Raw genomic sequence first — 57,671 nt, 5'->3', positions numbered from 1 at the left:
ATTGAAGCTATTTGCAAACTTAAGACCAGCAATATGTTTCAAACAATTAGTTGATGCATCAACTTTAAAACCAGAAATAGTTTCAGGCTTAGATATCATGATTGTAAGAGAACTTACAGGTGGGATTTACTTTGGAGAACCAAGAGGAATTAAACCAATAGAAAATGGAGAGAGAAAAGGAATTAATACTCACACTTACACAAGTAGCGAAATTACAAGAGTTGCAAGAATTGCCTTCGATCTAGCAAGGAAGAGATCAAATAAAGTTACATCTTGCGAAAAATCAAATGTGATGGAAGCAGGACAGCTTTGGAAAGAAGAAGTTCAAACTTTACATGATAATGAATATAAAGATGTTGAGCTTAGTCATATGCTTGCAGATAATTGTGCGATGCAATTACTTAGATACCCAAAACAATTTGATGTAATTGTCACTGATAATTTATTTGGTGATATGCTTTCAGATCAAGCATCAATGTTAACAGGTTCTTTAGGATTATTACCATCAGCATCATTAGGTGCAAAAAATAAAGATGGGGAAATGAGAGCTATGTACGAACCAATTCATGGTTCAGCGCCTGATATTGCTGGAAAAGGAATAGCAAACCCAATTGCAACAATACTAAGTTTTGCAATGGCATTAAGATATTCACTAGACCTAGATAAAGAAGCAGATTCACTAGAAAATGCAGTTCAAGAAGTACTAAATGACGGATTGAGAACTAAAGATATTTTATCTGAAGGAACTAAGGAAGTTTCTACTTCTCAAATGGGTGACGCGATAATTTCGAAATTGAATTAATTACTTATTTCACTTAAACTTTCTATATGCCAAGTTATACAGCACCAGTTGAAGATATGATGTTTCTTTATGAAAAATTAAGAAACAATAAAAATTATAATGAACTTGAAAAATATAAAGAAGTTAGTTCAGATTTAGTTAGAGATATTTTGGAAGAGGCAGCAAAAATCAACCAAAATATAATTTTACCACTTGCAAAAGCAGGCGATGAAAATCCAACTGTATTAGAAAATGGAGTAGTTAGAACACCTCCTGGATATAAAGAAGCTTATCAAAAATATATAGAAGATGGTTGGACGTCGCTTTCTTGTGATCCAAAATATGGAGGCCAAGGAATGCCAAAAACGGTGAGCGCCTTTTTTGATGAAATGTTATCTTCAGCAAGTTTATCATTTAAACTCTATAGTGAATTAAGTATTGGAGCTTACAATTGTATAAATCATCATGCATCTGATGAAATGAAAAATAAATATTTACCAAAAATTGTTGAGGGTAAATGGAGTGGGACTATGTGTTTGACAGAACCAGTTTGTGGAACTGATCTTGGTCTTTTAAAAACAAAAGCTGTAGAACAAGATAATGGCACTTATAAAATAAGTGGACAAAAAATTTTTATTACATCAGGAGATCATGACTTAACTGAAAATATAATTCATTTAGTTTTAGCAAGAGTTAGTGATTCACCAGCAGGAACAAAAGGAATAAGTTTATTTTTAGTACCAAAATTTATTGTTAAAGAAGATGGTTCGGTTGGTCAAAGAAATGGAATTTCAACAGGATCTATTGAAAGTAAAATGGGGATTAAAGGCTCTGCTACATGTGTATTAAATTTTGATGAAGCCGAAGGCTATATGATTGGACAGAAGGACAAAGGTTTAAATGCAATGTTTACTATGATGAATTTAGAAAGAATTGTAGTTGGTATCCAAGGATTAGGTATATCCGAGATTGCCTATCAAAATTCGTTAGCATATGCGAAAGAAAGAAAACAAGGAAAAACAAATAATACTAAATCAACAAATGGTGCAGACTTCATTATTGAACATGCTGATATCAGGAGATCTTTATTGAATATGAAATCGATAATCGAGGGAGAGAGAGCCTTATGTTTTTGGTTATCCCAACAAACAGAAGTAAGTTTGTATCACGAAGATAAGAGTATTAAACAAAAAGCCTTAAATTATGTTTCACTTATGACACCAGTTGTAAAATCTTTATTTACCGATTTAGGAATGGAAATAACAAATGATGCAATGCAGATATTTGGTGGATATGGTTATACAAAAGACCAGGGTATCGAGCAACTTTACAGAGACAATAGGATTACTCCAATTTACGAAGGAACAAATTCTGTTCAGGCAGCTGATTTAGTTTTTAGAAAATTAGTAAATAAAAATGGAGATATTATTGATGACTACCTTAAAATGATTGAGGAAGAATGTCCATCATCAGATACAAAAATTAAACCTTTTGTTGAAGATTTAAAAAATTCTCTGGCTGATCTTAAAGAATTTACTTCTTGGATAAAAGATAAAATAAAAAATCAAAAAGATGATGCTAGTGCAGCTTGTAATGATTATTTAAAAGCTTTAGGTTATGTTTCAGTTGCATTCGCATGGATTAAAGTTCTTGAGGTTTCTTTTAGAGACTACGATGAAAATAAGAAATTTCATGAAGAAAAAATTCAAACTGCTGAGTTTTATTTTAATAGAGTTTTACCAAGAGCTGAAAGTCACTTTAAAAGCGTCAAGACTGGAAGTGATTATATAATGAAATTCAACTTTAATTAATATGAACAATTACGAGCAAAATTTAGATAAAAATGATGCAAATTTTGTTCCCTTAACTCCTCTGACTTTTTTAGAAAGAGCAAAAGATATTTACCCAAATTATGAAGCCTTGGTTTATGAAAACAGAAGTTATACTTGGAGCGATGTTTATAGAAGGTGTACTAAGTTTGCGAGTGCTCTAGAAAAAATAGGTATTGGATTAGGAGATACCGTTTCTGTAATGGCTATGAATACCCCTGAAATTTTTGAAGCTCATTACTCTGTTCCAATGACGGGTGCAATATTAAATACAATAAACGTTAGATTAGATGCTAAGACTGTACAATATATACTTGAGCACAGTGAAGCAAAAGTATTTATTGTAGATAGACAATTTCATTCTGTAATTTCAAAAGTAATGGAACAATTAAAAAATAAGCCGATAATAATTGATATCCAAGATGATTTTGCAGATCAAAGTTTATTAAAGAAAATTGGGGAACATGAATATGAGGATTTTTTAAATACAGGAGATGACAATTACATTTGGAAAAGACCAAAAGATGAATGGCAAGCTATTTCTTTAAATTACACTTCAGGTACGACTGGAAATCCAAAAGGTGTAGTATATCATCATAGAGGATCATATTTAATGTCAACAGGAAGTGCTGTTGCTTGGAATATGCCAAACAGATTAAGTTTTTTAACAATAGTCCCAATGTTTCATTGTAATGGTTGGGGATATCCGTGGACGATTCCAATGCTAAATGGAAAAACAGTTTGTCTGAGAAACATAGATGTAAAAAAAATCTTTGAATTGATTATAAAACATAAGGTTACTCATTTTGGAGGAGCACCAATAGTGTTAAATATGATAACAGGTGCATCAGAAAAAGATCGAAAAAAACTAGAACACAAAGTTTATGTACTTACAGCTGGAGCTCCACCTCCAAGTATAATATTTAAGAAAATGGAGGCATTGGGTTTTGAGGTGATGCATGTTTATGGTCTTACAGAAACATATGGTCATGTTTCACAATGTGCCTGGAATGATGAGTGGAATTCACTAGACGAAGATAAAAAAAATGAAATTAAAGCAAGACAAGGTGTTAGATATCCAAATACAGAAGATATTAAAGTGATGAATCCAGAAAATATGGAACCAGTGCCACAAGATGGAAAAACTATGGGTGAAATTATGATTAGAGGAAATGTTGTCATGAAGGGATATTTCAAAGATAAAGCAGCCACTGATAAAGCAATGAATGGAGGCTGGTTTCACTCTGGAGATTTGGCTGTAGCTCATCCTGATGGATATATAAAAATTCAAGACAGATCTAAGGATATAATAATTTCAGGAGGTGAAAACATATCATCAATTGAAATTGAAAATACTTTATCTAAGCATCCGGCAGTATCAATCGCAGCAGTTGTTGCAAAGCCTGATGAAAAGTGGGGCGAAGTTCCAGCTGCCTTTATAGAAAAAGTTAAAGATAAAGATGTAACTGATAAAGAATTAATGGATTTTTGTAGAGAAACATTAGCTGGATTTAAAATTCCTAAATACATAGAATTTTGTGAATTGCCAAAAACATCGACTGGAAAAATTCAGAAATTTGAACTGAGAAAAAAATTTTAGGTTAATTCTTGATTTTTGAAATAGAAAATAAAAAAATACATGCATCAGATGCAGGTCAAGGAATAGATCCTAGCAAAGAAACAATTGTTTTTTTACATGGAAGTGGCTTATCACATATAGTCTGGTCATTATCTGAACAATTTTTTTCAAATAAAAATTTTAATGTTTTATCAATTGATCTTCCTGGTCACGGAAATTCTGAAGGGCCATGCTTAAAAACAATAGAAGAAATTGCTGAATGGCTAGAAACCTTTTTTTCAAAATTAAAATTAGAAAAAATTAGTCTTATTGGACACTCTCAAGGATGCTTAGATATTTTAGAGTATGCTTCAAAATATTCTAAGAGATTAAATAAAATTATTTTTGTTGGTGGTTCTTACAAAATGCCTGTTCATCCTGACTTAATCAATCTTGCAGAAAGTGGAGACTCTGATGCTGTTAAGTTAATGATGAAATGGGGATATGAAGGCTCAAAAAAATTTATTGGTGGAAACCCAGTAGAAAGAATAATTCAATCTCCAAGAGATATAAGTGAAATATTGGCTGTAGATTTAAATGCCTGCAATAATTATTCAAATGGATTGAATGCTGCAAAAAAAATTCAAAACCCAACTTTGTTGATTTTTGGTAAATTAGATAAAATGGTAAATCTAGAAAATGGACATAAGTTTGCTGACCATATTAAAAATAGCTCTACACATGTCATAGAAAATTGTGGTCATATGATTATGATTGAAAAAGCCTTTGAAATGAGAGACAAGATCCTAGAATTTTTAAATTAATGAAAAACTACCTAATTGCAAAATCAAGAAGACTTAGAAGCACTCCTTATACTTCTAGAATAGAAAAACAAGGAGTTACAGCTTATACAGTTTATAATCATATGCTATTACCTGCAGCTTTTGGTTCATTGGAAGAATCATGTGATCATTTAAAAAAAGATGTTCAGGTCTGGGATGTTGCAGCTGAAAGACAAGTCGAAATAGTTGGAAAAGATGCAGCAAAACTAGTTCAGTTAATGACTTGTAGAGATTTGTCTAAATCTAAAATTGGTCGTTGTTATTATTGTCCTATAATTGATGAAAATGGAAAAATGGTTAATGACCCCGTTATGCTAAAACTTGATGAAAATAGGTTTTGGATATCAATAGCAGACTCCGATGTGATATTTTTTGCAAAAGGTCTTGCTCATGGACATAAATTTGATGTCAACATCTTTGAACCTAATGTAGATATTATTGCAGTACAAGGTCCAAAATCTTTTGCTTTAATGGAAAAGATTTTTGGGAAGAAGATTTTAGATTTAAAATTTTTTGGATTTGATTTTTATGATTTTCAAGGAACGAAACATTTAATAGCAAGATCAGGCTGGTCTAAACAAGGTGGTTTTGAAATATATGTAGAAAACACTTCTTCTGGAGTTCAACTATATGACAAACTATTTGAGGAGGGAAAAGATTTAAATGTAAAAGCTGGTTGTCCAAATTTAATTGAAAGAATTGAAAGTGGATTATTATCCTATGGAAATGATTTTGATAACAATGACAACCCTTATGAGTGTGGTTTTGAAAAGTACGTAAATCTAGATAACAATATTGAGTTCTTAGGAAAAGAAAAATTAAAGGATATTAAATCAAAAGGAATTGAAAGAAAATTAATGGGTGTAATCTTAGATTTAGAAAAACTTTCAATAACTAAATCACTTGATATTTATGAGAATGAAAAAAAAATTGGAGATTTAAGGTCTGCATGTTTTTCACCTCATTTCAAAAAAGTAATAGGTATAGCTATGATTAGCGAACCCTTTTGCAAGGTATCACAAACTGTTTACCTTAATATTGATGGTAAAAAAGTTTCTGGAAAAGTTTGTGATTTGCCATTCATCTAGTATAAACCTCAATTATTATGAATATTGCAATTGTAGGAGCAACGGGTAATGTTGGAAGAAAAGTACTTGAGGTACTTGAGAGAAAAAAATTACCTTTTTCAGAAATTTATTTAGTTGCTTCTCCTAGAAGTGCTGGTTCAAAAATTAACTTCAAAGGCAAAGATATAGTTGTTGAAAATTTAGAAACTTTTGATTTCTCAAAAGCTAAAATAACTTTTTTTGCTGCCGGCGGTAAAATCTCAGAAACTTATGCACCAAAAGCTGCTGAACATAGTTTTGTAATTGATAACTCAAGCTATTTTAGAATGGATCCAGACGTTCCTTTAATAGTGCCTCAAGTAAATGCAGATGATTTAAAAAATATAAAGAAAAATATTATAGCTAATCCAAATTGCTCTACTGCACAATTGGTTTTACCTTTAAAACCAATTCATGACTTATTTAAGATAAAAAGAATAGTAGTTGCAACTTATCAATCTGTATCTGGTGGTGGTAAAGGACCAATGGATGAATTAATTGAACAAACAAAACTATCTTTAGAAAATAAAGAAATTAATTCTAAAAATTTCACGAAACAAATTTCATTTAATCTTATTCCTCATATTGATGTATTTTCTGATGATGGCTACACAAAAGAAGAACTAAAGATGACTAATGAAACTAAAAAAATATTAGATCTTAATATTGAATTATCTGCAACATGTGTGAGAGTGCCAGTATTAGTTTCACATTCTGAAGCAGTAAATTTAGAATTGGAAAAAGATTTTACTATTGATCAAATTAGAGAATGTTTAGAAAATATGGAAGGTTGCAAAGTTATAGATGAAAGAAAAGATGGAGGATATTCAACACCTCTTGAAGCAGCAGGAAAAGACGAAACTTTTATTTCTAGAATTCGTGAAGATAAAACAAAAAAGAATTGCTTAAATATGTGGGTTGTGTCAGATAATTTATTAAGAGGAGCGGCCTTAAATGCAGTGGAAATTGCTGAGACATTAATTAAGAATAATTTTTATGGAAAATAAAAGACCTCTATCTCCTCATATTCAAATTTATAGATGGCATATATCTTCATTGGTTTCTATTTCACATAGAATAACTGGCATCATAAATATCATAGCAATAACATTAATTTGTTTTTTAGCATGCGTTTTAATGTTAGGTGAAGAAAGTTTCAAAATTATTGAAATATTTTTTAATTCTGTTTTTGGAAAATTTATTATCTTAGGAATTACTTGGTCATTTAGTTTTCAAATATTAAGTGAGATAAGACATCTTGTTATGGATTTAGGTTATGGTTTTGAGCTTAAAACTACAAAAATCACAGGTCTTGTAGTGATTGTTGGTTCAGTAATTTTAACAATTTTATTTTATTTAATTGGAAAGAATTTTTTTTAATGATTAGTGCTACAAAAAGATGGTTATTTTTAAAAATCAGTGGAGCACTTTTAGTTCCATTAATGATTTGGTTTATTTTAAATTTTGTAGCAATTTATAATCAAGGTTATTTTGAATTAGTTAATTTTTTTTCAAAAGGAATTTCAGGTTTTGTTTTTAGTATTTTCATAATTATAGCTTTTTTCTTCTCAGCTATCAGTATTAGTGAGGTTTTTGAGGACTATATTGGAGATGAAAAAATAAAAAATGTCGCAAACAAACTTTTATATTTGTCAGCTGTGGTAATTCCTTTAATTACAATTATATTAATAAATAACATATGAGTTCATACGAAATTATAGATCATCAATATGATGTAGTTGTTTTAGGAGCTGGAGGTTCAGGCCTAAGAGCTGCAGTAGGTCTAAGCGAGGCAGGCCTTAAAACTGCATGTATTTCAAAAGTGTTTCCAACAAGAAGTCATACTTCAGCAGCGCAAGGGGGTATTTCTGCTGCACTAGGAAATATGGGTGAAGATGACTGGAGATGGCATATGTATGATACTGTAAAAGGCGCTGATTGGTTAGGTGATCAAGATAGTATTGAATACTTATGTAAAGAGGCCCCAAAAGCTGTGATTGAGTTAGAAAAGTATGGAGTACCATTTAGTAGAACAGAGGACGGCAAAATCTATCAAAGACCATTTGGTGGAATGACAAAAAATTATGGTAATGGAATTGTTCAAAGAACATGTGCGGCTGCTGATAGAACAGGACACGCAATTTTACACACACTATATGGACAAGCACTTAAACATAAAACTGAATTTTTTATTGAATATTTTGCATTAGATCTATTGATGAAAGATGGACAATGCAAAGGACTTATTGCATGGAACTTAAATGACGGAACTATTCATAGATTTAGAGCTCATACAGTAATTATTGCAACAGGTGGATATGGAAAAGTTTATTATTCTGCAACATCAGCTCACACATGTACAGGTGATGGAAATGCAATGGTATTAAGAGCAGGTCTACCACTTCAAGATATGGAGTTTGTACAATTTCATCCAACAGGAATTTATGGGCATGGAACACTAATAACAGAAGGTGCAAGAGGTGAAGGTGGTTATCTTACAAATTCTAAAGGTGAAAGATTTATGGAGCGATATGCTCCTAAAGCAAAAGATCTTGCCTCAAGAGATGTTGTGAGTAGATCAATGTCTATCGAAATTAACGAGGGAAGAGGTGTTGGTAAAGATCAAGATCATGTTCACTTAAATTTAAGTCATTTAGATAAAGATATTATAGAAAGTAGACTGCCAGGAATTACTGATGCTGCAAGACTATTTGCAGATGTTGATGTAACTAAGGAACCAATCCCAGTAGTACCAACAGTTCATTATAACATGGGTGGAATACCAACAAACTACAAGGGTGAAGTATTAACTGTTAATGGTTCAGAAAAAACAGTTCCAGGTTTGATGGCAATTGGTGAAGCCGCATGTGTTTCAGTTCATGGTGCTAACAGATTAGGGTCAAACTCTTTAATTGATTTGGTTGTTTTTGGAAGAGCAGCAGCAAAGAGAGCAGCTGAAATAGTTAAGCCAGGCGCACCTCATGAAGAAATTCCAGAGTCAGAAACACAAAAGTGTTTAGATAGATTTGATAAATTAAGAAATGCAGATGGAGATACAGGTACTGCAGAACTAAGATTGGCAATGCAAAAAACAATGCAGTCTAAATGTGCAGTATTTAGAACTGAAAAGAATTTAAAAGAGGGTGTTGATCAAATAAGAAAAACTTATGATGGCTTGGGATCTATCTCGGTAAAAGATAAATCATTAGTATTTAATACAGATTTAGTTGAAACACTTGAGTTTGATAATTTAATTAGACAAGCGGTCACAACAGTTGACTCAGCCTATAACAGAAAAGAGAGCAGAGGTGCTCATGCAAGAGAAGATTACCCTAAAAGGGATGACGAAAAATTTATGCAGCACACACTGATTTGGTGTGATGGTAAAGATACAAAAATTACATATAGACCAGTTCATAAAACAACTTTAACAAATGAAGTACAATATTTTCCACCACAGGAAAGAGTGTATTAATGGTTCAGATTAATTTACCGGAAAACTCAAAGGTAAAAAAAGGTAAATATTTTAAAGATAAAACTGGTTCAAAAAATATTAGAAAAGTAAACGTTTATAGATGGGACCCTTCAACTGGGGAAAATCCTAGAGTAGATACTTATGAAGTTGATATGGAAAACTGCCCTTCAAAAGTTCTCGATGTATTAAATAAAATTAAAAATGAAATTGATCCAACTCTAGCTTATAGAAGATCGTGTGCCCATGGGGTGTGTGGTTCTTGTGCAATGAATATGGGTGGAAAAAATGGTTTAGCATGCACAACACCTCATGCAGAAATTGATGGTGATATTGATATTTACCCTTTGCCACACCTTAAAGTTAAGAGAGATTTAATTGGTGATTTAGATGATCTTTATAAACAATATCAGTCTATAGAACCGTGGTTACAATCTAATTCAAAATCTGAGACAAAAGAAATTTTTCAATCTCAAAAAGATAGGGAAAAACTCGATGGTGCTTATGAATGTATTATGTGTGCTTGTTGTTCTACCTCATGCCCTAGTTATTGGTGGAATGGAGATAAATACTTAGGACCTGCAGTATTACTTCAGGCATACAGATGGATAGTTGATAGTAGAGACGAAGAAAGAGAGAAAAGACTTAAAAAAGTTGCAGATGAATTAAAATTATATAGATGCCACACAATATTAAACTGTACCAACGCTTGTCCAAAGGGTTTAAATCCAGCTAAGGCTATTGCTGAAATTAAGAAAATGCTAGCTACGGCTAATATATAATTAATAGACTAATAAAGTTTTTTGCTCTAAAAGATCGTATTCATGAAAATTATTGAACATTTCGTTGGCGGTAAGCTAACTTCTGGTAAATCAGATAGAAAAGGGAAAGTTTTTAACCCTGCAACTGGTGAACAAGAAAAAGAAGTATTATTAGCATCAAAAGCAGATCTAGATGATGCAGTTAATGTTGCTCAAAAAGCATTTGAATCTTGGTCATTAAAACCAGCGCTTCAAAGAGCAAGAATAATTTTTAAATTTAAAGAATTAATTGAAAAAAATTCAGACGAACTTGCTGAACTAATTGTTGCTGAGCATGGAAAAGTTTATGAGGATGCAAAAGGATCTCTAACCAGAGGATTAGAGGTAGTTGAATTTGCATGCGGAATACCTCATTTACTCAAGGGTGAATTTTCAGAAAATGTTGGAACTAATGTAGACAGTTACTCAATGCGTCAACCTCTTGGAGTAGTTGCTGGTATCACTCCCTTTAATTTTCCAGCAATGGTCCCAATGTGGATGTTTCCAATAGCTATAGCATGTGGCAATACCTTTATATTAAAACCATCGGAAAAAGATCCATCTTGTTCAATAAGGTTAGCAGAATTATTTAAAGAAGCTGGTTTACCTGATGGTGTTTTAAATGTTGTACATGGTGATAAAGAGTCTGTAGATGCAATTTTAACTAACCCAGATATTAAGGCTGTGAGTTTTGTAGGATCTACGCCAATTGCAAAATATATTTATGAAAATTCTGCTAAAAATGAAAAAAGAGTTCAAGCACTTGGAGGTGCAAAAAATCATTTAGTAGTGATGCCAGATTGTGATCTTGATGGAGCTGTTAATGGATTAATGGGAGCTGCATATGGTTCAGCTGGTGAAAGATGTATGGCTCAATCTGTTGCTGTAGCAGTTGGAGATATTGGAGATGAACTTGTATCAAGACTTTCCAAAAAAGCAGAAGCTTTAAAAGTTGGTCCTGGAATGGATAAAACATCTGAAATGGGACCTTTAGTTACAAAAGAACATTTAGCAAAAGTAAAAAGTTATGTTGATCTTGGAGTTGAAGAGGGTGCAAAACTTGTTGTAGATGGTAGAGATTTAAAACTTCAAGGCTATGAAAATGGGTTCTTTATAGGTGGTTGTTTATTTGATCACGTTGATAAAAATATGAGAATTTATAAAGAGGAAATATTTGGTCCAGTATTATCAGTGGTTAGAGTTAAAACTTTTGAGGAAGCAACTCAATTGATAAATGATCATGAATATGGAAATGGCGTTAGTATTTACACAAGAGATGGAGATGCAGGAAGAACATTTGCAAGTAAGATTCAAGTAGGAATGGTTGGTATCAATGTTCCAATTCCTGTACCAATGGCATTTCATAGTTTTGGTGGATGGAAAAGATCTTTATTCGGTGATAGTGCGATGCATGGAATGGAAGGTGTAAAATTTTATACAAAATTAAAGACAGTCACATCAAGATGGCCATCAGGAATTAGGTCAAATGCAGAATTTATAATGCCAACAATGAAATAAAAGGAAGTAAAAATAATGAAAAAAATATCTTTAATAGGAGCAGGACAAATTGGTGGAACTCTAGCACACTTAATTGGAATAAAAGAATTAGTTGATGAAGTTGTTTTATTTGACGTTGCAAGTGGTATAGCCAAAGGTAAAGCGCTAGACATTGCACAATCATCATCTGTAGATGGTTTCAATGTGAAATTGTCAGGAACAGATGACTATAAAGATATTAAAGACTCTGATGTAGTAATTATAACCGCTGGTGTTCCAAGAAAACCAGGAATGAGCAGAGATGATTTATTAGGAATTAATTTAAAAATAATAAAACAAGTAGCTGAAGGAGTTAAGAATAATGCTCCAAATGCATTTGTTATTTGTATTACAAATCCATTAGACGTGATGGTAATGGCGTTTCAAAAATTTTCAGGTCTTCCAGTAAATAAAGTAGTTGGTATGGCTGGAATTTTAGATAGCTCAAGATTTAAATTATTTCTTTCATTAGAATTTAATGTTCCAGTAAGAGAGATAGAAGCAATGGTAATGGGTGGTCATGGAGATACAATGGTGCCTCTCCCTAGATTTACAAAAATTTCAGGAAAACCATTATTGGACTTAGTCAAAGAAGGAAAAATTTCTGAAGAGAGAGTTGAAAGTATTAATCAAAGAACTAGAGATGGTGGCGCTGAAATAGTAAAATTTTTAGAAAAAGGATCTGCTTTTTATGCTCCTGCCGCATCAGGAGTTCAGATGGCCGAAGCCTATTTGAACGATCAAAAGAAACTTTTGCCGTGCGCAGTACATCTGAATGGTGAATACGGAGTGAGTAATGTTTATGCAGGTGTACCAGTTATTATTGGAAAAAATGGGGTAGAAAAAATAGAAGAAATTGATTTAGACGAAAAAGAAAAAAAAGAATTTATGCATTCTGTAGATGCTGTGAAAAAATTATGGGAAGCTGCTTCAGCAATTGATGGTTATCTAGCAAAATAATGAATATCCACGAGCATCAAGCAAAACAAATCTTGGAAAAATATGGAGCACCAGTTCCAAAAGGTGTTTTTGGTTTAAGTGTTAATGAAGCTGTAGAGAAAGCAAAAAGTCTTGAAACAAAAAAATACGTATTAAAAGCACAAATTCATGCTGGCGGTAGAGGTAAAGCAGGCGGTGTTAAAATATTAGACAACCTACAAGAGCTTGAAAAAGCTGCCAATGAATTATTTGGAAAAACTTTGGTTACACATCAAACTGGTCCAGAAGGAAGAGAAGTAAAAAGATTATATATAGAAGAATCTTCTGAAATAGATAAAGAATTTTATCTTTCATGCTTAGTAGATAGAGCAAGTTCCAAAATTGCTTTTATTTCAAGTGATCAAGGTGGAATGGATATTGAAGAAGTAGCAAGCAAAACTCCTGAAAAAATAATTACAACAAAAGTCGATTTTAATGATGATATTTCAGATAAAGATTGTGAAGAAATTATAAAAATCTTTGATTTAAAAGATAGTGCACAAAATCAAGGGATAAGTTTAATAAAAGCTATCTACAAAATGTTTGTTAACACAGATGCAAATATGGTTGAAATAAATCCTCTCATCTTAACAAAAGACAATAAGATTATTTGTTTAGATGCAAAGGTAAATTTTGACGATAATGCTTTATTTAGACATCCTGAGATTTTAGAACTAAGAGATTTAAATGAAGAAGATCCTACTGAAATAGAGGCAAGTAAACACGAACTAGCTTATATAAAATTAGATGGAAGTATTGGATGTATGGTTAATGGCGCAGGCTTAGCGATGGCTACAATGGATATAATTAAATTATATGGTAAGGAACCTGCAAATTTTTTAGATGTGGGTGGTGGAGCATCAAAAGAAAAAGTTGCAGCAGCATTTAAAATAATCTTATCTGATAAAAATGTTAAAGGTATTTTGATAAATATTTTTGGTGGAATAATGAGATGTGATGTTCTTGCTCAAGGAGTCGTAGATGCAGCAAAAGAAATAAACATATCTGTTCCATTAGTTGTAAGATTAGCAGGAACCAATTTCAAAGAAGGTAAAGAAATACTTGATAGCTCTGGCTTAAAAATTATTTCTGCAAACGATCTTGATGATGCTGCAAAAAAAATTGTAGAGGCAATTAAGTAATGTCAGTTTTAGTAAACAAAAATACAAAAGTAATTTGTCAAGGTTTTACAGGCTCACATGGCACTTTCCACTCTGAGCAAGCAATTAAATATGGAACTAATTTAGTTGGTGGAGTTACTCCCAAAAAAGGGGGACAAAAACATTTAGATAGACCAGTATTTAATTCTGTTGCAGAAGCAAAAAGCTCTGTAGGTGCTGATGCTACTATGATATATGTTCCAGCAAAATTTGCTGCTGCAGCGATTATTGAAGCAATAGAAGCTGAAGTTGAATTAATAGTTTGTATTACGGAAGGTATACCAATTCAAGATATGCTAAAGGTAAGACAAATTTTAGATAAATCAAAAAGTAGACTGATAGGTCCCAACTGCCCAGGAATTATTACCCCTGATGAATGCAAAATTGGAATAATGCCAGGAAATATTCATAAGAAAGGATCTGTTGGTATTGTATCAAGGTCAGGTACTTTAACTTACGAAGCAGTTGCACAAACGACAGTTAATGGATTAGGTCAGTCAACATGTATTGGTATTGGTGGTGACCCAATTAATGGAACAAACTTTATAGACTGTTTGGATTTATTTTTAAATGACCCAGAGACACAATCAATTTTAATGATTGGTGAGATTGGCGGGACAGCAGAAGAGGAAGCTGCAGAATTCATCAAAAACCATAAAATTAAGAAACCTATAGTTGGATTTATAGCTGGAATAACAGCTCCTCCTGGTAGAAGAATGGGACATGCAGGTGCAATTATTTCTGGTGGCAAAGGTGGCGCTGAAGATAAAATTAAAAAGATGAAAGAATGTGGAATTACAATGTCTAACTCCCCATCTAAAATTGGAGAAACACTGTTTAATAAATTGTCTAATTGAAAATTAGTTTAACAGGATTATACTAATTTAAAAAATGTCACTTACAAAAAATCTTGAATTTGAAAAAACATCCTTTTTAACAAAAACTAATAGTGCTTTCATTGAGCAGATGTATTTAAGATACATAAATAATGACCCTGAGCTACCTGATAGTTGGAAAAACTATTTTGATGATTTAGGTGAAGAACTCAATATTGTTGCAAATGAACTTAAAGGACCCACTTGGTCACCTATTCGAAAAGAAATTCAAATTGATTTTCAAGATACCCAAATAAAAGAAAATGAACAAACTGAGGAAAAAACTTCCAAATCAGAAAATCAAACACAAAGTAATATTGATTCAATTAAAGCTGTTGAATTGATTAGAGCTTATAGATTAAGAGGTCATTTATTAGCAAAACTTGATCCCTTAGGATTAAAGCAAACAGAATATTTGGAAGAATTACATCCAGAATTTTATGGATTTAAAAAGAGTGATTATAAAAGAAACATCTTTTTAAATGGTGTTACAAATAAAAAAAATTCAAATATTTCTGAAATACTTCAATTTGTTAATAAAACTTATTGTGGACCAATAGGGTATGAGTACATGCATATTTCTAATCCAGAGGAACGTATCTGGTTAAGAAAAAGAATTGAGGGTGAAAAAAACCCAATAAGCTTTACAAAAAATGGTAAAGAGGCAATTCTAAATAAATTAATCCAAGCCGAAGGGTTTGAAAAATTTTTAGCAAAAAAATATGTTGGCACAAAAAGATTTGGTTTAGATGGAGCAGAAAGTTTAATTCCAGCTCTAGAACAAATAATTAAAATTGGTGGTCAATCGGGAGTAAAAGAAGTTAAAATTGGAATGCCTCATAGAGGTAGACTTAATGTTTTGGCAAATGTGCTTCAAAAATCTTATAAAAGAATTTTTAATGAATTTGCCGGTGATATTTTATCATCTAAAGAGTCAGCAGGTGATGTTAAATATCATTTAGGTGCATCATCTGATAGAGAGTTTGATGGTAATTCAGTTCACGTAAGTTTAACTGATAATCCTTCACACTTAGAGGCAGTAAATCCAGTTGTTTTAGGACAAACTAGAGCAAAACAATTTTTTCATGGTGATAAAAAAAGAAATAAAGTAATTCCAATATTACTTCATGGGGATGCAGCTTTTGCTGGTCAGGGAATTGTGGCAGAGTGTTTTGCGATGTCAGGACTTCCAGGTCATAACACTGGGGGCACAATACACATTATAGTAAATAATCAAATTGGATTTACTACAAGCCCAAGGTTTGCACGTTCATCACCGTATTCATCTGATGTGGCCAAAATGGTAGAGGCACCAATACTGCATGTTAATGGAGATAATCCTGAAGCAGTAGTTTATGCAACAAGAATTGCAACAGAGTTTAGATTAAAATTTAATAGAGATGTTGTTATTGATCTTTGGTGTTACAGAAGATTTGGTCATAATGAAGGAGATGAACCATCTTTTACACAGCCTTTAATGTATAAAAAAATTAGATCTCATCCATCAAGTGTAAAAGTTTATGGAGATCAGTTAATTAGTGAAGGAATGTATTCAGAACAAGAATTAAAAGAAAAAATTGATACATTTAAAAATTTATTAGACGATCAGTTTAAAAGTGCAAAAGACTATAATCCAAAAATAACTTGGTTTGAAGGTACCTGGTCTAGATACAAACCTGCGCCAGGAAAAGACAAACGCGGAATAAGTGGCGTACATATCGAACAATTAAAAGCCATCTCAGATAGAATTAATGTTATACCAAGTGAAGTAAATCCTCATAAAACTATTTCAAAAATTTTTGAACTAAGAAAAAAATCAATTGATGATGGAACAGGTATTGATTGGGCAACCGCAGAGTCCCTTGCATTTGGCTCTCTACTGCAAGAAGGTTTTCCAGTCAGATTAGTTGGTCAAGATTCTGGAAGAGGAACATTTAGTCAAAGACATTCTGTACTTAGAAATCAAGTTGATAATTCAAGATATATACCCCTAAATAATATTTCAAAAGATCAGAAACAATATGAAGTTGTAGATAGTTTTTTATCTGAATTGGCAGTTTTGGGATTTGAATATGGATACTCATTAGTAGAACCAAATACATTAACTTTATGGGAGGCTCAATTTGGAGATTTTGCAAATGGAGCCCAGGTAATTGTTGATCAATTTATTGCGTCAGGAGAGAGAAAATGGTCTCGAGCATCAGGTATTGTAATGCTATTGCCCCACGGTTATGAAGGTCAAGGACCCGAACATTCTTCTGCAAGATTAGAAAGGTACCTACAACTTTGTTCAAATGATAATATGCAAGTTTTAAATTGCACAACACCAGCAAATTATTTTCATGCATTAAGAAGACAAATAAATAGAGATTTCAGAAAACCACTTATAATAATGACACCAAAATCTTTATTAAGAAATAAATATTGTGTATCGAATTTAGTAGACTTTACTAGAAAAAACTCTTTTCACAGAGTTTTATGGGATCATGCAATAGACCCTGAAACTACTGGATTCATAAAACTAAAAGAAGCTTCAAAAATGCGTAAAGTTATAATGTGTTCAGGAAAAGTTTATTTTGATCTTTTAGAGGCAAGAGAAAAATTAAAAGTAGACGATGTTGTAATTTATAGGATTGAACAATTATATCCTTTCCCAGCAAAAACATTAGTAAATGAATTAAAGCCATATGCAAATTCTGCTAAATTTTACTGGTGTCAAGAGGAACCAAAAAATATGGGCGCATGGTTTTCAGTTAGAGATTATATTCAATGGACATTAGACAACATTAAGGCTAATAATAACCAAATTTCTTATATTGGAAGAAGCCCAGATGCATCTCCTGCAACTGGATATGCTAAAAGGCATATTGCACAACAACAAGAAATTATTAAAAAAGTATTTGAATAAAATTAAATGAGTGAAAAAATTGTTGTTCCTGTTTTAGGTGAAAGTATTACTGAAGCCACCGTTGCTAAATGGTTAAAAAAAGAGGGCGATCATGTTGAAGCAGATGAGCCTATCGTAGAATTAGAAACAGATAAAGTAAATTTAGAAGTGCCTTCACCAATAGATGGTGTTTTAAGTGAAATAGTTTCAAAAGATGGATCAACAGTTGAGGTTGGGGCTCTATTAGGGTCTATTAGTCAAAATGGATCTGCTCCATCTCCAAAACAACCCCAAGTGAAAAAAGAACCAGAAATTAAAAAAGAAAATAATGTTGTAAATTTAGAAACACCAAAGAAAAAAGAAGTTAAGGTAGAAAAACAAAAAGAAGAAGATGCTCCTTTAAGATTAACAAAAGAAGTTAAAGAACCAAAATCTCCAAAAAATTTAAATAATTCTAACCAGGTTTTATCTCCAGCAGTGAGAAAAATGGTAGAAGAAAAAAATATTGATCTAAGTAGAGTTAGAGGTTCTGGAAAAGATGGAAGAGTTTTAAAAGGAGACCTTATTAGTTTGATGGGTGCAAACCCACCACCTTCTGAAAGAAAAGCTCAATTTGGTGAAGAAGAAAGAATCAAAATGAGCAGACTAAGATTAACTATAGCGAAGAGATTAAAGCAGGCTCAAGAAAATGCAGCATTGTTAACTACATTCAATGAAGTTGATATGACAGGCATAATGGAAATGAGAAAAGAGAATCAAGAAGATTTTCAAAGCAGATATGGAATTAAATTAGGATTTATGTCATTTTTTGTAAAAGCTTGTGTTGCAGCTTTAAAAACATTCCCAGCAGTAAATGCAGAAATTGATGGAGAGGAAATCATTTACAAGAACTACTACAATATTAGTTTTGCTGTTGGAACAGACAAAGGACTTGTAGTGCCAGTTTTAAGAAATGCAGACGAACTATCTTTCGCGGACATCGAAAAAAATATTAAAGTAATTTCTGAAAAAGCTAGAGATGGAAAATTAACGATTGAGGATTTACAAGGCGGTACATTTACAATCAGTAATGGAGGTGTATATGGATCAATGCTATCAACACCAATATTAAATTTGCCTCAATCTGGAGTTCTAGGAATGCACAATATTGTAGAAAGACCTGTTGTTGTAGATGGAGAAATTAAAATAAGACCAATTATGTATTTAGCGTTATCTTATGATCACAGAATTATTGATGGAAAAGAATCAGTCTCTTTTTTAAAAATGGTAAAAGAAAACTTAGAAGATCCAAGAAGGTTATTTTTAGATATTTAAATGGCAGAAAAATTTCAAGCAGTTGTTATAGGTGGTGGTCCTGGTGGATATGTTTGCGCAATTAGATTGGCTCAATTAGGTTTAAAAACTGCATGTATAGAATCTAGAGGATCTTTAGGCGGAACATGTCTTAACGTTGGATGCATTCCTTCAAAAAGTTTATTAAATTTATCTGAAGAATTTCATAAAGTTAAATCTTTATCAAACAAAGGTATAGAAGTTGGTGAAGTTAAATTGAATTTAGAGAAAATGATGAAGAGTAAGGATAAAGCAGTAACTGTTCTTACAAAAGGAGTAGAGTTCTTATTGAAGAAAAATAAAGTTTCTTACTTTAAAGGTCATGGAAGTTTTAAGTCACAAAATGAAATCTTAATTAAAGACGAAAAAGGAGATGAAACTTTAATTGAGGCTGAAAAAACTGTCATAGCTACAGGTTCTGTGCCTGTATCACTTCCAGGAATAGAATTTGATGAAGATATAATCGTTTCATCTACAGGTGCATTAAAATTAAATAAAGTTCCAAAAAAAATGGTTGTAGTTGGTGGCGGATATATTGGTTTAGAGATGGGATCAGTTTGGTCAAGACTTGGGTCAGAAGTTCATGTTGTAGAATTTTTAGATTATATTACGCCTGGAATGGATAATGAGATTTCAAAAGAATTTATGAAAATATTAAAGAAACAAGGAATTACTTTTCATATGCAACATAAAGTGGAAAAAATTAATAAAAATAATAGTAGCGCTGTTGTTTCTACTACAGATAAAGATGGTAGCAAAAAAGATTTTGATTGTGATGTTGTTCTAATTTCTGTGGGTAGAAAAGCAAACACTAATGGATTAAACTTAGATGTTACAGGTGTAGAACTTGATGAAAAAAACAGAGTAAAAACTGATAAAAACTTTAGAACAAATATGAACAATATTTATGCAATAGGTGACGTAATACAAGGACCAATGTTAGCTCACAAAGCTGAAGACGAAGGTATAGCTGTTGCTGAGATTATTGCAGGTCAATCCGGCCATGTTAACTATGAAACAATTCCAGGAGTAGTTTATACGACACCAGAAGTTGCTTCTATTGGAAAAACAGAAGAGCAACTAAAAGAAAATAATATTGGTTATAAAATAGGTAAGTTTTCATTTATGGCGAACTCTAGAGCAAAAGCTATTGACGATGCAGAGGGTTTTGTAAAAATTTTAGCTGATGAAAAATCAGATAGAGTTTTAGGTGCTCATATAATTGGACCTCACGCAGGTGAGCTAATTGCAGAAATAGGTGTAGCAATGGAATTTGGTGCAAGCTCTGAAGACATAGCTAGAACTTGTCATGCACATCCAACTTTTTCAGAAGCCGTGAAAGAAGCCGCGCTGTCTGTAGACAAAAGAGCAATACATTCTTAATTTAAAATATATAAATCATTAACTTTTAATTTAGCTATTATTAGGATATTTTTTTGAATTGTTATGAATAGTGATTTATTCAATAATATATACAATGAATTAGATCTTTTATGGGGAAAAAATTCAATACTATCAAATTTTGTTGAATTACCTCAGGCTTTAAATTTCAATAATGTAAAAAGTAATTACATTAAATCTGCAAAAAAATTTTATAATTGGAAAATAAATACCAAAAAAAATAGCAATATTCATAATTTGATTAGAGAACTTTCTCCAAAAATTAATTGGAAGCAAAATTACAGTGAAAAAGATGTAGGAAAAAAATTTTTGGAAAACTTTTGTTATTTTGAGTTTATTGGTCCCGAAGGTATTTTTATATCAAATGAAATAAGTGTTTATTTTATATTTTTTGATAAAAACACATTTTACACGTGGCATCATCATGAAGCGGAAGAAATATATTTTGTATTAAGTGGTAAGGCGAAATTTGAGAGTTATGGAGATAAATCAGAAATTTTGGGACCAAATCAAGCTAGATTTCACAAAAGTTTTCAACCTCACTCATTAACAACGCAAGAAGATAAATGTTTATCAATTGTGGTATGGAGGGATAAACTTGATTCAGAGGTTTCAGTAGTAAAAATATAGACTTATTATCATAAGAATGAAATTTCCAATTCTTTTACCTAATATTTTCAATCATCCATTTACTTATGAAAGTGATATTAAATTAGATATTGGAGATTATGTAGAGGTTCCATTTGGTAAGTCAAAAATGACAGGTATTGTTTGGAATGAATTTGAAAAAAAGAGTAACAAAAATTTTAAAGTAAAAAAGATTATTAAAAAATTAAATTTACCTAAATTAAATAAAAATTTTATTCAGTTTTTGAATAGTTTTTCTGACTATAATTTAATTCCAAAAGGGATGTCATTAAAATTACTATTATTGAGTAGCAACGCTATAGAAAAAGTAGATCTAAAAAAACTTGAAGAATTTGAAAAGTTACAAAATCCATTAAATTTTGAATTAAATGATGAACAACATGAATCACTCAAAGAAATAAATAAATTAAATGATAGATTTAGAGTTCATGTGTTACAGGGAACAACAGGATCTGGAAAAACTATTGTTTATTTTTATGCATTAAAAGAAATTTTATCTAATAATAATCAAGGTTTAATATTGTTACCAGAAATTGGATTAACTAATCAGTTTGAAAAAAAGTTTTATGAATTTTTTGGTTTTAAACCAGCTATTTGGCATTCAGGAATTTCAAAGAAAAAAAAGGAAACTATCTGGAATGGTATTGCAACAGGAAAGATTAAAGTTGTTATTGGTGCGAGGTCATCAATGTTTTTGCCGTTTAAAAATTTAAAGATGATTATTATTGATGAGGAACATGATCAATCATTTAAACAAGATGAAGGTGTTATTTATCATGCAAGAGATATGGCAATTTTAAGAGCTTCTTATGAAAATATTCCTGTTAACTTAGTTACAGCAGTTCCCTCAGTCGAAACTTTTGAAAATATAAAAAAACAAAAATATTCAGTTTCAAAATTAAAAAAAAGATACAAAGATGCTTCTTTACCAAAATATGAAATAATTAATTTAAATAATACAAAATTAGAAAAACAATCATGGTTATCAAATGAAATTATAAATAGAGTAAATGAACATTTAGATAAGAAAGATCAAATTTTATTCTTCTTAAATCGTAGAGGATTTTCACCAAATGTAATATGTAAAAAATGTTTTAAAAAATTTGAATGCCCTTTTTGTTCGATTAATTTAGTTTACCATAAATCATCAAATAATCTTTTATGTCATTACTGTGGCCACAAAACTTCTTTAAATAGAGATTGTAATGAAGATGGAAAATGTGATTATTATTTTAGTGGACCTGGGGTTGAAAGAATCTACGAAGAAGTTAAGAAAAAGTTTCCAAAAAGATCTATTGAGATTTTCTCAAGCGATACAATGAATAAAAAAAGTTCTAAAGAAAAATTAGAAAAAATTATCAACAATAAAATTGAAATTTTAATTGGAACACAACTTATTTCGAAAGGTTTTCATTTTCCAAGTCTCAATTGCATAGTTGTAGTTGATATTGATTTTTCAACACAAGGACATGATTTGAGAGGTGCTGAAAAAAATTTACAATTATATCATCAACTTTCAGGGAGAGCTGGTCGAACTGGTAATCCTGCAACTGTATATTTTCAAACTTATAATAAAAATATTAAGATGGTTTCAGATTTAACAAATGAAAATCCAGAAATTTTTTTAGATAAAGAAATTCAAATTAGAAAAACAAACAACCTACCTCCATTTCAAAGATTTATTTCTTTAATTTTATCTGGAAACGATCAGACAAAATTAGAAAAAGAATCTTTTAAACTAAAAGAGTCTCTTCAAAATAAAATTTCAGGAAAAATATTAGGACCCGTGAATGCTCCTATCTATAAAATCCAAGGGAAATTTAGGATAAGATATTTAATTAGAGGCTCTAAAACTATAAAATTACAAAATTCATTATCAGAAATAATCTCAAAATATAAGTTTCCAGTTGGAATAAAACTTTCAGTTGATGTTGATCCAATAACCTTCAATTAATGGCTTAAAAAAAGACTTTTTGACATAATGTGCGACTTGAAGATACGCCGACCATATGTTAATTAAACCGTGTTTTTTAAATAAAATTACTTCATTAATAGGTAAACAAATTGAGTTCGAATAGCGATTTTTCAAATACTTCTTCAAAAAGATATGCTCTAGCTTTGTTTGAGTTATCAGATGAGTCAAAAAAATTAGATGTAATTGAAGAACAAATTAATGCAATTTTAAAATTAATTACCGCAAGTAAAGATTTTAATAATTTAATTAAAGATCCAACTACTAACCAAGATGACCTAGTAAAAGTTATCACAAAAATTTCTGATAATTTTAAATTAGATGATTTGATTAAAAACTTTCTGGTATTTTTAGTGAATAAAAGAAGATTTTTTTATGTTGAGCAAATAATGAAAGGTTTTGTTGAAATTTGTTCAGAAAAAAGAGGCGAACTTAAAGCTGAATTAAAATCTGCAAAAGAACTTTCAGGTGATGAATTAAACAAAATTACTGATGAGCTAACAAAAAATTTTAGTTCAAAAATAAAATTAAACTATAAACATGACAAAAGTTTAATTGGAGGTTTAATTGTACAAGTGGGCAGTACAATGGTTGATACTTCCATCAAAAATAAACTACAACAAATCGAAAATAGAATGATAGAGGCATAAATGGAAATAAATCCTTCAGAAGTGACAAAGATATTAAAAGAGCAAATTAAAGATTTCGGAGATAAAGCCGAAGTATCAGAAGTAGGACAAGTTTTATCAGTTGGAGATGGTATTGCTAGAATATATGGACTAGATAATGTTCAGGCCGGAGAAATGGTCGAATTTTCTGATGGTTCAAAAGGAATGGCCCTAAACTTAGAAAGTGAAAATGTTGGTGTTGTAATTTTCGGTGATGACAGAAACGTTAAAGAAGGAGACGTTGTTAAAAGAACTGGAAATATTGTTGATACGCCAGTAGGAAAAGAATTATTAGGAAGAGTTGTTGATGGTTTAGGAAATCCAATAGATGGCAAAGGTGCATTTGATAAGAACGTTAAGAAAACTAGAGTTGAAGTAAAAGCACCTGGTATTATTCCAAGAAAATCTGTGAGTGAACCAATGCAAACAGGTTTAAAGTCAATTGACAGTTTGGTGCCAATCGGAAGAGGACAAAGGGAATTAATTATTGGTGACAGACAAACAGGTAAAACTGCAGTTGCAATTGATGCAATTATTAACCAAAAGAAAATTAACGAGTCTGGTGACGAAAAACAAAAATTATATTGTATTTACGTTGCGGTAGGACAGAAGAGATCAACTGTTAGACAGATACAAAAAACTCTAGAAGAAGCTGGGGCAATGGAATACACAACGATTGTTGCTGCCACTGCATCTGACTCAGCTCCATTGCAATTTTTAGCTCCTTATACTGGTTGTGCAATGGGAGAGTTCTTTAGAGATAATGGTATGCATGCTTTAATCATTTATGATGATTTGTCTAAACAAGCAGTTGCTTATAGACAAATGTCACTTCTTTTAAGAAGACCTCCAGGAAGGGAAGCTTATCCAGGTGACGTTTTTTATTTGCATAGTAGATTATTAGAACGTGCTGCAAAACTAAGTGATGAACATGGTGGTGGTTCTTTAACAGCATTACCAATCATTGAAACTCAGGGTGGTGACGTTTCTGCGTTTATTCCAACTAATGTAATCTCAATTACAGATGGTCAGATTTTTTTGGAAACAGAATTATTTAACCAAGGAATTAGACCTGCAATTAACGTTGGATTATCCGTATCAAGGGTTGGATCATCTGCTCAAACAAAGGCCATGAAAAAGGTTTCAGGATCTATGAAACTTGAATTAGCTCAGTATAGAGAGATGGCAGCTTTTGCTCAATTCGGATCTGATCTAGATGCATCTACTCAGCAACTTCTAAATAGAGGATCAAAATTAACAGAGTTACTTAAGCAAAAACAATATTCACCTATGACTGTGGCAGAACAGGTAATTTCAGTATTCTGTGGAGTAAAGGGATATTTAGATGATATTGAACTTAAAGATATCGCAAACTTTGAAACAAAAATTATTGAGAAGTGTAAATCAGATAAACCAGAGATAATTGAGTCTATTCAAAGCTCGGGTAAACTTGAAGAGGATACTGAAAAACTTCTTGTGGATCTAGTTAAACAATTAAAAGAAAGCTTAAAATAATCAAAAATGGCAAGTTTAGACGATCTGAAGAAAAGAATAGCTAGTGTAAAATCTACGCAAAAGATAACAAAAGCTATGAAAATGGTTGCAGCTGCAAAGTTAAGAAGAGCTCAAGATAGTGCAGAGAGGGGACGACCATATTCGGAAAAAATGAATAACGTCATTTTAAACTTATCTAATGGTATATCTGATAAAGAGAATGCTCCAAAATTATTATCTGGAACAGGGAGTGATAAAATACATTTATGTGTTGTAATGACTTCTGACAGAGGTTTGTGTGGTGGTTTTAATACAAACATAATTAAAAAGGCTAAAGCATATTTCTCAAAAATAAGTGAAGAGGGTAAGGAGTTAAAAATTATTACTGTGGGTTCAAAAGGCAATGATCAATTAAAGAGAACTTTTGGAGACAAGATAATTGAGAACATTTCTTTTAAAAATTCAAAAAATGTAAATTATTTTGATGCAGATAAAGTTGGTAAAATGATAATAGAGAAATTTGAAAAAGAAGAATTTGATGTTTGCACAATATTCTATAATCAATTTAAAAATGTAATTACTCAGATACCTCAAGCCCAACAAATCATACCTCTGGAAGCTGACAAAAAAGATGATGAGTTAGATGGTAGTAGTTATGAGTTTGAACCAGATGAAGATGAAATTTTAAGCAATTTATTGCCAAAAAATATTTCAACACAAATATTTAAGGCAATGTTAGAGAATTCAGCTAGCGAACAAGGGTCAAGAATGAGTGCAATGGATAATGCAACCCGAAACGCAGGTGAAATGGTTGATAAGCTAACTATTGAGTACAATAGAAGCCGTCAAGCAGCAATTACAAAAGAACTAATAGAAATCATATCAGGAGCAGAGAGTTTATAATTATGAGCAAAGGAATAATTACACAGGTTATTGGAGCCGTAGTAGACGTTAAATTTGAAGGAGAGTTACCAGAAATTTTAACTGCATTAGAATGTAAAAATGGAGATAACAGACTTGTTTTAGAAGTAGCACAGCACTTAGGTGAAACTACTGTAAGAACAATTGCAATGGACGCAACTGAAGGTCTTAAAAGAGGTGATGAAGTAGTAAACACAAATGCTCCAATTCAAGTTCCTGTAGGTCCTGAAACTTTAGGAAGAATTATAAATGTAGTCGGTGAACCTATTGATGAAAGAGGAGAAGTTAAAACTAAAGAGACTTGGCCAATTCACAGAGCTGCTCCAGAATTTAATGACCAATCGACTGAAACTGAGATTCTAGTTACTGGAATTAAAGTAATCGATCTTTTAGCGCCTTATGCAAAGGGTGGTAAAATTGGATTATTTGGTGGTGCAGGTGTAGGTAAGACAGTACTTATTATGGAATTAATCAACAACGTTGCAAAAGCGCATGGTGGTTTTTCAGTTTTTGCTGGCGTTGGAGAAAGAACTAGAGAAGGGAATGATCTTTATCATGAAATGATAGAGTCTGGAGTAATTAAAAAAGATGGAGCTGGCTCAAAAGCTGCATTAGTTTATGGACAAATGAACGAACCTCCAGGAGCAAGAGCGAGAGTTGCTTTAACAGGATTAACTGTTGCTGAATATTTTAGAGATCAAGAAGGTCAAGATGTATTATTTTTCGTTGATAATATTTTCAGATTTACTCAAGCAGGATCAGAGGTATCAGCTCTTTTAGGAAGAATTCCTTCAGCAGTAGGATATCAGCCTACATTAGCTACTGATATGGGTAACTTACAAGAAAGAATTACAACAACTAACAAGGGTTCAATTACTTCTGTACAAGCTATTTATGTGCCTGCGGATGACTTGACTGACCCAGCTCCTGCTACATCATTTGCTCACCTTGATGCTACTACAGTATTATCAAGGCAAATAGCAGAGATTGGTATTTATCCAGCAGTAGATCCACTAGATTCTACTTCAAGAATATTGGACCCAAGAATTGTTGGAGACGAACATTACAGAGTTGCTAGAGAAGTTCAAAAAGTACTTCAAACATACAAGTCTTTACAAGATATTATTGCCATTCTTGGAATGGATGAATTATCTGAAGAAGATAAATTAATTGTTGCACGAGCAAGAAAAATACAGAGATTTTTATCTCAGCCATTCTTTGTAGCAGAAGTATTCACAGGATCACCTGGTAAATTGGTAGATCTAGAATCTACAATTAAAGGTTTTGCAGCTATTTGCAGAGGTGAATATGATCATTTACCAGAAGCCGCTTTTTACATGGTAGGAACAATTGAAGAAGCCATAGAAAAAGCAGAGAAGATGGAAAAAGAAGCTGCAGCTTAATGAGTGAAGAGTTTAAAATAGAAATAGTAAATCCAGAGCAATCTTTTCTTTCAAAAGAGGATGTTACTGAGGTGATAGTTCCAGCCTATGAAGGTGAAATGGGTATTTTGAAAGATCATATTTCTATTATCTCATTTTTAAAACCAGGGATCATAAAAGTTAACTCTAAATCTGGTGAAGAAAGTTTTTATGTTGAGGATGGAATTGTTGAATTTAAAGATAACAATCTTTCAATTCTAACAAGTTCCATCTTTAATATGAAAGATATGAATGGTGAAAAGAAAGCAGAGATGTTAAAATCTGCAGAGGAAGCGTCAAATAACGCAGAAATAACTGATCAAGCTAAATTTATTATTGATCAAAAAATTGAAGTTTTAAAAACTATCAATTAATAATTTTTTCAACTTTTCTTTGAACTTCCTGATATAAATCTAGCTTAAAATTAACAACTAATTTTGTAATTTCACTAAGCTCAACCCACTTCCACTCCAAAAATTCTGGATGTTTTGTATTTATGTTGATTTCACTATCTTCTCCAATAAATCTCATTACAAACCATTTCTGCGTTTGCCCTTTATACTTACCTTTCCATATTATTCCTAAAAGATTATCTGGTAGATTATAAGTAATAAATCCATCTAACTCTTTGATTAGCTCAACAGATTTTATACTTGTTTCCTCATCTAATTCTCTAAACGCAGCAGTTAAGAAATCTTCATTTTTATCTACACCACCTTGAGGCATTTGCCAAAAATTTTTAGGATTGTCTATTCTTCTAGCTACAAAAACTTTATTATTTTTGTTCAAAACAACAATACCAACACCACTTCTATAAGGTAGATCTTGAAATTCTTTCTTCATTAACCGTTAAGAAGTTTTAATGCGTAATTTAGTTGATTGTCAGTTTCAGTTTTTATTTTAAACTCATTTCCTTCTTCATTAATTTCAATATCAGGTGTTACACCAACTTCAGAAATCGAAGTACCAGAAGGAAGATAATATTTTGCGATTGTTAATCTTATTGCACCTTCATTTCTCAAAGGAATAATGGATTGTACCGATCCTTTTCCATAACTATTTTCACCTAAAATAATTGCTCTTTTATGATCTTTTAAAGCTCCAGCAACAATTTCTGAGGCTGAAGCTGAACCATAGTTAATTAATACTATTAGCGGTTTACCCGCAGTTAAATCACCATCTCTTGCAAACCATTTTCTATTTTCAGATGCTTTTCTGCTTTTTGTAGAAACAATTTCACCATTATCTAAAAAATAATCTGTGATCTTAATTGCTTGTGAAAGAAGTCCACCAGGATTATTTCGTAGATCTAATATAAATCCTTTAAGCTTTTTTTCATTGTTAAGATCATTAATTCTTTTTTTTATTTGTTGAGCGCTATTCTCGTTGAACGAAGTTAATCTCAAATATCCAATATTTTTATCAAGCAAATCTGATTTTACAGATTGAATTTCAATTATTTCTCTAGTTAAAGTGAATGTTAATGCTTTCTTAACTCCTCGTCTTCTAATTGTTAATTCAATATCAGAACCAACTGGTCCTCGCATAATTTCTACAGCTTCAGTAAGAGTTTTTCCTTGAACTTGTGTATCATTAATTTTTACAATGTAGTCTCCTGCTTTTAATCCTGCTCTTGATGCAGGCGTATCATCTAATGGTGTGATTACTTTTACAACACCAGCCTCCATACTAACTTCTATTCCTAATCCACCAAATTCACCACTAGTCTCAGTTTGCATTTCTTCAAAATTTTCTGGTGACAAATATGCAGAATATGGGTCTAAAGATTGAAGAAGCCCATTAATTGCAGAATCCATACTTTCAGATTGATTGATATCCTCAACATATTCTTCATTAATTTTTTCGAGCACTTCTCCAAAAAGATCAATTTTTTTATAAATATCGCTTTCACTTGAAATTGCTAAAGTTGAATTTAAAAATAAAAATAAAGCTAGGGTAAATAAATAAACTTTTTTCATATCATTACTTTTTCTTTTGGAATGAGTTCAGACCACATTTTTTCTAACTCATAAAATTTACGTTTTTCAGGATGAAAAATATGAACAATTAAATCAATACCATCTACCAATTTCCATTCAGAACTTTCTTTACCTTCTATACGAGAGTCTATTAGCCCATTTGATTTAAATTTTTCTAAAACTTGCTCGGATAGAGCTTGAATATGCCTTGAGGAAGTTCCACTCGCAATTATCATATAATCAGCCATTGAACTTTTGTCTTTTAGATCAATACTAATTATGTCCTGAGCTTTGTTTTGATCAAGCGTGTCAATAACGACTTGTTTGAGAGAATCAATTTTATCCATTAATTAAATTTAGATTATCAAATTTTTCTTAATTGAGAAGATGAAATGTTAACCTTCTTAAATTCAATGAATTCTAAATTATTAGGATTTTTATTTATGTAAGTCTTTGATTTTAATGATTTTCTTTTATAACCCTGTCTATCAAAGACCAATATATTACATTTTTTTGAAATTTCTTTAGATTTGTGCCATTTGTGGAAATTGATTAAATTATCCGCACCCATAATAAAATATATCTCTGAATTCGAACTTTTTTTTAAAAAATTTATTAAATCAATAGTTTTATTTGACTTAATTACTTTTTCTAAAAATTTTATTTGAATATATTTTTTTTTGATCGTTAATTTTTTACAATCTTTTATTCTTTTGGATAAAGAATTTTCACTTTTATTTTTAAAAGGATTTTTTTCAGTAATAGCCCAGATAATTTTTCTTAAATTATATCTTTTTTTTGCTTCAACAGAAATGGCCAAATGACCTTTATGTGGAGGGTCAAATGATCCACCAAGAACTCCAATTTTATTCTTAATTTCTGATTGCACCATTACTTTTAATTTCATATTTATAAGATACTAATTGATTTAGTCCTACAGGTCCTCTTGGGGGTAATTTATTAGTTGAAATACCAACCTCACCACCAAAGCCAAACTCCCCACCATCAGCAAATTGAGTGGATGTGTTGTGCATCGCTATTGAACTTTTTACTTTTGTTAAAAATTTTTTAGCTTTTTTATTATTTTTTGTAATGATGGAGTCTGTATGCATAGTACCAAATTTATTTATATGAATAATTGCTTCATCAATATTCTTAACAGTCTTGATCGAAACAGTTGGAGATAAATACTCAGTAATCCAATCTTTGTTCTTAGCTAATTTTACTTTACCTTTAAATTTTTTCTTGAATTTTGTATCTCCTATCAATTTACATTTATTATCGTATAATTTTTTGAAGATAAAATTGATATTGTTTTCAGAAATTTTTTCATGAATTAAAAAAGTTTCTGTAGCTCCACATATAGCGGTATTTCTCATTTTTGAATTAAAAATAATATTTGAAGCCATTTTCATATTTACTTCATTATCAATGTAAGTATGGCAGATTCCTTCTAGATGACCTATTACAGGTATTTTTGATAATTTCTGAACTTTTTGAACTAATGTTTTTCCACCACGCGGAACAATAACATCAATATAATTTTGCATCTTTGATAACATTAAATCGACAAAGCCTCTATTTTTTGAATTTATAAATTGAACATAATTTTTATTAATATTATTTTTTTCGAGAGATTTTCTAAAAAGATCTGAAAGTATTTTATTAGTATTTATGGCTTCAGAACCTCCTCTTAAAATTACAGCATTACCAGACTTGAAACATAATGATGAGACATCACAAGTCACATTAGGTCTACTTTCATAGATCACACCCATTATACCTAAAGGGATTGATACTCTTGAAATTTTAAGTCCATTTGGTCTTTTCCAAGTTTCCAATACTTTATTACATGGATCTTTTAACTTAATTATTTTTTTAATAGAGAATAATATTTGATCTATTTTTTTTTCATCAAGCTTTAATCTTTCAATTAAATTATTTTTAATCCCTTTTTTAATTGCAAAATTGATATCTTTTTTATTAGAAATTATGATCTTAGTTTTATTTTTCTTTATTAATAAAAAATAGTCGTTTAGAACTTTATTTTTTACTTTTTCACTTAAATTTTCTTGTAAAGCAATTTTGGAATTGTAACCAATTTTCAAAAGTTCTTTTTTCATATTATTTCAACCATATCATCTTTATGAATTACCTCAGATTTAGATACATAACCTAAAATTTTTTCTATTTCGTTTGAATGTTTGCCGAGAATTTTCTTTATTTCGTCTGATGAAAAAGATGCCAAGCCTCTTGCAATCTCTCTTTCTCTTTTATTAAGCACTTTGATATGGTCTCCTTTATTAAATTTTCCAACCACTTTTTTTATTCCTGCAGCTAATAAGCTTTTGCCATTACCAAGAGCTTTGTTCGCTCCTTCATCAATTATAACAGAACCTTTAGGTGAAATTGAACTTAAGATCCATTTTTTTCTAGCATCTAATTTTGATAATTTAGAAACAAATAAAGTGTAATTATCTCCATTCAAGATATTTTGTATTGGATTATTTTTGAGACCATTAGCAATAATCATATTACTTCCTGAAAGTTGACAAATTTTTGCAGCTTCAATTTTTGTTTTCATACCACCACTTCCGTACTCATTTATCCCTTTAATATTCACTCCCGTAAGATCTTGTTCTATATCTTTAATTTCTTTAATTAGTTTTGCTTTATTATTTTTCTTTGGGTTATCCGTGTAAAGACCATCGACATCTGAAAAAAGAACTAAATTGTCTGCATTTATTATTTGAGCTACTCTTGATGCTAAACGATCATTGTCTCCATATTTTATTTCACTTGTAGCAATAGTATCATTTTCATTTACAACAGGAATATAGTTTAGATTAAATAGATTTTCAAAAGTACGCCTTGCATTAATAGATCTTCGTCTTTGCTCAGTGTCTTCCAAAGTTAATAAAATTTGTGAAATATTTATCTTAAACTTAGAAAAAATTTCAGAAAATAAATTCATTAATTCGATTTGACCTATTGATGCCATTGCTTGACTTTTATCAAGCTTTAAATTTTTTTTTAAAATATTCATTTTTTTACAACCCATTGCAATCGCTCCTGAACTAACAATTACAATTTTTTGATTTAATTTTCTTAAATTTTTTACATCTTCAGCAAAACTAGTAAGCCACTTTTTTCTCACTCTTTTTTTATGATCAATTAATAATGACGAACCTATTTTAATTACTGTAATTTTTGAATTTTTAAGCGACATAATTAATTAATTTAGATTTAAGTTGTGCAATTGAATTTTTATCAAGTGTAGACAAAGTTATAATCTCACAATTTATATTTTTTGAAAATTCTAATATAATTTCATCTATTATATCTTTATCAACCAAGTCTGTTTTATTAAGTACGACAATTTCTTTTTTCTTCATCATCTCAGAGCTATAATTGGCAAGCTCTTTTTTAACCTGATCATATGACTCTTTTATATCAAGATTTGTGATGTCAATTAAATGTAGTAATGACTTACATCTTTCAATATGTTTTAAAAATTGTATCCCAAGACCTACTCCTTCGTGAGCTCCTTCAACTAAACCTGGGATATCTGCTAATACGACTTCTTTATCATCATATTGAGCTACACCCAAATTAGGATTTAATGTTGTAAATTTATAATTAGCAATCTTTGGATTTGCATTTGTAATAGCTGCTAACAAACTTGATTTTCCAGCGTTAGGTAATCCAATAATCCCTATGTCTGCTATTGTTTTTAATTGTAACCAAATTGTAAATTCTTCACCTTTAGTTCCTTTTGTAAATTTTTTAGGTGCTCGATTTGTAGAACTTTTAAATCTTGTATTACCTAATCCTCCCTTGCCACCAGCAGCAGCAACAAATTTTTCACCTTCTTTTTTGAAATCGTAAATCAGTGTCTTATTATCTTCTTCAAAAACTTGAGTACCTATAGGAACTTTTAAAATTAAATCATCACCACCTTTACCAGTTCTATTTTGACCTGAACCATTGTCACCCCTTTGGGCCTTGTGATGTTGTTGATACCTGTAATCAATTAAAGTATTTAAATTTCTTTCAGATATCAAAACTACAGAACCTCCGTTACCACCATCTCCACCATCTGGTCCACCAAATTCAATAAATTTTTCTCTACGAAAACTAGGTGATCCATCACCACCATTTCCAGCTTTAATATATATCTTTACTTGATCTAAGAATTTCATAATACAACCAAATTATATTGTTGTACTATTAATTGGGCTTTACTGAAACAAATGTTCTATCTGATTTTGTTTTTTTAAAAACAACTTTACCTTTTACTACAGAAAAAATTGAGTGATCTTTTCCCATACCAACATTTTCACCTGGAAAAATTTTAGTTCCTCTTTGTCTAACTATAATGTTTCCTGGGATTACAGACTCACCACCGTACTTTTTAACACCAAGTCTACGACCGGCACTATCACGTCCATTTCTAGATGATCCACCTGCTTTTTTTGTTGCCATAATTTACCTTTTATTTTGAAGCCTCTTTACTTTCAGTTTTTTTTGTTACTTTCACTGCTTTTTCAGCTTCTGATAATACTGATCCATCTTTAGAATAAATTTTATTTATTCTAATTTTTGAAAACTCTTGTCTATGACCATTCTTTCTTCTTGAGTTATGTCTTCTTCTCTTCTTAAAAATTAATACAGTTCTATTTTTACTATTTTCAATTAACTCTGCTTCTACTTTCGCACCTGAAATTATTGGAGCACCGATTTCTATAGTTTTGTCATCTCCGTAAGCAAGAATTTCATTAAATTCTACCTTTGAGCTTGGCTTAGAGTCTTGAAGTTTTTCAATTTTTAGGATTTCTCCAGCTTTTACTTTGTATTGTTTTCCACCTGTTTTAATTACTGCGTATGACATAATATGAAATTTTAAGTAATCGCAATATAGTCTGAGAAGACCTTTAGTCAAGCTGAATAAGTTAAAAATTATCCTTTAAATCTCTCAATTTTGAGAACATTTTTACATCTTTTGCCTTTAAGAATATATTACATGTAATTTCTTCTTTCAAAGAACTTGGAATCGTAGGTTCTCCTTTTTTTACCAATGTATTAATTTTGCTAATTTTTTTGATTAATTCACTATTGCTAGGATCGTTTTGCAAACAAAATTCAGCGTTTTTCAAAGTATATTCATGCCCACAATATATTAATGTTTCTTCAGGAAAACTTTTAATTATCTTTAAAGAATTAAACATTTGTTCAGACGTACCCTCGAAAATTCGACCACAGCCTAATGAAAAAAGAGTATCACCAGTAAAAAGAAAATTATCTTTATAAAAATGAAAACAAATATGACCAGAAGTATGACCAGGGATATGAAAAACTTTAGCTGTAAAATTATCTGAAGACCAGATTTCTTGGTCTTCTAGTGTTATATCAATGAAAGGTATTCTTTCTTTGTCATTATTAAAACCAATTACTTTGGCATCAAATTCTTTTTTTATTAATTCATTGCCTCCAACATGATCATAATGATGGTGAGTATTTAATATATATTTTAATTGAATATTTTTTTTCTTTATAAAATCAATAATCGGATTTGCTTCACTAGGATCTACAACACAAGCATAATCATTAGCTTCATCATGAATGATATAGCTATAATTATCTTTTAGGCATGGAATAATATGAACTTTCATTTTATTTTTCCAAAACAAATATACCAAGATTTGATGTTAGGTTTTTAATATTTAAGTTTGAAACTTTTATGTTTGAAAATTTATTTTCATTTAAAGCTAAAGATTTATTTAATTTAAATTTATTTTTTTTACAAAATTCGACAAAATCTTTTATTGTACACATATGTAAATTTGGAGTGTTATACCATTCATCAGGAAGAGTTTTTGTAACAGGCATTGTTCCTTTCAAAAGTAAATGTAATCTAATTTTCCAAAAACCAAAATTAGGAATTGTAACTATTGCTTGTTTTCCAACTCTTAAAAGTTCATTAATCACAAGTTGAGGATTTAGAAAAGCCTGCAAAGTTTGACTTAGTATAACGTAATCAAAAGATTTATTAGGAAATTGAATTAAATCTTTCTCGGCATCACCCTCAATAGTTATAAGACCTTTTGAAATACATTTTCTTACATTAGCTTTTGAGATTTCAAGCCCTCGTATATCAACATTTTTATTTTCTTTTAAATATTGCATAAGGCCACCATCTCCACAGCCAACATCCAAAACTCGACTTTGTTTATTAATTAATTGAGTTATGATCTGAAATTCATATTTCATTTTAATAACTCCTCGTAAGATTTATCAACAAAGTTTTTAAGTACATTTAAAAAATCTGGTACATCCAATAAAAAAGAATCGTGTCCTTTATCTGACTCAATTTCAGCAAATCCAACATCTGCTCCAATAGAATTTAGTGCAATTACAATATCTTTATTTTCTTGTGTTGGGTACAACCAATCTGATGTGAAAGAAATGATAAAAAACTTTGTTTTAGTTTTTTCAAAAGCTTTTGATAAATTACCACCAAATTTTCTGGGCAAGTCAAAATAATCCATCGCCCTTGTAATGTATAAATAGCTATTAGCGTCAAACCTATCAACAAATACACTCCCTTGATGTCTTAAATAACTTTCAATTTGAAAGTCAGCATCAAACCCAAATTTTAAATCGTCTCTTTCTTGAAGTTTTCTTCCAAATTTATTCTCCAAACCTTTTTTTGATAGATAAGTAATATGTGCTGCCATTCTAGCAACAGATAAGCCTTTACCTGGATTTAAGTTTTGATTTTGATAATTTCCCTCTTTCCAATCAGAGTCTGCCATAATTGATTGTCTCCCAAGTTCGTTAAAAGCAATATTTTGAGCAGAATGACTAGATGTGCTTGCAATTGGTATTGCTGTTTTGGCTTTATCTGGAAAATTACTTACAAATTGGAGAACCTGCATTCCACCCATAGATCCACCAATCACAGAAAATAATTGATTAATCTTAAAATGATCAAGCAAGTTTACTTGTGCATTTACCATATCATTAATTGTAATTACTGGGAATTTAATTCCAAAAACTTTGTTAGTTTCAGGATCAATGTGACTAGGTCCAAATGAACCCATACATCCACCTATTACATTTGCACAAATGATAAAATATTTATCAGTGTTAATTGCTTTTCCTGATCCAACAGCATAAGTCCACCATCCATCTTTGTCTGTTACAGGATTTTTACCAGAAACATATTGATCACCAGTCAAAGCATGAAATATTAAAATTGCATTATCTTTTCTTTCATTAAGTTTTCCATAAGTTTCATAAGCTATTGGAAAGTCATTAATTACTCTTCCACAATCTAAAGTTAATGATTTTTTGACAATCAGCGTTTTTATATCTTTTTTATTAATCATAAATTAATGCCGATTACGAATTGTGAGAAAAAAACTTTTTTAGCGGTTTTTTTAAAGCGCTCGCAATTCAGGTAAATCAGCGCAAAGATTTTGTACTAGAAGATAATTATTATGTCAATTTTTAAAAAAACAGCTTATGTAGGTATGATTTTTAAATAAATATACATATAATTATAAATAATGAGTGTTCCCAAATTTAAAAAATTGAATCTGGATGTATATAAACCTGGAAAATCCAAAATTAGAAATCTTAAAGATATCATTAAACTTTCAGCAAACGAGTCAGCTCTAGGAGTAAGTCCAAAAGCACAAAATGTAATTAAATCAAAAGATTCAAAATTATATCGATATCCAGATCCACAATCAAAAGCTCTAAGAAAAACTATTTCAAAAATATTTGCATGTGATGAAAATAAAGTAATTTGTGGTGCAGGTTCAGATGAGATAATTCAAATGCTTTGCCAGTTATTTTTAAATCCTAATGATGAAGTAATAGTACCAAGATATAGTTTTCTTATGTATAGAATTTACGTAAATATTGTTGGCGCTAAAGTAATTTTTTCTGAAGAAGTTAATTACAAAATTTCAGTAAAAGAAATATTAAGAAAAGTAACAAAAAAAACAAAAATAGTTTTCATTGCTAATCCGAATAACCCGACAGGTACATATCTAGATTATAAAGAATTAAAATTATTAAGAGATCAATTAAGAAAAAATATTCTTCTTGTTGTTGATGATGCTTATTATGAGTATATGAAAAACAAAGACTATAAGTCTGGCTTGGATTTGTTTAAATCAAAGGAAAATGTTTTTATTTTAAGAACATTTTCTAAAATTTATGGGTTAGCATCATTAAGAGTGGGGTGGGGATATGGTTCCAAAAAAATTATAAAGGAATTAAATAAAATTAAACCACCGTTTAATGTTAATTTGATGGCCCAACTTGCTGCGGAAGCAGCTTTAAAAGATAAAAATTTTATTAATAAATCAATAAAGCATAATATTTCTGAAGCAAAAAAAATAAAAAATTTTTTATCAAAGTTTAATATTTATACAAATGAGGTGACTGCCAATTTCTTACTTCTAGATTTTGATAATTGTTTTATTACAGCTGAAAGATTTTATAGAAAACTACAGTCAAAAGGAATAATTTTGAGAAATACTTTTACTGGGTATAAAATAAAAAACAGATTGAGATTAACAATTGGTTCTGTAAAAGAAAATTCTAAATTTATGAGAGCGACAGAAAGTATTTTTAATTAATGCAAAATATTCTTGTAATAGGCTGTGGACTTTTAGGATCATCTTTAGTTAGAAAAATTCATAAAAAGAAAATTGCTAAAAATATATATGTATTTGAAAAGTCAAAAAAATATCTATCACAAATTAAAAAATTAAAATTACCCTGTAAAATTATTAGAAAGTTTGATCAAACAGTTTCTAAATGTGATTTGATCATTTTATGTACACCAATGAGTGAGTATAAAAATATTATTCACAGACTGAATAGAAATTTGAGTTTAGAGAATCTAGTTACAGATGTTGGATCTTCAAAAATTGAAAGTCAAAAAATTATTAAAAAATTTTTGACAAAAAAAACAAACTGGGTATCAGGACATCCAATTGCAGGATCTGAAGTAAGTGGACCTAGCAATGGTTTAGATTCCATGTTTAATAATAAGTGGTGTGTTTTAATTAAAGAGAAAGATACAAAAATAAAACAATTAAATAAGTTAAAAAGGTTTTGGACAAAAATTGGATCAAAAGTAGTTATAATGAATTCAGAAAAACATGATAAAATCTTTTCTATTACAAGTCATCTTCCTCACCTGGTTGCTTATAATCTTGTAAAATCAGCTCAAGATTTTGAAAAAAAACAAAAATTTGATTTAATTAAATATAGCGCAGGAGGTTTAAGAGATTTTTCTAGAATTGCTGCTTCGAATGAAATTATGTGGAGAGATATCTTCTTTAATAATAGAAATAATATTTCTCGTGCAATTGATTTATTTATTAAGAATTTGCTTGATTTTAAGTCTGATATTATGAAAAAAAAAGAAAAGCGACTTATTAATAAATTAATTAACTCAAAAAAAGTTAGATCAAAAATTATTCAATTAAAACAAGATACAAGTAAACCAGATTTTGGAAGAAATTAAAATTGTTTAATATTACAAATTTTTTTGACTTTTAATTTTGCCGTTTTTTCAATTAAATCAATTGTTTCTTTAATAGGCATTGTAAGAACTTTTTTTCTTGGACCATATGCATGAATTAATTCTTTACTATTAATGCAAATAGCAACATGTCCTTTCCAGAAGATAATATCTCCTTTTTCAAATTTTTTTCTAATTTTAGCTTTAGAATATTTAATTTGATCTTTTGTATCCCTTGGAAAAAACTTATTATTATGAAAGAAAAACATTTGAATTAATGCCGAACAGTCAATACCGATTGCAGTTTTTCCACCCCATAAATATTTAGTATTAAAGAATAGTTTAAATATTTTAATATAATTTTTATCAATCTTTTGATCCTTAATTATTGAAATTTTATTTATCCATTTATTTTTCTCAAATTCATAAAAGTTATTTTTTTTATTTAAAATTCTTATTTTTGAACCAAAGTAAAGATATTGATTAGATCGTTCAAATTTATTTTTTTTAAGAAAAAAAATTCTAGTTTTTAAATTTTTAATTTTATATTCAGCTTCAAAAGCATTTTCAAATTTTCTACTTTTTATATATCCAATATAGTTGTCAAAATTTAATTTAATTTTTATCCATTCTCTATTTTTTTTTAATATAGTAAATTTTTCACCATAAATAATTTGAGATGTTACTTCAGATTTACTCGAAGGTTTTAAATGTAAATTAGATAGGGACCTATTAAAATAGAGCTTATTTTTCACTTAAGTTAAGTTTATTTCTTATGTACAATAGAATAATTAATGAAGGTATAACCATTAATGCAGTGATTATAAAGAATACACCCCAATCTCCTTGAAGCCAATCTACCAAAGCACCTGAAGATGAAGCAAGAGTAGTTCTACCCGCAGTTCCAATAGATGCTAATAAAGCGTATTGAGTGGCTGTATATGTTCTATCCACTAATAAAGAAATAAAAGCAACAAAAGCTACAGTCGCAAATGCAGCTGCTATATCATCAAAAATAACTGCTATTGCAAAAATTAGTTCTGATTTTCCACTCCAAGCCAGAACAGTAAATAACAAGTTTGTACTAGCCATTAATATTCCAGCAAAAAACATTGCTTTTAAAACTCCTGATCTAATCACAAATAAACCACCTAACAATGTAAAGATTACAGTTGTTATCCAACCTAGAGTTTTAGAATAAATAGCTATATCTGACTTACTAAAACCTATTTCTTTATAAAATACTATAGACATTCTTCCTAAAAAAGCTTCACCAACTTTAAATAAAAAAACAAAACCAAGAATACCAATTGCTATATTAAATCCATTTTTTTGGAAGAAACTTATAATTGGGCCACCAATGGTTCCACCAATCCATGTTAAAAAACTGTTAATTATATTTTTATTCCCAAGTTTCTTTGAAATAAATTCGTCATTAGTTTTTTGATTAATCTCTCTCACATTACTTTTTTCTTCATGAACAAACATTAATCCAATGTTCATTAAAATAATTAATATACCCAAAATAAGAAATGTTAATTGCCAGTAATTTTCAAAACCTAAATTTTGAAGAAGCTCAGCTGAAAATAAAGAAATTACGCCTCCAAGTTTATATCCACTCCACCAACCAACAACTGCCATTGCAGCTCCAGCAGCCATGGATTTACCTTCATTTTCTCCAATTTGTTCAATTCTTAAAGCATCAACAGTTATATCTTGAGTTGCAGATGCTATTGCAATTAATAACCCAACTGAAATTACTATTGCTAAGTTTTCTGTAGGATTTAACAAACTCCAAAGTATTAATGAAATTAAAATTAAAATTTGCATCAATACTATCCATCCTCTTCTATGACCGATTCTATTTGTTAAAAAAGGAATTTTAATTCTGTCTACTAAAGGTGCCCATAAGTAATTAAATGCATAAACACCAAAAATAAGTCCTGCCCATCCTATTGTAGATCTGCTAAGTCCATCTTCCTTTAACCACAAGCTTAAGCTACTTCCAATCAATACCCATGGAAAACCTGAAATAGCACCAAGTAATAAAATTTTTAACATTCTTATATCAAAATAAATTGAGAATGTTTCTGATAAAGATTGTTTCTTTAATTTAATCATTTTAGTTTCTCCAAAACGCTGGTACAAATAATACCAAAATAGCAAATAATTCCAACCTTCCTAAAATCATACCAACAGTAAGTATCCATTTGGATACATCTGGCAGGGTTGAAAAGTTTCCATTAGGGCCGATAGTTGAACCTAAACCAGGCCCAACATTAGAGATAGATGTTGCTGCACCTGAAATTGATGTTATGAAATCTAAGCCTGATAAAGATAATAATGCAGATAGTCCAAAGAAAATTATAAAATAAAAAAAAATGAATGAAATTATTGATGCAATAAATTTCTCATTAATTGAATTTTGAGCATATTTTATTACAAAAATTCCTTTAGGGTAAATCATTTTTTTTAATTGATTTACTATAAAAAGATATAAAATTTGAAATCTAAAAACTTTTACTCCACAAGTAGTTGATCCTGCACATCCTCCAATAAACATTAAACTTAAAAAAAGAACAATTGTAAAGCTTCCCCAATTATCAAATTGATCATTTACATATCCTGTGCCTGAAATAATTGAGATTACATTAAAGAAAATTGATCTTAAGTTAAATTTATCAATTTCAGTAAAACTTAAATACAGACCAAGAATAATAATTGAAAATAAAATAATTTTCAAAAAGGTAATAATTTGACTATCTGATTTAAAAATTTGACGATCTCCATTAAGAAACCTAATATATGCAATAAATGGTAAGCTTCCTAAAATAATAAATATCATAGATACAATCTCGATATATACATTATTAAAATACCCAATTGATTCATTATAATTTGAAAAACCTCCTGTAGCGATAGTGGTCATTGAGTGAGTTAAACTATCAAAATAACTCATACCGAATAATTTATAAAATATTGCACATAAAATTGTTAAAATTGAATATATATAGATTAACCTTAAAGCTATTTCTTTTGATTTTGGTAAAATTTTCTCAGAAGAGTCGTTACTAGATATTCTAAAAAGCTGCATACCTCCAACATTCATAATTGGCATTAAAGTAATTGCCATAACAATTATACCAATTCCACCAAGCCATTGTAAAATTGCTCGCCAAAATAAAATACTTCTAGGAGCTATTTCTAAATTTGAAATGATTGTTGAACCAGTTGTAGTAATTCCTGACATACTTTCAAAAAAAGAGTCTGTTATTGATAGATTCATTGAAGAAAGTAAAAAGGGTATCGAACCAAACACTGCAATGCTTAACCAAGATAAAGCAGTAAGTAAAAAAGCTTGTTGAAGATTTAATTTTTTATCATGATCTAAATTTGATAAAAAAAATAGAGAACCAAAGATAATTGTTACTATTGATGCGCCAATAAATGAAGAATCTAGTTCTGAAAATAAAATTTGTACAAAAACAGGTATGATCATCGATATACCCAGTATTATTTGTAAAATTCCTAAAGTAAAAAAAACAGTTTTATAATTACTCATTTTGAAAGAATCATATTTTATGGTAAATAAATTTCAACTCTATAAGAAATGGTAATTACTTCTTAAATAGTATTAATTAGAGAATTCAATGATTAATAAAGAAAATTTAGATAAAACAAATGCATGGCCAATTGTTGAGGCAAAAAAAATGCTTAGAGAACGAAAGGCATTAATAGAAAAAAAAGGCAAAATAACTCTTCAAACTGGATATGGTCCTAGTGGACTTCCTCATATTGGAACTTTTGGAGAAGTTGCAAGAACTTCAATGATGGTAAATGCTTTAAAACAATTAACAGATTTACCAACAGAGATTATCACCTTCTCTGATGATATGGATGGTCTAAGAAAAGTTCCAGAAAATGTTCCAAACCAAAATTTATTAAAAGAAAATTTGAATAAGCCATTAACACAAGTGCCAGATCCTTTTGAAAAGTTTCAAAGTTTTGGGGAACATAATAACGAAAAACTCAAAACATTTTTGGATAGCTTTAAATTCAATTATTCTTTTAAAAGTTCTACGTCACTTTATAAGTCAGGCCATTTCAATAATACTTTGAAACTTATTCTTGAAAATTACGATGGTATTATGAATATTATTTTACCAACTCTTGGTAAAGAGAGACAAAAAACATATAGTCCTTTTTTACCTATCTGCCCTAAAACAGGAAAAGTTTTAGAAATACCTGTATTAGAGTTTGATAATAAAAATTCTACGATCATTTTTGATAATAATGGTGAAAAACTTGAAACATCAATATTAGATGGTGCTTGTAAGCTTCAATGGAAAGTAGATTGGGCAATGAGGTGGTATGCTCTAGATATTGACTTTGAGATGTATGGTAAAGATTTAATTGAGAGTGCTATTTTATCTACAAAAATAATCAAACTTTTGGGTAAAAAAAATCCTTCAGGTTTTGCATATGAATTATTTTTAGATGAAAAAGGTGAAAAAATTTCAAAATCTAAGGGAAATGGAATTACCATTGAACAATGGTTAGATTACGCATCACCAGAAAGTCTTTCATTGTATATGTATCAAAATCCAAAAAGAGCTAAAAAACTTTATAAAGAAATTGTTCCAAAAGCAGTTGATGAGTATTTAGATTTTATTGAAAAAGCAAAGACTCAAAACGAGCTACAAACTTTAATGAATCCCGTTTGGCATGTTCATAATGGAAAGATACCAAAAGAAAATATGATTATGTCATTTTCAATGTTATTAAACTTAGTAGAGACAAGTAATGCAGACTCTAAAGAATTGTTGTGGAAGTTTGTAAAAAAATACAAAAAAGATATAGATGAAAAAAATCATCCTATATTTGACAAACTTGTAAGTTATGCAATTAAATATTTTAACGATGTAATTAAATCACAAAAAAAATATAAAAAACCTGATGAAAAAGAATTAATTGCTTTGAGAGCTTTAATTGAAAAACTTGAGAAATGTGATGACAGTATGAAACCGGAAGATATTCAAACAGAAATTTATACTGCTGGAAAAGAAAACGGTTATGCTGAAAATTTAAGAGATTGGTTCAAACTAATTTATGAAGTTGTATTTGGAGATGAAAATGGACCAAGAATGGGATTTTTTATAAGTTTTTTTGGTGTAAATGAAACTAAAGAACTTATAAAAAGTAAGTTAGAATAATGTTTTCAAATTTTAGATCTTTACTATTCAAATTAGATCCAGAAACAGCCCATAATTTAGCAATCAAAAGTTTAAAACTAAACATTGTTCCTGATATTTTTGATAATAATTTAAGTGACAGTTTATTTACTACAAAATTATTTAACAAAGAAATACCCAATCCAATAGGAATGGCTGCTGGATTTGATAAAAATGCTGAGGTTTATAATTCTTTATTTAAATTAGGGTTTGGTTTTGTAGAGGTTGGCACAATTACTCCTCTTCCTCAATATGGTAATCCAAAACCGAGAGTTTTTAGACTTGTAGAAGATGAGGCGCTAATAAATAGACTAGGATTTAACAACAAAGGATCAAAGAGTGCATTAGGTAGAATTGAAAATAATCCAAAAAGAGGGATTCTAGGAATAAATATAGGACCCAATAAAGATACCCAAGATAGGCTTAATGATTATCTTATTAACTTTGAAACATTCCATGAATACGCAGATTACATAACAATAAATATATCTTCACCTAACACGGAAAATCTAAGAAATTTTCATGATCAAACTAAACTAAAGGAGTTGTTGGAAAAAATTAATTTAAGAAAAAAAGAATTAAATTCTAAGACACCAATAGTTGTCAAAATTTCTCCAGATATCATTGATAAACAAATAAACGAAATTTCACAAATTCTTTTAGAAAATAAAATTAATGCTGCAATAATTTCAAATACTTCAGACTCTACAAGAGAAAACTTAAATGATATTCAAAAACATCAAAAAGGTGGATTATCTGGAAAACCAATTGAAGTTAAATCAAATATAGTAATTAAAAAATTTTATGAATTATTCAAAGGTGAAATAAAAATTATCGGTGTAGGAGGGGTTGATTCAGGGAAAAGTGCATTTGAAAAATTCCTTTCAGGTGCTGACTATATTCAGCTTTACACAGGTATGGTTTATCAAGGACCAAATATTGTAAGTAAAATAAAAAATGAGTTAAAAGAAATACTTATAAAAGAGGGAGTTAAAAATTATTCGGAAATTGTTGGAAATCATTCATAATTTACGTTGTATTAAACTTGACGCATGAAAGATCTCCCCTTATATAGTGCCGTAAATATTATGTCTAAAAAATGTGAATTAACTGGCAAAATCCCAATGAAAGGTCAGAATGTTAGTCACGCTAACAATAAGACTAAAAGAAGATTTTTACCTAATTTAAAAAAAGTTAAATTTACTAGCGAGTTACTAAAAAGAAGTTTAAAAATAACAGTGAGTAACGCTGGGGTAAGAACCGTCGATAAAAAAGGAAGTTTTGATGAATTTCTAAAAACAGTTAAAAATAAAAACTTATCACCGAGATTAAAAAAACTTAAAAAAAGCATTCTAATTAAATCACCCTACGTAAAAAAAGCTACCTCATCATCTAAATCAGCTTAATGAACAGACCATTTATATTACTCTCATTTCTTATGGGGGTTATTGTTCTTATATCAAATTATTTAGTTCAATTTCCGGTAAATAAATTTGGCTTAGAAAACATACTTACTTACGGTGCTTTCAGTTATCCCATTGCTTTTTTAATTACCGATCTTGCAAATAGAGTTTATGGAAAAAATGGTGCTAAAAAAATTGTTTATTTTGGTTTTTCAATAGGAATTTTATTTACATTAATTTTTTCTACAAATTTTGGTGATTTAATTTCAATTCGAATAGCAATCGGTTCTGGAACAGCATTTATAGTTGCTCAATTATTAGATGTACAAATTTTTGATAAATTTAGGAAAAAAAATTGGTTTATCGCTCCATTAGTTTCATCAATTATTGGTTCGGTTGTAGATACTTTTCTATTTTTCTCTATTTCATTTTTTGGAACAGGAATACCATGGTTTACTTTAGCTTTGGGAGATTTGACTGTAAAAATATTTGTAGCGTTAGTAATGCTAATCCCATTTAGATTATTATTTAATATTCTAAAACCTGCTAAAGTTTAGTAGAAAAATTTATAAGACAATATTTTATAAGCTAATTTAGCTACCAAAAAATTATAAGAATCAAAACCTTTTATTGGTGCCAACTCATTAATATCAGCACCAACTATATTAGAATTTTTTGCTGCTATTCTTATGATATTTAAAGTTTCATCCCAAAGTAAACCACCTGGTTCAGGAGTACCAGTAGCAGGCATAATACTCGAGTCTAGACCATCCACGTCAAATGTAAGATAAACAGTTTTGTTTTTAATTAATTTCTTAAATTTTTTTAGATCCCATCTTGACTTATCTTTTGCCCAAAAAATATTTATTCTAGATTTATTTTTTTTCAAAAAAGGTATTTCACTCTCAGAAATATTACGAATTCCGAATGATATGATAGATACATTTTTATGATCTAAACAACGTCTGATAGCTGATGCGTGAGAAAATTTTTCTCCATTATAGCTATCTCGAAGATCAGCATGAGCATCAAAATGTAACAAACAAATATTTTTATATTTTTTAACAAATGGATCAATACACCCAGGAGTAATAGAATGCTCACCGCCAAAGGTCATAGGAAAAAGTTTTTTATCTAAAATTTCCTTATTAACATTAGCCATTTTTTTTAAGGCTTTATTTATATTTTTATCAATTTTAAACGTCTCCAAGGTTTTGATGCCTATTTTTTTGTAGGGCTCACAATTAAGCTCTTCATCATAAAGCTCAACTTGATGAGATGCTTTAATAATTTCTTTTGGACCATTTTTAGTGCCACCACCATAGCTCACAGTTTTTTCAAGTCCAAATGGGACTATAACTACTTTTTCTTTGAAATTGAATTTATTATCAACTCCAAGAAATCCTTTTTTGTTTGAAAGATATTTCAATTTAATTAAATATTTTTGAGAAATTTTTTCTTTCTCTATTTTTCCATTCACCCTTATGATAAGCATCGCTTGCTATCAAAGGTAAAACGCTAGTTGCTTCAGCAAAAACCATTTGTTCTTGTGTAACATCTACTTTGCCCCATGAACTAGCTTCCTTTAAGGTAGAGCTACTACATGCTCCATCTCTAGAGTCAGCAACTGTTATTTGAACAGCATATTTATGCATCTCAACCTCTTTTCCAAGTAGCTCAGCACAAATTACAGTATCTTGAATAAAGTTTTTAGGCACACCTCCACCAATCATAAAAAGCCCTGAACCTTTAGATCTTATTTTTATTTCAGTCAGTTCTCTAAATTCACGAATTGAGTCTATTGTCATATGTTTTTTTGGATTATTCTCTTGATGCATAACTAAACCAAAGCCAGCACTAGAGTCTGTAAATGCAGGACAAAAAATTGGAACATTATTGTCATATGCAGTTTCGATCAATGAATCTTTTTTAATTGAATTTTCTTTTAAGTATTTTCCCATTTCCCAAATAAATTCTCTTGATGTATAACTTCTTGGTTCTAAAGAGTCTGCAATTTCACATATTTTTTTATCACACATCTGAAGTTCATCCTCATCAATGTATGTATCATAAATTCTATCTATGTAGTTTTTCCTTAGTTCTGTATCATCTTGAAATTGTGAACCTTGATAATGTTTAAAGCCTAAAGCTTCAAAAAAATCCATATCTATGATTGAAGCTCCAGTTGCAACAATTGCATCGACCATATTATATTTCACTAAATCTTTATAAATATTCATACATCCTGCTGCAGATGTAGATCCAGCAAGAGTTAAAAAAATTGTACAATCTTTATCTTTTAACATTTCATTATAAATATTAGCGGCATTTGCAGTTTCTCTAGAAACAAAAGACATCTTTTCCATTGAAGAAATTATTTTTCTAGAATCAAACGATGTAATATCAATATGTTCTACAGGATTTTTTAAGAAATCTTTTTTACTGTTGTGTCCTAACGGCTTATTATCTGACATTAGGCAACTAATATACCTTGGTTACCACTTTTCTCAAACATGCTCATTATTGGTTTATCTTCCACTTCATAAATTAAATCTGAGTAGAAACCGTTGAATTGTGTTCTAAATGTTAAACCGTAAGCACCTAATTGTCCTAATTCAATATAATCATTCTCTTTTATGTTATTTGGTAAAAGGAAAGGTCCTTTCATGTAATCCATACTATCACAAGTAGGACCATAAAAATCGAAAGCAGTTAATTTTTTTGAAATAATTTTATTTGATTGATCTTTAATCATCTTAGATGGATAAACAATATTTGGAGTACCAGCATCAAACAATGTTCCATAAGTTCCATCATTAATGTAAAGTTTTTGTTTCTTTCTTAAGTTTATTCTTACAATTGTTGAACCACTTTCAGCAACCAGTGCTCTTCCAGGCTCACAGATAATTTCTGGTAATTTTTCAAGTTTTAAATTAGTTAATCCTTTTTTTATCTCTTCAAAATAACTATCTAAACTTTGAGGAATTAAATCAGGATAAATTGTTGGAAACCCACCACCTACATTAATATAGTCCGGTAGAATTTTAGTTTTTTTAATTATATTACCTATTTCTGAGATTCCCTTAGAGTATGAAATTGGATGCATACATTGTGACCCAACGTGAAAACTTATTCCTAGCTTAGCAGCATATTGTTTGGCCAACCTAACAAGACCAATTGCTTCAGAGCTAATGGCACCAAATTTTTTCGATAAATCTATTTCAGCATGTTCATTTGATACCGCAACTCTCACAAACAACTCTAAATCATTTGCGTTTTTAGTGCTTTCAATAATTTTTATTAATTCGTCTTTAGTGTCTAAAGAAAAAGTTTTAACTCCATATTGAAAATATGCTTTTTCAATGCTTTCTCTAGACTTAACTGTATGCATAAATGAGCATTTAATATTTTGATCTATACTTTTAATGTTTTTTATTTCATCTATTGAGGCCACATCAAATTGATCAATTCCACTCTCAATGATAGTTTTTAAAACCTCAGGGTGAGGATTAGTTTTGACTGCAAATAGAATTTTACCTGGGAATTTATCTATAAAAAATTTTGAAGCAATTTTTATTGATTCTCTCCTGATACAGTAAACAGGCTGTTCAGGCTGCAGTTGATTTATAAGCTCTTCAACTGATTTAAATTTTTGCATTTCATATGCCTCCAAAAAAAATTTAATAAAAAAAAGCTTTAAATTAATAAAACTTTCACATTTAACGTGCAATTAGAGCAATATAGACTTGATGTAAAGCAAATAATTAAGTGTTGTAATCTGTAAATAAATCACCATATTATCCTAATTATGAAAGAACAAGCTGTACTTAAAAACATCAATGATTTTGAGAATAAATCGTTACTTTTAGTTGATGATGATAATCCTTTTAGAGAAAGACTTGCAAGAGCAATGGAAAAAAAAGGTTTTTCGGTTGTACAAGCTGAAGGTGTACAAAAAGGTATTGATACAGTTAAAACATCAAAACCAGGATTCGCTGTAGTTGATTTAAGACTGGGTGATGGAAATGGTTTAGATGTTGTAAAAGAAATTCAAAACTCTAATTCTGATAGTAGAGTTATCATGTTAACGGGTTATGGAAATATTCCAACTGCAGTAGCTGCAATTAAAGAAGGTGCTATAGATTATTTAGCTAAACCAGCAGATGCTGAAGACGTAGAAAAAGCTTTATTAGCTGATCCATCAAAAAGAGCAGCACCTCCAGAAAATCCTATGTCTGCTGATAGAGTAAAGTGGGAACATATTCATCGTGTATTTGAGTTATGTAACAGAAATGTTTCTGAGACAGCTAGAAGGCTAAAAATGCATAGAAGAACTCTTCAAAGAATTCTTTCAAAAAGATCTCCTAAATAAACTTTCTTAAATTAATTATTTTTTTTGAAATTATTACCAACAAAGCTAGCTTAAATATTTCTGCTAGTAAAAATGGATATACTCCAAACTCTAGTATTGGCTTATCCCATCCTATAAGTGTGCCTAGCCACAAAACACCTAAAATATAAATTGTTGATACAGATAATAACAGTTTAGAAATTACCTTTACTGTATTGTCATTAGAACTTATTGTTCCAGCAATTAGTGTTGCCGACAAGAAACCAATTAAATATCCCATTGTTGGACCAGTAAAGTAAACTAAACCCACACCTTTTTCAGGTGAGTTGGAAAAAACTGGTAATCCAGCAATACCTTCGAGTAAATATAAACTGACTGTTGCCAATCCTATTTTGTAACCAAATGATAAACCCAATAACATTACAACAAAGGTTTGCATCGTCATTGGTACTGGATAAAAAGGAATTTTGATTTTAGCTGATATAGTTAAAGCTAATGAACCAAGAATTATTATTAAAAAAGTTTTTACAATTGATGATTGATTTAAATTTTTAACAAGTTCCATTAGCTATTCTTACAGTTATTTTATTTAATAATCTACTTTTTTTAATATCCAAAAATTTAGAATTATATAGAATAATTCTAAAAAGAATCTTTAATACCATTATTTAATGAAAAAAAAATCTGAAGAACATTATTATTTAGTTGATGGTTCTGGATATATTTTTAGAGCCTATTATGCTTTGCCTCCGCTAACTAGAAAAAGTGATGGTCTTCCCACAGGAGCTGTAAGTGGTTTTTGCAGCATGTTATTTAAGTTGCTTGAAGATTCTAAATCAGATCAAAACTTACAAAAGCCCACTCATTTTGCTGTCATTTTTGACTCTGCTAGAAAAACATTTAGAAATGAAATTTACAGTGATTACAAAGCTAATAGATCAGAAGCTCCTGATGATTTAGCTCCTCAATTTGAATACATCAGAAAATCTGTTTTAGCTTTTAATCTTCCTTCTGTAGATTTAATCAACTATGAAGCAGATGATTTAATAGCTACTTATGTAGAACAAATATTAAAAAAAGGTTCAAAAGTTACAATTATATCTTCTGATAAAGATTTAATGCAGCTCTATAAAAAAGGAGTTCGAATTTACGATCCTATGAAAAATAAATTCGTATCAGAGGAAGATGTAAAAAATAAATTTGGTGTTGATGCTAGTAAAGTTATTGATGTACAATCACTTGCTGGAGATAGTAGTGATAACGTTCCAGGTGTACCTGGAATAGGAGTAAAAACAGCAGCAGAATTAATTAATAAATATGGAAATTTAGAAGAGTTACTAAAAAATGCTCATGAAATAAAACAAAATAAAAGACGTGAAACGTTAATAGAAAACAAAGATAAAGCGATAATCAGTAAAAAATTAGTTACACTAGACAACAAAGCGCCAGTAAAACAAAAATTAGAGGAATTTAAGCTTCAGGATATTGATAATGAAAAACTATACTCTTTTTTGAGAGAAATGGAGTTTAACAGACTCTTAAGCTCCGCAATATCTGCTTATGGGGAAGCTGGTTTTAAAAACGATAAATTTGATTCAATTCAAAAAAAAGATGACAAACCAATATCTAATAAAAATTATAAATTAATTACAAAATTAGACGAAATAGATAAACTTGTTGGCGAAGCTGAAGAAGCAGGTGAATTTGCGGTAGATACTGAAACAAATTCATTAGATCCACATCAAGCTGAACTAGTAGGTATATCAATTAGCACAAAAATTGGTAAGGCTAGTTATATTCCAATTAGTCATAAATTAAAAAGTTATTTTAAAAAAGATGATGTCTTAAAAAAGTTAAAGCCAATTTTGGAAGATAGTAGTATTAAAAAAATTGGTCAAAACATTAAATTTGATTTTATTATTTTCTACCATCAAGGAATTGTTCTTAATTCAATGGAAGATACTATGTTGATGTCATATGTTCTAGATGCTGGAAAGAATAGACACAACATGGATACTCTTTCAGAATTACATTTGGGTCATAAAACAATTTCATTTAAAGAAATAGTAGGAACTGGAAAAAAAGAAATTAATTTTAGTGAGGTTGAAATAGAAAAAGCTAAAGATTACGCAGCTGAAGATGCTGATATTACTTACAGACTTTATAAAAAATTTAATAAGAGTTTGAAGGTTGAAAAATTAGTTAATATTTATGAGAATTTTGAGAAACCTCTCATCAAGATCTTAGCTTTTATGGAAATTGAAGGAATTAAAATAGATAGTAAGTTTTTAAAGACTTTATCTACAAAATTTGAAAAAAAAATTATTAAGCTAGAAAAAGATATATTTAAAATTTCAAAAAAAGAATTCAATATTGCTTCTCCCAAGCAACTTGGAGAAATTATTTATAATGATTTGAAAATAGCAAATTTAAAAAAAACAAAGAAAGGTAGTTTTGCAACAAGTGCATCAGTCCTTGAGGATCTAGCATTTAAAGGACATGAATTTCCACAGCTAGTTCTTGATTGGAGACAAATATCAAAACTAAAAAATACTTATACAGATACTTTGCCTGAACATTTAAACAATAAAACAAAAAGAATTCATACCTCATTTTTACTAGCCGCAACAACCACTGGCCGCTTAGCTTCAAGTGATCCTAATTTACAGAATATTCCTATAAAAACAGAAGATGGAAGGGACATCAGGAAAGCTTTTATTGCAGATGAAAACAAAACTTTAATTTCTGCTGATTATAATCAAGTTGAAATGCGAATTTTAGCCGACTTAGCAGATGTAAAAGAGTTAAAAAAAGCTTTTAAAAATGATGTTGATATTCATTCATTAACAGCAAGTCAGATATTTAATGTCGATATCAAAAAGATAAATTCTGACCAAAGAAGAAAAGCTAAAGCTATAAATTTTGGAATTATTTATGGAATTTCTCAATATGGGTTGGCAAAACAAATTAATGTTTCAAACCATGAAGCTGAAGAATTTCTTAATGCATATTTTTTAAAGTTCCCAGAAATAAAAATTTACATGGATAATACTATAAAATTTTGTAGAAAAAGTGGTTATGTAAATAATATTTTTGGAAGAAGATCTCATTTCAACGCGATAAATGATAAAAATTATAATGTAAGAAATTTTCAAGAGAGAGCTGCAATTAATGCTCCTATCCAAGGATCTGCGTCAGAGATAATGAGATTAGCTATGATAAGATTAAATGAGAAATTATCTGAGACCAAATATAAAGATTGTAAAATACTCTTACAAATTCATGATGAATTAATTTTCGAAACACCCAAGAAAGATATAGAGAAAGTTTGCAAGTTAATTAGACAAGAAATGTCAAGCGTATCAGAAAGTGAGTTCCACTCATTTTCAACACCTTTAACTGTAGACGTAAATGTTGGTGATAATTGGGGCGTATTACATTAATTTTGTTATTTGCCCAAATTAGAACAATTTAGTATTTTTAAAAGATTATATGCAAAAACAAACTATTGCTCTTATAGATGATGATAGAAATATACTTACAAGCTTAAGTATAGCCTTGGAAAAAGAAGGTTTTAAGGTCCAAACCTATATTGATGGTGAGAGTGCTTTAATAGGATTAACAAGAACACCACCAGATTTGGCTGTGGTTGATATTAAAATGCCAAAAATGGATGGTGAAGAACTTTTAAAAAAACTTAGAAAAAAAACTTCTTTACCAGTTATCTTTTTAACTTCAAAAGATGATGAGATTGATGAATTATTAGGATTAAAACTTGGAGCTGATGATTTTATAAAAAAATCAGGTGGTTTTTCCATCAAGGTTCTTATTGAAAGAATAAGAGTTCAATTAAGAAAAAAGGACTCAAATATTACAATAGAGGAAAATAAAAGTATTATTTCACATGGTAAATTAAAATTGGATCCTTCACAATTAGAATGTGAATGGGATGGTAAACAACTTCCAGATAAACTTACAACAACAGAATTTTTGATTGTTAAAGAGTTAGCTAAAAGACCAGGAATTATTAAAGAGAGAGCGCAACTAATGGATATTGCTTATAGAGAAGATACTGACATTGAGGATCGAACAATCGATAGCCATGTAAAACGTATTAGGAAAAAGTTTAAGAAGGTTGATCCAGAATTTTCAGCTATAGAAACCAGATATGGTAGTGGCTATAGGTGGAATGTTGGTTAATGTTAAATAATGTAATAAAAAATTTATCAATTTTAAAAAAATTTTTATTCATCAATTTTTTATTTTTTTTAGTAATAGGAATACTAACAATATTTTATCTAAAAAATGTTCAACCAAATTTGATAAAAAAAAAGTCTGCTAATCACATTAACGTAATAAATAATACTATAGACAATATTTTAAGATTAGATGTAAATTTGAATAAAAGGGATATTCAAAAATTTTTAACATCAACACGTTTTCTATTTCAAAATCTAGATAGAGTAATATTTTTTGATAATGAACTTAATCTTATAGGAGATACGGATACTTTAGATTTAGATCCAAGAGCATTTTCTCAAAGGTTAAATATAATTGAATTTGAAGTATTAAGTGAAGAAAAAACTAAAGAAATAGTTGAAAAAAAAAATATTAATATAAATAAAAAAAACTCAATTTCTTTGAAGGATGTTCTTTTTATTTACATAGATTCAAGAAATTTTGGAAAACCATATACTTTTTCTGAGGAAACTTATGAACAATTTAAGTTAACGACAATTAAGAATATTAACAAAGATGGCAAAAATGTTGGGTATGTTGCAATTACAGAAAACGCTAATGATGTTAGAGCTGCAATACAAGAAAGAGAAACATTTATCATACGAACAGCAATAGTAGTTGCAGTTGTAATTTTGATTTTTTCATTTGTTTTGAATAGGTATTTTTTAAAGCCAATTCAAAATCTTGTTAGTTATACAAAAAATATTAAAGCAAAAAGAAAAGAAAAAACAAATATTGAGAATTTAAAAATAAGAAATGATGAATTAGGACTTTTGTCAAAGTCATTGGATGATATGACTTTAGAACTTCAAAAAAGAATCTCTAATGCAGAAAACTTTTCAACAGACTTGGTTCATGAAATTAGAAATCCTTTAGCGTCTTTGAAAAGTGCCTCAGAAATTTTACAAGATACAGATAATGGAGATCAAAGAGAAAAACTAGTTAATATTTTAAGTCATGATGTTGAAAGAATTGAAAGATTAATAACTGATTACTCGCAAATACTAAAAGATGAAGTTGCCTTAAGTAAAGAGAAGATGAAAAAAATTAATCTTGAACCAATAATAAAATCTGTTGTTGACGATTTTAATAATATCTATTCTGCAAAAAGAGGAATAAATATTTCCTTTAAAAATGATGGACATAAAGATTATTTAATTAATGGTATTGAAAATAGAATTGAGCAAATTATTGCAAATTTATTAGATAACTCTATTTCTTTTAGTGATGACAATACTAATATTTTTGTAGAATTGATCAAAAATAATCAAAATAACATTTCAATAAAAGTGATTGATGAAGGAAGAGGTTTTAAGGAAAAAGATACAAACAAAATATTTAAAAGATTTTATAGCAATAGACCTGACAAATTTGGAAAACATTCAGGTTTAGGACTAAATATTGTTAAAAATTTAGTAGATTTACACGATGCAACAATCACCGCTTCAAATAATCTTGATAAAAAAGGCGCTTCAATAGAAATAAATTTTATAAAAGCCTAATGATTGTTGATTATTTTTTATTTTGTTGTTAGAAGCCACGCCATGGATGATTTTAAAGTAAAAGATATTACAGAAGCAGAATTTGGTAGAAAAGAAATTCAAATAGCCGAAAGTGAAATGCCAGGATTAATGGCATTAAGAGAAGAATATAAAGGCAAGCAACCGCTTAAAGGAGCAAAGATTATAGGTTGTTTGCACATGACTATTCAAACAGCAGTGCTAATAGAAACTCTAGTGGATCTGGGAGCAGAAGTAAGATGGTCTTCATGTAATATTTTTTCAACACAAGATCATGCCGCTGCAGCCATCGCAAAAGCTGGAATTCCAGTTTATGCATGGAAAGGTGAAACAGAGGAAGAATATATCTGGTGTATTAAACAAACAATCGAAGGAAAAAAAGATTGGAAACCTAATATGTTACTCGACGATGGTGGTGATCTGACAGCTATGATGCATAAAGAGTACAAAGATTTATTGAAAGATATTAAAGGCGTTTCTGAAGAAACAACAACTGGAATAAAAGCATTAAACAAAATGGAAAAAGATAAAACTCTTATGGTTCCAGCAATTAATGTTAATGACTCTGTTACAAAATCTAAATTTGATAACCTTTACGGATGTAGAGAAAGTTTAGTTGATGGAATTAGAAGAGCTACAGATGTTATGATGTCCGGAAAAGTCGCAATAGTCGCAGGCTTTGGCGATGTTGGAAAAGGAAGTGCTGCATCATTAAGACAAAGTGGTGCAAGAGTTCTTGTTACAGAGGCAGATCCTATTTGTGCATTACAGGCAGCTATGGAAGGTTATGAAGTTGTTTTAATGGAAGAAGCAATAAGTAAAGCGGATATAGTGGTTACTGCGACTGGAAATAAAGACATAGTTACAGCAGACCATATGAGAGAAATGAAAGATAGAGCAGTTTTATGTAATATTGGTCACTTTGATAATGAAATACAAGTTGAGGCATTAAGAAATTATAAGTGGACAGAAGTAAAACCACAAGTTCATGAAATTGAATTACCAAGTAGAAAAAGAATTATCCTTTTAGCGGAAGGTAGATTAGTTAATTTAGGCTGCGCTACTGGTCATCCTAGTTTTGTAATGAGCGCATCATTTACAAACCAAGTAATAGCGCAAATAGAACTTTGGAATAATCATAAAAATTATGAAAATAAAGTTTACGTTTTGCCTAAACACTTGGATGAAAAAGTTGCAATGCTGCATTTAAAAAAAGTTGGAGCTAAATTAACTAAACTTTCTAAAGACCAAGCTGATTATATAAGTGTTGGTGTAGAAGGGCCGTTTAAACCAAATGCATATCGCTACTAATACTAGCAGTGGTAAAATAAATCTTTCTTCAGAAAAAATTACAGCAGAAGTTGCAAAAGAGTTTGCAAATATATTTGTTAATGGAGATATTGTATTCTTGATAGGAGAAATGGGAGTAGGTAAGACTTCTTTTGTAAGATATCTAATAAATGAATTTCAGAAAAAAAATAATTTAGATCTAACAGAAGTAACTAGTCCAACCTTTAATATTCTCAATGAATATCAAATTGAAGACATAAATATTAAGCACTATGATCTGTATAGGTTAAAAGAATTTAATGAAATTAATAATCTTGGTATTTTGGAGGATACTGAAAATTCTTTAATATTAATTGAATGGCCAACTCTTTTATTAGATAATCTAAATAATTTTATAAAGTTAAGTTTTAGTTATTCTAAAGATTATTTA

General features: G+C 29.8%; 55 protein-coding genes (1 of these 55 running past the window's edge). 36 read left to right on the top strand and 19 right to left on the bottom strand.

Annotated elements, in window-relative coordinates; genetic code table 11:
• From leuB to atpC, 24 genes are all read left to right on the top strand, one after another.
• Window positions 1-802 carry the 3' portion of a 3-isopropylmalate dehydrogenase gene (leuB, locus tag ACTT90_RS02135; protein ID WP_014952611.1) on the top strand. 305 nt of this gene lie to the left of the window's left edge, so the window shows 802 of its 1,107 coding nt (coding positions 306-1,107); its start codon lies off the left edge, out of view; its stop codon occupies window positions 800-802.
• A 26-nt stretch (window positions 803-828) separates the two neighbouring features.
• On the top strand, window positions 829-2,592 hold the full coding sequence (locus ACTT90_RS02130) for an acyl-CoA dehydrogenase C-terminal domain-containing protein (protein ID WP_440937218.1): 1,764 nt from the start codon (window positions 829-831) through the stop codon (window positions 2,590-2,592).
• Window position 2,593: 1 nt separating this feature from the next.
• Window positions 2,594-4,210 carry an acyl-CoA synthetase gene (locus ACTT90_RS02125; protein WP_014952613.1) on the top strand — a complete coding sequence of 539 codons (1,617 nt, stop codon included), beginning with the start codon at window positions 2,594-2,596 and terminating at the stop codon, window positions 4,208-4,210.
• A gap of 8 nt (window positions 4,211-4,218) precedes the next feature.
• Complete coding sequence (locus ACTT90_RS02120; protein ID WP_440937217.1) at window positions 4,219-4,992, top strand: alpha/beta fold hydrolase; 774 nt, start codon at window positions 4,219-4,221, stop codon at window positions 4,990-4,992.
• Window positions 4,992-6,098, top strand: a complete 1,107-nt coding sequence (locus ACTT90_RS02115) for a dimethylsulfoniopropionate demethylase (protein ID WP_440937216.1) — start codon at window positions 4,992-4,994, stop codon at window positions 6,096-6,098. Before ACTT90_RS02120 ends, ACTT90_RS02115 begins: the two co-directional genes overlap by 1 nt.
• Window positions 6,099-6,115: 17 nt before the next feature.
• Window positions 6,116-7,123 (top strand): aspartate-semialdehyde dehydrogenase, encoded by a 1,008-nt coding sequence (locus ACTT90_RS02110; protein WP_440937215.1) that lies wholly within the window; start codon window positions 6,116-6,118, stop codon window positions 7,121-7,123.
• Window positions 7,113-7,496 carry a succinate dehydrogenase, cytochrome b556 subunit gene (gene sdhC / locus ACTT90_RS02105; protein WP_440937214.1) on the top strand — a complete coding sequence of 128 codons (384 nt, stop codon included), beginning with the start codon at window positions 7,113-7,115 and terminating at the stop codon, window positions 7,494-7,496. Before ACTT90_RS02110 ends, sdhC begins: the two co-directional genes overlap by 11 nt.
• A complete protein-coding gene (gene sdhD / locus ACTT90_RS02100; protein ID WP_440937213.1) occupies window positions 7,496-7,819 on the top strand; it encodes a succinate dehydrogenase, hydrophobic membrane anchor protein in 324 nt (107 codons plus the stop codon). Before sdhC ends, sdhD begins: the two co-directional genes overlap by 1 nt.
• Window positions 7,816-9,591 carry a succinate dehydrogenase flavoprotein subunit gene (gene sdhA, locus ACTT90_RS02095; protein WP_440937212.1) on the top strand — a complete coding sequence of 592 codons (1,776 nt, stop codon included), beginning with the start codon at window positions 7,816-7,818 and terminating at the stop codon, window positions 9,589-9,591. Before sdhD ends, sdhA begins: the two co-directional genes overlap by 4 nt.
• Entirely contained in the window at window positions 9,591-10,370 is a 780-nt protein-coding gene (locus ACTT90_RS02090; protein ID WP_440937211.1) for a succinate dehydrogenase iron-sulfur subunit, read from the top strand. The genes sdhA and ACTT90_RS02090 overlap by 1 nt, the downstream gene beginning before the upstream one ends.
• Window positions 10,371-10,412: 42 nt before the next feature.
• Window positions 10,413-11,906, top strand: a complete 1,494-nt coding sequence (locus tag ACTT90_RS02085; RefSeq protein ID WP_440937210.1) for a CoA-acylating methylmalonate-semialdehyde dehydrogenase — start codon at window positions 10,413-10,415, stop codon at window positions 11,904-11,906.
• Window positions 11,907-11,921: 15 nt separating this feature from the next.
• Window positions 11,922-12,884 (top strand): malate dehydrogenase, encoded by a 963-nt coding sequence (gene mdh / locus ACTT90_RS02080; protein WP_440937209.1) that lies wholly within the window; start codon window positions 11,922-11,924, stop codon window positions 12,882-12,884.
• Complete coding sequence (gene sucC / locus ACTT90_RS02075; RefSeq protein ID WP_440937208.1) at window positions 12,884-14,044, top strand: ADP-forming succinate--CoA ligase subunit beta; 1,161 nt, start codon at window positions 12,884-12,886, stop codon at window positions 14,042-14,044. Before mdh ends, sucC begins: the two co-directional genes overlap by 1 nt.
• Complete coding sequence (gene sucD / locus ACTT90_RS02070; RefSeq protein WP_440937207.1) at window positions 14,044-14,919, top strand: succinate--CoA ligase subunit alpha; 876 nt, start codon at window positions 14,044-14,046, stop codon at window positions 14,917-14,919. The genes sucC and sucD overlap by 1 nt, the downstream gene beginning before the upstream one ends.
• Before the next feature lie 34 nt (window positions 14,920-14,953).
• Window positions 14,954-17,845 carry a 2-oxoglutarate dehydrogenase E1 component gene (locus ACTT90_RS02065; protein ID WP_440937206.1) on the top strand — a complete coding sequence of 964 codons (2,892 nt, stop codon included), beginning with the start codon at window positions 14,954-14,956 and terminating at the stop codon, window positions 17,843-17,845.
• Between the two features lie 6 nt (window positions 17,846-17,851).
• The gene (gene odhB, locus ACTT90_RS02060) at window positions 17,852-19,138 is read left to right on the top strand and encodes a 2-oxoglutarate dehydrogenase complex dihydrolipoyllysine-residue succinyltransferase (protein ID WP_440937205.1); all 1,287 of its coding nucleotides are present in this window, start codon (window positions 17,852-17,854) and stop codon (window positions 19,136-19,138) included.
• Window positions 19,139-20,539, top strand: coding sequence for a dihydrolipoyl dehydrogenase (lpdA, locus tag ACTT90_RS02055; RefSeq protein WP_440937204.1), 1,401 nt, complete (start codon window positions 19,139-19,141; stop codon window positions 20,537-20,539). It begins immediately after the preceding gene.
• Window positions 20,540-20,602: 63 nt separating this feature from the next.
• Complete coding sequence (locus tag ACTT90_RS02050; RefSeq protein WP_440937203.1) at window positions 20,603-21,187, top strand: dimethylsulfonioproprionate lyase family protein; 585 nt, start codon at window positions 20,603-20,605, stop codon at window positions 21,185-21,187.
• A 16-nt stretch (window positions 21,188-21,203) separates the two neighbouring features.
• Window positions 21,204-23,159, top strand: a complete 1,956-nt coding sequence (gene priA / locus ACTT90_RS02045) for a replication restart helicase PriA (RefSeq protein ID WP_440937202.1) — start codon at window positions 21,204-21,206, stop codon at window positions 23,157-23,159.
• A 110-nt stretch (window positions 23,160-23,269) separates the two neighbouring features.
• Complete coding sequence (atpH, locus tag ACTT90_RS02040; RefSeq protein ID WP_440937201.1) at window positions 23,270-23,827, top strand: ATP synthase F1 subunit delta; 558 nt, start codon at window positions 23,270-23,272, stop codon at window positions 23,825-23,827.
• Window positions 23,828-25,360, top strand: coding sequence for a F0F1 ATP synthase subunit alpha (gene atpA, locus ACTT90_RS02035; protein ID WP_014952631.1), 1,533 nt, complete (start codon window positions 23,828-23,830; stop codon window positions 25,358-25,360).
• A gap of 6 nt (window positions 25,361-25,366) precedes the next feature.
• On the top strand, window positions 25,367-26,242 hold the full coding sequence (locus ACTT90_RS02030) for a F0F1 ATP synthase subunit gamma (RefSeq protein ID WP_440937200.1): 876 nt from the start codon (window positions 25,367-25,369) through the stop codon (window positions 26,240-26,242).
• A 2-nt stretch (window positions 26,243-26,244) separates the two neighbouring features.
• Window positions 26,245-27,663, top strand: a complete 1,419-nt coding sequence (gene atpD / locus ACTT90_RS02025) for a F0F1 ATP synthase subunit beta (RefSeq protein ID WP_014952633.1) — start codon at window positions 26,245-26,247, stop codon at window positions 27,661-27,663.
• Window positions 27,663-28,055 (top strand): ATP synthase F1 subunit epsilon, encoded by a 393-nt coding sequence (gene atpC / locus ACTT90_RS02020; RefSeq protein ID WP_440937199.1) that lies wholly within the window; start codon window positions 27,663-27,665, stop codon window positions 28,053-28,055. Before atpD ends, atpC begins: the two co-directional genes overlap by 1 nt.
• Here the strand turns inward: atpC and ACTT90_RS02015 are convergent.
• The 12 genes from ACTT90_RS02015 to metX all read right to left on the bottom strand — a co-directional run bounded on the left by ACTT90_RS02015 (window position 28,048) and on the right by metX (window position 37,051).
• Window positions 28,048-28,524, bottom strand: a complete 477-nt coding sequence (locus tag ACTT90_RS02015; RefSeq protein ID WP_440937198.1) for an RNA pyrophosphohydrolase — start codon at window positions 28,522-28,524, stop codon at window positions 28,048-28,050. The genes atpC and ACTT90_RS02015 overlap by 8 nt on opposite strands.
• Window positions 28,524-29,660 (bottom strand): S41 family peptidase, encoded by a 1,137-nt coding sequence (locus ACTT90_RS02010; RefSeq protein ID WP_440937197.1) that lies wholly within the window; start codon window positions 29,658-29,660, stop codon window positions 28,524-28,526. The genes ACTT90_RS02015 and ACTT90_RS02010 overlap by 1 nt, the downstream gene beginning before the upstream one ends.
• Window positions 29,657-30,007, bottom strand: coding sequence for a ribosome silencing factor (gene rsfS, locus ACTT90_RS02005; RefSeq protein WP_014952637.1), 351 nt, complete (start codon window positions 30,005-30,007; stop codon window positions 29,657-29,659). The genes ACTT90_RS02010 and rsfS overlap by 4 nt, the downstream gene beginning before the upstream one ends.
• 17 nt (window positions 30,008-30,024) lie before the next feature.
• The gene (gene nadD, locus ACTT90_RS02000; RefSeq protein ID WP_440937196.1) at window positions 30,025-30,567 is read right to left on the bottom strand and encodes a nicotinate (nicotinamide) nucleotide adenylyltransferase; all 543 of its coding nucleotides are present in this window, start codon (window positions 30,565-30,567) and stop codon (window positions 30,025-30,027) included.
• Window positions 30,533-31,783: a glutamate-5-semialdehyde dehydrogenase gene (locus tag ACTT90_RS01995; RefSeq protein WP_440937195.1), complete on the bottom strand. Its 1,251-nt coding sequence runs from the start codon at window positions 31,781-31,783 to the stop codon at window positions 30,533-30,535. Before ACTT90_RS01995 ends, nadD begins: the two co-directional genes overlap by 35 nt.
• The gene (gene proB / locus ACTT90_RS01990; protein ID WP_440937194.1) at window positions 31,780-32,889 is read right to left on the bottom strand and encodes a glutamate 5-kinase; all 1,110 of its coding nucleotides are present in this window, start codon (window positions 32,887-32,889) and stop codon (window positions 31,780-31,782) included. Before proB ends, ACTT90_RS01995 begins: the two co-directional genes overlap by 4 nt.
• Window positions 32,879-33,862, bottom strand: a complete 984-nt coding sequence (gene cgtA, locus ACTT90_RS01985; RefSeq protein WP_440930353.1) for an Obg family GTPase CgtA — start codon at window positions 33,860-33,862, stop codon at window positions 32,879-32,881. Before cgtA ends, proB begins: the two co-directional genes overlap by 11 nt.
• 28 nt (window positions 33,863-33,890) lie before the next feature.
• Entirely contained in the window at window positions 33,891-34,145 is a 255-nt protein-coding gene (gene rpmA, locus ACTT90_RS01980) for a 50S ribosomal protein L27 (protein WP_440931496.1), read from the bottom strand.
• Window positions 34,146-34,155: 10 nt separating this feature from the next.
• Window positions 34,156-34,551: a 50S ribosomal protein L21 gene (gene rplU, locus ACTT90_RS01975; RefSeq protein WP_440937193.1), complete on the bottom strand. Its 396-nt coding sequence runs from the start codon at window positions 34,549-34,551 to the stop codon at window positions 34,156-34,158.
• Between the two features lie 61 nt (window positions 34,552-34,612).
• A complete protein-coding gene (gene gloB / locus ACTT90_RS01970) occupies window positions 34,613-35,332 on the bottom strand; it encodes a hydroxyacylglutathione hydrolase (protein WP_440937192.1) in 720 nt (239 codons plus the stop codon).
• Window position 35,333: 1 nt separating this feature from the next.
• Complete coding sequence (gene metW, locus ACTT90_RS01965) at window positions 35,334-35,930, bottom strand: methionine biosynthesis protein MetW (protein WP_440937191.1); 597 nt, start codon at window positions 35,928-35,930, stop codon at window positions 35,334-35,336.
• On the bottom strand, window positions 35,927-37,051 hold the full coding sequence (gene metX, locus ACTT90_RS01960; protein WP_440937190.1) for a homoserine O-acetyltransferase MetX: 1,125 nt from the start codon (window positions 37,049-37,051) through the stop codon (window positions 35,927-35,929). Before metX ends, metW begins: the two co-directional genes overlap by 4 nt.
• A 180-nt stretch (window positions 37,052-37,231) precedes the next feature.
• Here metX and hisC point away from each other — a divergent pair, with 180 nt between their 5' ends.
• Window positions 37,232-38,314, top strand: a complete 1,083-nt coding sequence (hisC, locus tag ACTT90_RS01955) for a histidinol-phosphate transaminase (protein ID WP_440937189.1) — start codon at window positions 37,232-37,234, stop codon at window positions 38,312-38,314.
• Window positions 38,314-39,210 carry a prephenate dehydrogenase gene (locus ACTT90_RS01950; RefSeq protein WP_440937188.1) on the top strand — a complete coding sequence of 299 codons (897 nt, stop codon included), beginning with the start codon at window positions 38,314-38,316 and terminating at the stop codon, window positions 39,208-39,210. The genes hisC and ACTT90_RS01950 overlap by 1 nt, the downstream gene beginning before the upstream one ends.
• On the opposite strand, the gene ACTT90_RS01945 is transcribed toward ACTT90_RS01950, so the two are convergent.
• From ACTT90_RS01945 to ACTT90_RS01935, 3 genes are read right to left on the bottom strand one after another with little or no spacing between them, the layout of a single operon-like run.
• A complete protein-coding gene (locus ACTT90_RS01945; RefSeq protein ID WP_440937187.1) occupies window positions 39,207-39,962 on the bottom strand; it encodes a C40 family peptidase in 756 nt (251 codons plus the stop codon). The two genes, ACTT90_RS01950 and ACTT90_RS01945, sit on opposite strands and share 4 nt — an antisense overlap.
• Window positions 39,952-41,328 (bottom strand): AmpG family muropeptide MFS transporter, encoded by a 1,377-nt coding sequence (locus tag ACTT90_RS01940; RefSeq protein WP_440937186.1) that lies wholly within the window; start codon window positions 41,326-41,328, stop codon window positions 39,952-39,954. The genes ACTT90_RS01945 and ACTT90_RS01940 overlap by 11 nt, the downstream gene beginning before the upstream one ends.
• 1 nt (window position 41,329) lies before the next feature.
• On the bottom strand, window positions 41,330-42,769 hold the full coding sequence (locus ACTT90_RS01935; protein WP_440937185.1) for a TrkH family potassium uptake protein: 1,440 nt from the start codon (window positions 42,767-42,769) through the stop codon (window positions 41,330-41,332).
• Between the two features lie 88 nt (window positions 42,770-42,857).
• Between ACTT90_RS01935 and ACTT90_RS01930 the strand changes: the two genes are divergently transcribed.
• Genes ACTT90_RS01930 through ACTT90_RS01915 form a run of 4 tightly spaced genes read left to right on the top strand, consistent with a single transcriptional unit; the run spans window position 42,858 to window position 46,398 of the window.
• On the top strand, window positions 42,858-44,420 hold the full coding sequence (locus ACTT90_RS01930) for a lysine--tRNA ligase (protein WP_440937184.1): 1,563 nt from the start codon (window positions 42,858-42,860) through the stop codon (window positions 44,418-44,420).
• Window positions 44,420-45,466 carry a quinone-dependent dihydroorotate dehydrogenase gene (locus tag ACTT90_RS01925; protein WP_440937183.1) on the top strand — a complete coding sequence of 349 codons (1,047 nt, stop codon included), beginning with the start codon at window positions 44,420-44,422 and terminating at the stop codon, window positions 45,464-45,466. The genes ACTT90_RS01930 and ACTT90_RS01925 overlap by 1 nt, the downstream gene beginning before the upstream one ends.
• A gap of 60 nt (window positions 45,467-45,526) precedes the next feature.
• Complete coding sequence (gene rpmB / locus ACTT90_RS01920; protein WP_440937182.1) at window positions 45,527-45,844, top strand: 50S ribosomal protein L28; 318 nt, start codon at window positions 45,527-45,529, stop codon at window positions 45,842-45,844.
• Complete coding sequence (locus ACTT90_RS01915) at window positions 45,844-46,398, top strand: queuosine precursor transporter (protein WP_440937181.1); 555 nt, start codon at window positions 45,844-45,846, stop codon at window positions 46,396-46,398. The genes rpmB and ACTT90_RS01915 overlap by 1 nt, the downstream gene beginning before the upstream one ends.
• Here the strand turns inward: ACTT90_RS01915 and speB are convergent.
• From speB to ACTT90_RS01900, 3 genes are read right to left on the bottom strand one after another with little or no spacing between them, the layout of a single operon-like run.
• A complete protein-coding gene (gene speB, locus ACTT90_RS01910; RefSeq protein WP_440937300.1) occupies window positions 46,395-47,270 on the bottom strand; it encodes an agmatinase in 876 nt (291 codons plus the stop codon). The genes ACTT90_RS01915 and speB overlap by 4 nt on opposite strands.
• Before the next feature lies 1 nt (window position 47,271).
• Window positions 47,272-48,315, bottom strand: a complete 1,044-nt coding sequence (locus tag ACTT90_RS01905) for a 1,9-bis(guanidino)-5-aza-nonane synthase (protein WP_440937180.1) — start codon at window positions 48,313-48,315, stop codon at window positions 47,272-47,274.
• On the bottom strand, window positions 48,315-49,499 hold the full coding sequence (locus ACTT90_RS01900; protein ID WP_440937179.1) for a type III PLP-dependent enzyme: 1,185 nt from the start codon (window positions 49,497-49,499) through the stop codon (window positions 48,315-48,317). The genes ACTT90_RS01905 and ACTT90_RS01900 overlap by 1 nt, the downstream gene beginning before the upstream one ends.
• Before the next feature lie 150 nt (window positions 49,500-49,649).
• Between ACTT90_RS01900 and ACTT90_RS01895 the strand changes: the two genes are divergently transcribed.
• Window positions 49,650-50,213 (top strand): ActR/PrrA/RegA family redox response regulator transcription factor, encoded by a 564-nt coding sequence (locus ACTT90_RS01895; protein WP_440937178.1) that lies wholly within the window; start codon window positions 49,650-49,652, stop codon window positions 50,211-50,213.
• On the opposite strand, the gene ACTT90_RS01890 is transcribed toward ACTT90_RS01895, so the two are convergent.
• Window positions 50,206-50,757, bottom strand: a complete 552-nt coding sequence (locus tag ACTT90_RS01890) for a biotin transporter BioY (protein ID WP_440937177.1) — start codon at window positions 50,755-50,757, stop codon at window positions 50,206-50,208. The two genes, ACTT90_RS01895 and ACTT90_RS01890, sit on opposite strands and share 8 nt — an antisense overlap.
• 106 nt (window positions 50,758-50,863) lie before the next feature.
• Between ACTT90_RS01890 and polA the strand changes: the two genes are divergently transcribed.
• From polA to tsaE, 5 genes are all read left to right on the top strand, one after another.
• Window positions 50,864-53,635, top strand: a complete 2,772-nt coding sequence (polA, locus tag ACTT90_RS01885) for a DNA polymerase I (RefSeq protein WP_440937176.1) — start codon at window positions 50,864-50,866, stop codon at window positions 53,633-53,635.
• Window positions 53,636-53,684: 49 nt separating this feature from the next.
• Window positions 53,685-54,392 (top strand): response regulator transcription factor, encoded by a 708-nt coding sequence (locus tag ACTT90_RS01880; RefSeq protein WP_440937175.1) that lies wholly within the window; start codon window positions 53,685-53,687, stop codon window positions 54,390-54,392.
• A complete protein-coding gene (locus ACTT90_RS01875; RefSeq protein WP_440937174.1) occupies window positions 54,392-55,933 on the top strand; it encodes an ATP-binding protein in 1,542 nt (513 codons plus the stop codon). Before ACTT90_RS01880 ends, ACTT90_RS01875 begins: the two co-directional genes overlap by 1 nt.
• Before the next feature lie 42 nt (window positions 55,934-55,975).
• Complete coding sequence (gene ahcY / locus ACTT90_RS01870) at window positions 55,976-57,262, top strand: adenosylhomocysteinase (RefSeq protein ID WP_440937173.1); 1,287 nt, start codon at window positions 55,976-55,978, stop codon at window positions 57,260-57,262.
• The coding region (gene tsaE / locus ACTT90_RS01865) for a tRNA (adenosine(37)-N6)-threonylcarbamoyltransferase complex ATPase subunit type 1 TsaE (RefSeq protein WP_440937172.1) at window positions 57,246-57,671 on the top strand (426 nt) is incomplete at its 3' end. The genes ahcY and tsaE, both read left to right, overlap by 17 nt.

It is taken from the genome of Candidatus Pelagibacter sp., from assembly GCF_052049935.1.
Lineage (GTDB): Bacteria > Pseudomonadota > Alphaproteobacteria > Pelagibacterales > Pelagibacteraceae > Pelagibacter.
The sequence above is the reverse complement of the archived record's forward strand: the minus strand, read 5'-3'. Positions and strand labels throughout refer to the sequence as shown.

Bases quoted from the DNA above. Each gene is read 5' to 3' on its own strand.
- sucD (WP_440937207.1), top strand. From the start codon at position 14,044: ATGTCAGTTTTAGTAAACAAAAATACAAAAGTAATTTGTCAAGGTTTT.
- ACTT90_RS02090 (WP_440937211.1), top strand. From the start codon at position 9,591: ATGGTTCAGATTAATTTACCGGAAAACTCAAAGGTAAAAAAAGGTAAA.
- ACTT90_RS01995 (WP_440937195.1), bottom strand. From the start codon at position 31,783: ATGAAAAAAGAACTTTTGAAAATTGGTTACAATTCCAAAATTGCTTTA.
- ACTT90_RS02015 (WP_440937198.1), bottom strand. From the start codon at position 28,524: ATGAAGAAAGAATTTCAAGATCTACCTTATAGAAGTGGTGTTGGTATT.
- ACTT90_RS01935 (WP_440937185.1), bottom strand. From the start codon at position 42,769: ATGAGTAATTATAAAACTGTTTTTTTTACTTTAGGAATTTTACAAATA.
- rsfS (WP_014952637.1), bottom strand. From the start codon at position 30,007: ATGGATAAAATTGATTCTCTCAAACAAGTCGTTATTGACACGCTTGAT.
- ACTT90_RS01925 (WP_440937183.1), top strand. From the start codon at position 44,420: ATGTTTTCAAATTTTAGATCTTTACTATTCAAATTAGATCCAGAAACA.
- mdh (WP_440937209.1), top strand. From the start codon at position 11,922: ATGAAAAAAATATCTTTAATAGGAGCAGGACAAATTGGTGGAACTCTA.
- ACTT90_RS01905 (WP_440937180.1), bottom strand. From the start codon at position 48,315: ATGTCAGATAATAAGCCGTTAGGACACAACAGTAAAAAAGATTTCTTA.
- rplU (WP_440937193.1), bottom strand. From the start codon at position 34,551: ATGTCATACGCAGTAATTAAAACAGGTGGAAAACAATACAAAGTAAAA.
- metX (WP_440937190.1), bottom strand. From the start codon at position 37,051: ATGATTAATAAAAAAGATATAAAAACGCTGATTGTCAAAAAATCATTA.
- ACTT90_RS02115 (WP_440937216.1), top strand. From the start codon at position 4,992: ATGAAAAACTACCTAATTGCAAAATCAAGAAGACTTAGAAGCACTCCT.
- ACTT90_RS01890 (WP_440937177.1), bottom strand. From the start codon at position 50,757: ATGGAACTTGTTAAAAATTTAAATCAATCATCAATTGTAAAAACTTTT.
- ACTT90_RS01875 (WP_440937174.1), top strand. From the start codon at position 54,392: ATGTTAAATAATGTAATAAAAAATTTATCAATTTTAAAAAAATTTTTA.
- priA (WP_440937202.1), top strand. From the start codon at position 21,204: ATGAAATTTCCAATTCTTTTACCTAATATTTTCAATCATCCATTTACT.
- ACTT90_RS01895 (WP_440937178.1), top strand. From the start codon at position 49,650: ATGAAAGAACAAGCTGTACTTAAAAACATCAATGATTTTGAGAATAAA.
- ACTT90_RS01940 (WP_440937186.1), bottom strand. From the start codon at position 41,328: ATGATTAAATTAAAGAAACAATCTTTATCAGAAACATTCTCAATTTAT.
- ACTT90_RS01900 (WP_440937179.1), bottom strand. From the start codon at position 49,499: ATGCAAAAATTTAAATCAGTTGAAGAGCTTATAAATCAACTGCAGCCT.
- gloB (WP_440937192.1), bottom strand. From the start codon at position 35,332: ATGAAAGTTCATATTATTCCATGCCTAAAAGATAATTATAGCTATATC.
- lpdA (WP_440937204.1), top strand. From the start codon at position 19,139: ATGGCAGAAAAATTTCAAGCAGTTGTTATAGGTGGTGGTCCTGGTGGA.
- ACTT90_RS02065 (WP_440937206.1), top strand. From the start codon at position 14,954: ATGTCACTTACAAAAAATCTTGAATTTGAAAAAACATCCTTTTTAACA.
- sdhC (WP_440937214.1), top strand. From the start codon at position 7,113: ATGGAAAATAAAAGACCTCTATCTCCTCATATTCAAATTTATAGATGG.
- ACTT90_RS02110 (WP_440937215.1), top strand. From the start codon at position 6,116: ATGAATATTGCAATTGTAGGAGCAACGGGTAATGTTGGAAGAAAAGTA.
- atpD (WP_014952633.1), top strand. From the start codon at position 26,245: ATGAGCAAAGGAATAATTACACAGGTTATTGGAGCCGTAGTAGACGTT.
- ACTT90_RS02030 (WP_440937200.1), top strand. From the start codon at position 25,367: ATGGCAAGTTTAGACGATCTGAAGAAAAGAATAGCTAGTGTAAAATCT.
- rpmA (WP_440931496.1), bottom strand. From the start codon at position 34,145: ATGGCAACAAAAAAAGCAGGTGGATCATCTAGAAATGGACGTGATAGT.
- hisC (WP_440937189.1), top strand. From the start codon at position 37,232: ATGAGTGTTCCCAAATTTAAAAAATTGAATCTGGATGTATATAAACCT.
- ahcY (WP_440937173.1), top strand. From the start codon at position 55,976: ATGGATGATTTTAAAGTAAAAGATATTACAGAAGCAGAATTTGGTAGA.
- ACTT90_RS01880 (WP_440937175.1), top strand. From the start codon at position 53,685: ATGCAAAAACAAACTATTGCTCTTATAGATGATGATAGAAATATACTT.
- atpA (WP_014952631.1), top strand. From the start codon at position 23,828: ATGGAAATAAATCCTTCAGAAGTGACAAAGATATTAAAAGAGCAAATT.
- ACTT90_RS02125 (WP_014952613.1), top strand. From the start codon at position 2,594: ATGAACAATTACGAGCAAAATTTAGATAAAAATGATGCAAATTTTGTT.
- ACTT90_RS01915 (WP_440937181.1), top strand. From the start codon at position 45,844: ATGAACAGACCATTTATATTACTCTCATTTCTTATGGGGGTTATTGTT.
- ACTT90_RS02085 (WP_440937210.1), top strand. From the start codon at position 10,413: ATGAAAATTATTGAACATTTCGTTGGCGGTAAGCTAACTTCTGGTAAA.
- nadD (WP_440937196.1), bottom strand. From the start codon at position 30,567: ATGAAATTAAAAGTAATGGTGCAATCAGAAATTAAGAATAAAATTGGA.
- ACTT90_RS02050 (WP_440937203.1), top strand. From the start codon at position 20,603: ATGAATAGTGATTTATTCAATAATATATACAATGAATTAGATCTTTTA.
- odhB (WP_440937205.1), top strand. From the start codon at position 17,852: ATGAGTGAAAAAATTGTTGTTCCTGTTTTAGGTGAAAGTATTACTGAA.
- polA (WP_440937176.1), top strand. From the start codon at position 50,864: ATGAAAAAAAAATCTGAAGAACATTATTATTTAGTTGATGGTTCTGGA.
- sdhD (WP_440937213.1), top strand. From the start codon at position 7,496: ATGATTAGTGCTACAAAAAGATGGTTATTTTTAAAAATCAGTGGAGCA.
- sdhA (WP_440937212.1), top strand. From the start codon at position 7,816: ATGAGTTCATACGAAATTATAGATCATCAATATGATGTAGTTGTTTTA.
- sucC (WP_440937208.1), top strand. From the start codon at position 12,884: ATGAATATCCACGAGCATCAAGCAAAACAAATCTTGGAAAAATATGGA.
- ACTT90_RS02010 (WP_440937197.1), bottom strand. From the start codon at position 29,660: ATGAAAAAAGTTTATTTATTTACCCTAGCTTTATTTTTATTTTTAAAT.
- rpmB (WP_440937182.1), top strand. From the start codon at position 45,527: ATGTCTAAAAAATGTGAATTAACTGGCAAAATCCCAATGAAAGGTCAG.
- ACTT90_RS02130 (WP_440937218.1), top strand. From the start codon at position 829: ATGCCAAGTTATACAGCACCAGTTGAAGATATGATGTTTCTTTATGAA.
- metW (WP_440937191.1), bottom strand. From the start codon at position 35,930: ATGAAATATGAATTTCAGATCATAACTCAATTAATTAATAAACAAAGT.
- ACTT90_RS01950 (WP_440937188.1), top strand. From the start codon at position 38,314: ATGCAAAATATTCTTGTAATAGGCTGTGGACTTTTAGGATCATCTTTA.
- cgtA (WP_440930353.1), bottom strand. From the start codon at position 33,862: ATGAAATTCTTAGATCAAGTAAAGATATATATTAAAGCTGGAAATGGT.
- ACTT90_RS01930 (WP_440937184.1), top strand. From the start codon at position 42,858: ATGATTAATAAAGAAAATTTAGATAAAACAAATGCATGGCCAATTGTT.
- proB (WP_440937194.1), bottom strand. From the start codon at position 32,889: ATGTCGCTTAAAAATTCAAAAATTACAGTAATTAAAATAGGTTCGTCA.
- atpC (WP_440937199.1), top strand. From the start codon at position 27,663: ATGAGTGAAGAGTTTAAAATAGAAATAGTAAATCCAGAGCAATCTTTT.